Raw genomic sequence first — 54,707 nt, 5'->3', positions numbered from 1 at the left:
GGTCGATTGCAGGATGAAGACATCCTCGCCGCGCACGTTTTCCTGGATTTCGACGAAGATTTCCTGGTCGGCGAAGCGCCTGACCGTGGCTTTGCCCAGCGGGACGTTGAGGTACCGGGCGACCGCTTCGGCCAGCACCCTGTTGGAATTGCCCGCGAAGAGTTTCATGCACGGTTCCTGGTGGAGGATGATGAGACCTGACGGACTCGCTTGCGCCCTTTAACCGGGCTTTTAGCGGCCCGCGCCGGTATTGCAAGCGCCGAGATCGGGAATCCGCCGGCTAAACTCAAGAAAGCTCCGCGCCATCGCCGGGCTGCCACAGGGAGCAGCGGACTTGCGCTGCTCCTTCTTCTCGTTGGGCATCGGATTTTCCCAAAACTGTCTCCACTTTTGGGTCCGATGCCTCTAGCCGGCCTTGCCGCCGAGCCAGGCCGCGAATTGGTCGATGGTCTGGTCGGCGATCGTCTGCATGGTGGCCGGCGAGACCCCCTTCCAGCTGTCGCCGCCCACGCTGGCGCCGGAATTGACCGACGGGGCCTTCTGCTGACCATTGATGCGGTGCAGCCGGTTGCCGGCGGGGTCATAGACATCCCAGACATAGATGACGGTGGTGTCGGCGCCTTCCGACATCGTCGAGAAATAGCCCTTCAGCACATGTGTCACGGTCTGGTCGGCGCTGCCGGCGAGCGTGATACCGCGCTGCCTGGCGCGGGTCTGCAACTCCGCCGTCAGAGGTGTCGCGGCTTCTACCGAAGCGCCGACGATCGGCGCGATCTGCAGGCGGGTCTTCGACAGGATGGCAGCGCTTTGGGCTGATGTGACCGGTGCGGCGGTGGTTGCGAAAGCGCCCGCCGTGCTGGTGGCGGGCCCGGCCGGAACCGTGCTGCCTGACGTTGCGGGCAGCGTCTGGGTCGACGTCGCCGGCGGCGTGATCGCCGACGGTTCGAGCACGTCCTTTGCGTTGGTGCAGGCGGCAAGAGCCAATGCCACAAGCAATGACACGGTCGTCACATGCGATCGTCTCATTTGCCTTCTAACTCCTTGGCGAAGAACGCCTCCCATTGTGGATTCACTGTACGATCAAGTCGAGATCATGGCGGGACAGCGGCTTGGGCTGGGATTCGGTGGTCAGGTAGGTGCGGCCAAGCGTCATCGCCGTCTCGGTATCGGAGTCCATGATGATCATATGGGCGAACAGCGTCATGTTGGGCGCGATCGGTTCGGGATTGCCCTGGTAGAACATCGGCATGTCCATCCAGGACGGGGTGAAGCGGGCGCCGACTGAATAGCCGCAGGCGTTCAGCCGGTGCTTGGTCAGGCCGTGCGCCTCCATGGTGCGGGCATGAGCATCGAAGACGTCGCCGAAGCTGTTGCCCGGCATCATCGCCTTCTCGACAGCCAGGAGTGCTGCGCGGGCGGCGTCGAACAGTTCCTGATGGCGCTTCGACACCTTGCCGGTCAGCACCGTGCGCATCATCGGCGCATGGTAGTGGTTGAAGACGCCGGCCCATTCGAGCGTCAGCTGGTCATTTTTGGTGAGCTTGCGGCGGCCGGCCTTGTAGCGGCACAGCAGCGCATCGACGCCGGAGCCGATGATGAATTCGTTGGCCGGATAGTCGCCGCCGCCGGCAAAGATCGCACCCTGCATGGCGGCCAGGATCAGGGCTTCGTCGCCGCCCTGCTTGATCAGCGGCAGCGCCGCGTCGAGCGCATCATCGGAAAGATTGGCGGCCTTCTCGGCCTTGGCGACCTCGGCCGGGCTCTTGAACAGGCGCAGACGGCCGACAATGCCGGACGCATCGGCGATCTGGCCGAAGGTCTGCAACTGTTCGTCGAGCCGTCGGCCATTGAACGCGGTCAGGCCATGGGTGTCGTATTCGACACCGATGCGGGCGCCGAGCAGGTCGAGTTCGTTGAGCAGATTGCGCAGGTCGACCGCCGGATTGGCGCCGTTGCGGTCCGTCCACAAGACGATATTGTCGATAATCGAGGTCTGACGCGCCTGGCGCAGGTCGGCCGAGCGGGTCAGAAGCACCATCGAACCGTCGGCCTTCACTACCAGGCACTGGAAGAAGCAGAAGCCGAACGTGTCGTAGCCGGTCAGCCAGTACATGCTTTCCTGCGCGAACAGCAGGATGGCGTCGAGCTTCTTTTCGGCCATCTCGATGATCAGCCGGTCGCGCCGCGCGTCAAATTCAGATCGTTCAAAATGCAGCGCCATTATTCCCTCTCCAAGACAATTGCCGAAACCTGCCGGCCGTAATCGGGCTCCTTGCGATGCGTGGTGCGCCGGTAGGAGTAGAACAGGCCTTCCTCGGCGTAAGTGCAGCGGTCAAGGCCCTCAGCCGTCACGCCGGCCTTGGCCAACCGGTCAACCGTGTAGCGGTTGAGATCGAACATCGCATGGCCGGCATTGGCGGACGGCGCGAAATAGAGGATGTTTTCGGCGGCGACTTCGACAAAGCGGGCGACGAATTCCGGGCCGACCTCGTAGTTTTTCGGGCCGATGGAGGGGCCTAGCACGGCGACGATGTTTTGGCGCCGGGCGCCGAGGCTTTCCATCGCCAGGATGGTGTTTTCGAGCACGCCGGTGAACGCGCCTTTCCAGCCGGCGTGCGCGGCGCCGATGATGCGCGCCTGCGCATCGGCGAACAGCACGGGACCGCAATCGGCGGTAGAAGCGCCGATGGCGATGCCCGGCCGGTCGGTGACGATGGCGTCTGCCTTGGGCCGCTCGCCGGCAAAGGGCTCCCTGGCGATGATGACGTCGGGCGAATGGACCTGCCAGGCGGTCAACAGATGGCTCGCCGGCACGCCCATCCATGCCGCGACGCGGCCGCGGTTCTGCGCCACAAGCATCGGGTCGTCATTCGATCCGGTGCCGATGTTGAGGCCCTGGTAGATGCCGCCGGAGACACCGCCGACGCGGGTGAAATAGCCGTGGCGGATGCCTTGTGCCCGCGCCTTGTCCAGCAGCGGCGACCGAACGGGATCCGGTTTGGTCTGATTCAGCATGCGGGCGTTGTTGTCCGTGTGGGCGGTTTCGTCAAGAAGAAGGTGCTTGGTCGAGAACAGGCGCTGCAAAGCGCGGACGGGAGATTGGGAGGGGTGGCGGTAAAAAGTCAATCCGCCCCGGCGAAAGGCCGAACCTCCACGCCGCGGGGTAGCACCGCAAGCACCTTGAACAGCTCGCCCATGGCTTGCGGCCCTGCGAGGCGCTCGACGTCCCCGGCGATCCTTTCGCGCGCCGCCTGGCCGGCATCGGCGCCAAGCCGGCCGGCGCGCTCGAGGATACCCATGCCGAGGAGGAAGTCGCCCTGTGTCGTCAGATGGGCTTCGAGGCCATGTGCACGCACGATCGCGGCAAGGGCGGCGAAATCGACATGGGAGGTGAGGTCGGCCTCACCGGGATTGGCCAGCACATCTTCGTGATCGTGGCTGCGCAAGGCCTGAAGCGTGTCCCCGACACCCGGCTGGAAATGGCCGTAGTCGAGAAACAGGCCAACGCCGCCATGCCTGGATATGCGCTCGGCGATCGTTGCCATGAGCGCGGTGCGGGCAGGCGCCACTTCGGCAATCGCACCTTGCGGCGCTTGAGTGGCATCGGCGGGCAGCAGCGTCGGGTCGACCGAACCGGCGCCGGCGAAGAAGCAAAGGTCGTTGGTCTCGTCGAGGCCGACCATGCGCTCGCGCCAGCCGGTGCCGGCTCGGACGAACTGGCGGATGGGCACGGCGTCGAACAGTTCGTTGCCGACGATGAACAGCGGTTGCTGCGGCAAGGTCTCGATGGTTTCATGCCAGCCAACCGCGAAGGGTGTGGCGCCAAGCGTCTGCTTCTGCACCTCGGTCAGGCGCGGGCTGGTCTCGATCATGGCGAAGGTGGCGCCGCTGGCCAGATCAGGATCGAGCCGCGACAGCGTACGCAACATGTCCTTCATCAGCGTGCCGCGGCCGGGGCCGATCTCGGCGATGGTGGCCGGCAGCGGCCGGCCGCTCGCCTGCCACGCCTGGTACATCCACACGGCGACCAGTTCGCCGAACATCTGGCTGATTTCCGGCGCGGTGATGAAGTCGCCGCCCGCACCAAAAGGCTCGCGCGTCGTGTAGTAGCCGTCCGCCGGGTCGAACAGGCACAGCGCCATGTATTCGTTGATCGGAAGTGGCCCCAATGCCTCGATCAGGTCGACGATGCGGGTTTTCAGCCGTGTCATGCCGGCTGCGGCTGCGCCACCGGCCTGGCGGTCAGCATCGCCCAGATACCGGCCAGCACCATCGGCGTCGACAGGATCATGCCCATGGTCAGCCAGTTGGTGCCGAGGAGGTAGCCGAGCTGCTGGTCGGGCTCGCGGAAGAACTCGACGAAAATGCGCGACAGGCCGTAGCCGCAGATGAAGGCGCCGCCGACGAAGCGCGGCGTCTTCAGCTTGAGGCGCGAATGGGTGAGGATGCGCAGCACGAGGAACAGCACCACGCCTTCGAGAAGCGCCTCGTAGAGCTGGCTCGGGTGACGGGCAAACGGCCCGCCATTGGGGAATTCGAAAGCCCAGGGCACGTCGGTCGGGCGCCCCCATAGCTCGGAGTTGATGAAGTTGGCGACGCGCACCAGGCCAAGGCCGACCGGCACGCCGGCCGCCACGACGTCAAACAGCGACCAGATGCGGATGCCGCGCTTGATGGAAAACAGCGTCATGGCGAGGATGACGCCAAGCAGGCCGCCATGGAACGACATACCGCCTTGCCAGACCGCCAAGATGTCGAGCGGGTGGGCGATGTAGCGTGGCAGATCATAGAACAGCACATAGCCGGTGCGGCCGCCCAGCACGACGCCGATGGCCGCCCAGACGATGAAGTCGTCGAGATCCTCCGGCTTCATCGGCAGGACGCCGTTCGGCCATAGCTTGGCATTAGAGGCGAGCCGCTTGGCATACCACCAGGCGAACAGGATGCCGACGATATAGCCGACGCCATACCAATGCACCGCCAGCGGCCCGATCTGGATGAGGATCGGGTTGATGTTGGGGAAGGGTAGGGAGGCCAGCGGCAGCAGGAAATATTCGTTCAACGGGGAACTCTCATTGCGAAACGCGTTTGCGCGCGGACCATGCGGCAGGGTTTTGGCAGGGTCAAGGCAAGGTGGGCGCCCTCGACTTGATGCCGCAGCGCGGCGCAACATGCTTGCATTCGACGCGCGGCGCCATTACCTCATTTCGAGCAAGCGAGGATTTGCCATGTCGACCGGACCGAACCGCATTCTCGATGAATTCGCCAAGCTGATGACCGATGCCGCCGGCGCTGCCCAGGGCGTGCGCCGGGAGGTGGAGACCGCCTTCAAAGGCCAGGCCGAACGCATCCTCAACACCATGGACGTGGTGCAGCGCGAAGAGTTCGAGGCCGCGCGCGAGATGGCCGCCAAGGCCCGAGAAGAAAACACCCGCCTTGCCGCCCGTATCGAGGTGCTCGAGGCGAAGCTTGCGGAACTGGCCGGTGACGCCGCACCGGCGGCGGCGGCCAAGCCCCGCGCAAAAAAAAATAATCGTTAAACTTTTCCACATAGCCCGATCCTGAAAAGCGCTTTGCCGTGAATCGCTTAACGGCATTGCATGAATCTTTGTGACAGCGGCTTTCCACATGCGAATGACGCAGTGCGAAAAATTGGGCTGTTCACGCGACTCCCGATCAATAGACTGAATTTGTTGCATGATTCGGAGCAGGGTCATGCGACCGGGCGGTGGGGTCCGGTCTGGGGTCTTTGCGTCGAGAAGTAGTCTTTTGCGCAGGAAAGTCCTGGCCGTCCGAGTTCTAGACAAGATTGTTCGTTGTGTGTGCCCTCCCGCGGAGCGTGTGGCGGCGCTCGTACAGAACGACAGGAAGCATTCCATGGAACTTCTCGAACTCGAATTCTCCCGCGAAATCCATCCGGTGGATGTTATCGAGCAGGTGGCCCACAACAACGACTGGTCCTTTGAGCGGGCAGGCGACGACGAGATTTCGATCTCGGTTGCCGGAAGCTGGACCGACTATCACGTCTCCTTTTCGTGGATGGAGGATTTCGAAGCGCTGCACCTGGCCTGTGCCTTCGACATCAAGGTGCCGGAGACCCGCGCGCTGGAAGTGATGCGGCTCTTGTCGTTGATCAATGAGCAGATGCTGTTTGGCCATTTCGACCTTTGGGAGCAGGAGGGCGCGATTATGTTCCGCCAGTCGCTGCTGCTGGCCGGCGGGGTCGAGCCGTCGAGCCAGCAGGTCGAAGTGCTGCTGTCGTCGGCGCTGGAAGCCTGCGAATGCTATTTCCAGGCGTTCCAGTTCGTCGTCTGGTCGGGAACCTCGGCCAAGGACGCCCTGGCCGGCGTGCTGTTCGAGACCTACGGCAACGCCTGAGTCCCCGTAAGGCAGACAAGACCAAGATGAGTTCGAACAGCGAGCGCAAGCCCGAGATCAGTTTTGCCGATTTCGATCGTGTCGACATCCGCGCCGGCACGATCGTCGAGGCCGAACCGTTTCCCGAGGCGCGCAAGCCCGCATTCAAGCTGAAGATCGATTTCGGCCCCGGCATCGGCATCAAGAAATCGTCGGCGCAGATCACCAAATATTATACACCGGAGACGCTGATCGGCCGGCAGGTGTTCGCGGTGGTCAATTTCCCGCCGCGCCAGATCGGTCCATTCATGTCGGAAGTGCTGACGCTCGGCTTTCCCGACGAAGAGGGCGCTGTGGTGCTCGGCGCGATTGAGCGCAAGGTGCAGGATGGCGGGCGGTTGTTTTAGGCTAGAGGAACGACCGTCGCGTTCCTTCGCGCTTCCTCCGTGTTGCTGATGTCGAACAGTACGGTGCCGCCAGCCTTTGGTCAGGCCGCCAGCTTGCGCGTTGTGCCCAGTGCTTCCTCGACCGTATCGAGAAACATCTCCGCACAGGCTTTCCAGCTATAGCGCATGGCACGTTCGCGGGCTTCGGCACGGTCTACATTGAGCGCCGCAAGCGAGGCCTCGCGCAGATCGTTGGAGACCGCGCCGCCAAAGCCGTCGCCGACGATGTCGATCGGCCCTGTCACCGGATAGGCGGCAACCGGCGTGCCGCTGGCCAATGCCTCGATGATGACGTTGCCGAACGTGTCGGTGCGGCTCGGGAAGACGAAGACATCGGCCGAGGCATAGATCTCGGCCAGTTCGTCGTTGGGGCGATGGCCGAGGAAATGCGCTTGCGGATATTTTGCCTTGAGCCTGGCAAGCTCGGGGCCTTCACCGACGATCACCTTGCTGCCCGGCAGGTCGAGGTCGAGAAAGGCGGAGAGGTTCTTTTCGATGGCGACGCGGCCGACGCAGAGGAAGACAGGGCCGGGGAAGCCGAGATCCTTCTTCTTGTCGGGCCGGAAATGGTCGGTGTCGACGCCGCGCGTCCACGGCCGCAGCTTGGTGAAGCCGCGCGCTGAGAGGTCGTCTGCGAGCGACTGGGTGGCGACCAGCGTGCCTTGGCCGGAATTGTGGAAATCGCGCAGCCAGCGATAGGCCCAGCTCTCCGGCACCGGCAGCCGTGCGCTGAGATATTCGGGGAAGCGCGTGTGATAGCTGGTGGTGAACGGCCGGCCGGCATTGCGGCAATAGCGCCGCGCCATGATGCCGAGCGGTCCTTCGGTGACGATGTGGATGTGGTCGGCTCTGCCGGCGTCAATCAGCCGCGCGACATGGCCGGGCGTGGTCAGCGCCAGCCTGATGTCGGGATAGGTCGGCAAGGGCAGGGTGCGAAAGATGTTCGGCGTCAGGAAATCCACGGCGACATCGAAGGATTTCAGCGTCTCGGTGAGCCGCTCCAGCGTGTGGACAACGCCGTTAACCTGCGGCCGCCAGGCATCGGTGACCATCAATATGCGCATGGCGGCCCTTTGCAGGAAAGGTCGACGGTTGCCTTGAGACGATGCCGGAACGGCGACCAGCCCGCTGCTCTCGCTTCGCTCCAGCGCACCCGGACGGGCACGGGGTCGAAGATAGACGGTAGGCCCGAATCAATTGAGGTCGCGCGCTTCATGCACGCTCTTGATCATGGTTTCATGACGGGCCGATGAAGCCGGTTTCCACTTTTCGGAATCGTGCCCGGTTATGCGGGAACCTTGATGACAGCGCGCAGTCCGCCGAGCGGGCTGTCTTCAAGAGTGATGTCGCCGCCATGAGAGCGGGCGATGTCGCGGGCGATCGACAGGCCGAGCCCGGTGCCGCTGGCATCGAGGTTGCGGGCCTCGTCGAGCCGCACGAAGGGTTTGAACACGTCCTCGCGCCGGTCAGCGGGGATGCCCGGACCATCGTCGTCGATGGTGACCAGCAGCGAGCCGCGGCCATGGGTGGCGTTGACTTCCACCGTCTTGGCATAGCGGAAGGCGTTGCCGATCACGTTGGACATCAGCCGGGCAAAGGCGTTCGGCCGCACATGCACATCGGGGTCTCCGGCAAGCGTCGTCGACAGCTTGCGCTTGCGCAGCCTGGCCTCCTCGTCGAGCTTCTCGAAATAGGCCTCGAGATCGAACCGTCCGGCGTCTTCCGAAGCCTCGCCACGGGCAAAGGCGAGATAGCCTTCGAGCATCGACTGCATGTCGTCGATGTCCTGGTCGAGCGCGGCCTTGGTCTCGGCCTTGCCGCCGGAAAGCGCCAACTGCAGCTTGAAGCGGGTGAGGATGGTTCGCAGGTCATGGCTGACGCCGGTCAGCATGGCGGTGCGCTGCTCGATCTGGCGCTCGATGCGCTCGCGCATCTGCATGAAGGCAAAGCCGGCGCGGCGAACCTCCTCGGCGCCGCGCGGCCGGAAGTCGCGCGGCATCGGCCGGCCCTTGCCGAAACTTTCGGCGGCTTCGGCGAGCATCAGGATCGGCCGGATCTGGTTGCGCAGGAAGGGAATGGCGATCATCAGGAGCACCAGCGAGGTGCCGACCATCCAGATCAGGAAGATGTGGGTGTTGGAGGCATAGGCCTGGCTGCGGCGCACGAAGACGCGCAGCACCTTGCCCTCGAGCTGCACGCGCACCTCGACGATGTTGGAGTTGCCGACCGTGTCGATCCAGAACGGGCGGTTGATCTGGCGGGTGATCTCGGACGAGAGAACATCATCCAAAATCGAGAAAAACGGTTTTGGGCCGGGCGCGGGCAGCGGGTCGGGCGGCAAGAGGTCGACCTTCAGCTGCATGCGGTCCTGGGCGATGCGGATGATGTTGGTGTAGTCGGCATCGCGCGGATAGGTCTCGATCAGGTCGATGATGGCGGCAATGTCGCGCACGGTGGCCTGCGACAGGCGCTGCGTCACGGTTGCCCAATGACGTTCCATGAAGACGAAGGCGACGACCGATTGCAGCAGGATCATCGGCGCGATGACGATGATCAGCGAGCGGGCATAGAGCCGCTTGGGCATATAGAGCGAGACGAGGCGCCAGAAGCGGTTCCAGGCGCGCGGCACCGCCTTCAGCGTCCGCGCGGCGCGTGCGCTCAAGCCGCCATTGCCCGGCTGTTCCAGTTCCGTGGTTGCCATTCGCTCATTTCGCTTGCCCGCAGCCGCTCAGCAGGCCGCAGGCGGCATTCTATTCCACGCTGAGCCGATACCCAATACCGCGCACGGTCTGCAGCCAGACCGGGTTGGACGGATCGCGCTCGATCTTGCGGCGCAGCCGGTTGATCTGGACGTCGATGGTGCGCTCGCCGACCTCCGAATCGTCACCGACAAGCTCGTGGCGGGGTATCGTCTCGCCGGCCCTTGCCGCGAAGATCGCCAGGATCTCCTGTTCGCGGTCGGTCAGCTTCAGCGCCTCGCCGCCACGCTTCAATTCGCGCCGGGCGATCTGGAAGGTGTAGGGGCCGAAGACCAACTGCTCGACCTTGGGCGTGGTCGCCGGGCCACCACGGCGAAGGATGTTGTTGATGCGCAGGATCAGCTCGCGCGGATCGAACGGCTTCGGCAGGTAGTCGTCGGCGCCGGCCTCAAGCCCTGAGATGCGGCTGTCGGTCTCCGACAGGGCCGTCAGCATCAGGATCGGTACGTTCTTTTCGGCCCGCAGCGACTTGGTCAGGTCGACGCCCGTCTCACCCGGCATCATGACGTCCAGCACCAGAAGGTCGAAGTCGAGGCCGGCAAGCTTGCGCCTGGCTTCGCCGGCATTGCCGGCGACGGTGACGCGAAAGCCGTTTTCGGTCAGATACTGCTTGAGAAGATTGCGGATTCGGGTGTCGTCGTCGACCACAAGCAGGTGTGGCGCGTCGTCGTCCGGTGCGGCCGCGTGATCGACCCGTTCAGTGCTCTCCATGGCTTTTCCCTGACATTTTTGCGGACCCAACGTCGATCTGCGCCCTCAGTTCCGGATTGACCATCGCTTCGAGGAACCGTTCCACCAAGGTCCGTTCGGTTACTCCGGAATCCCCCAATGCAGCATGGATGCGGCGCGACTGTGGCCGCGCCAGCGCCAGCGCCAGCGCACGGCCCTTGGCCGTCGGATAAAGTTCGCGCTGGCGGCGGTCGCGCGGACCTTGCAACTGCACGACATGGTCGGTGTCAATCAACTGCTTGAGCACACGGGCCAGGCTCTGTTTGGTGATCTTCAGCACGTCGAGCAGTTCGGCGACCGTCAGGCCCGGCCTGCGGTTGACGAAATGCAGCACCCGGTGGTGGGCCCGGCCGAAGCCGTAGTCGGCCAGGATCTGGTCCGGATCGGAGGTGAAGTCACGATAGGCGAAGAAGAGCAGCTCGATGATGGCGAAGTCGATGCCGTCCTCGACCGACATCGCGGTCCTGATCGGTTTTCCGGCGGCTGGGCTTCGATCCGTCATTATTTCTCCGTGGGAAAGAGAGATTATGTCAGTACTATTGACGTAATTTCCCTGCAATGGTAATTTTTGACAAGCTTTTGGGCGGATTGCGAACGAAAAGGCAAGGGAAGCCGGTTTTTCCGGAATTTCCTAAGTTTGCCAGAGCGCAATTATCCGCCTACGCTCCACCATAAAAGCCGCTTTGGGCGGCCGACACGAAACACACAACGATACAACTATCCGGGCTGCCGCCCGTGGGAGGTTACCATGGCATCCGTTCCCTTCGATCAACTCGATGGCTTCATCTGGATGAACGGCGAATTCGTCCAATGGGGTGACGCCAAGATCCATGTGCTGACGCACGGGCTGCATTACGCCAGCGCCGTTTTCGAGGGAGAGCGTGCCTATGGCGGCGAGATCTTCAAGCTCAACGAACACACCGAGCGCCTGCATGAATCGGCACGCCTGCTCGGTTTCAATATCCCCTATTCGGTGGCCGAGCTCAACGACGCCTCTTCCACGCTTCTCAAGAAGCAGGGTTTCCAGGACGCCTATGTCCGGCCGATTGCCTGGCGCGGCAGTGAGCAGATGGGCGTCTCGGCGCAGAACAACCGCATCAACTGCGCCATCGCCATCTGGCAATGGCCGAGCTATTTCGATCCTGCGCAGAAGCTGAAAGGCATCCGTCTCGATGTGGCGGAATGGCGCCGGCCCGACCCGCGCACCGCGCCTTCCAAGTCGAAGGCCGCCGGCCTCTACATGATCTGCACCATGTCCAAGCACGCCGCCGAGGCCAAGGGCTATGCCGACGCCATGATGCTCGACTGGCGTGGCCAGGTCGCCGAAGCGACCGGAGCCAACATCTTCTTCGTCAAGGAGGGCAAGATTCACACACCCAAGCCCGACTGCTTCCTCGACGGCATCACCCGCCGCACGGTCATTGGGCTGGCCAAGGATCGCGGCCTGGAGGTGATTGAACGCGCCATCTTGCCGGAAGAGCTGGAAAGCTTCGAGCAGTGCTTCCTGACCGGGACGGCAGCGGAAGTGACGCCGGTTTCCGAGATCGGGCCTTACCGATTCGAGGTCGGCGAAATAGCCAAGAATCTTATGAATGACTATTCTGCGGCCGTTCAGCCCAAGCACGCGATCGCCGCAGAATAACGAAAGTCACAGCTTTTTTAGGAAGTAGGGGCGGTTTTCGGGCCGCCCCTTTTATTTCAGCGTTTCTGCATTTGACTTTCGTCCAATTCGGCGTCTCATGATGGTGTCGGCCCGGGAGGCTGACAGCTATGGAGGGACTAATCATATGGACATGAACACGCTTCTTCCGATCATCATACAGGTGATTACTGGCGTCATCGGTGGTCAGGCGGTCGGTGCGGCGCTCAAGACGGCGGCGATGGGTCAGCTTCCCAAAATCCTGGGCGGAGCCATTGGCGGCGTCGGCGGTGCGGCGATCCTCGGCAGCCTGCTGGGTGGCGGTGCGGTCGATCCGGCGGCTGCGGCAGCAGCAACGAGCGGTCTCGGCAGCGCGCTGAACCTGCAGAACATCGTCGGCGGCGCCGGCGGCGGCGCGATCTTGACCGCCATTCTCGGCGCGGTCATGGGCGCCATGAAGAAGTAGGCAGGCCGTTTCGGTCTTTTCAAATGGGCGGCTTCGGCCGCCCATTTCCGTTTTCGGAGCTACCGATGTTCGTCTTTCGAGGGTGGACGCCCTTTGTCCGCGCCTCTACATCACCCGTGAACATCGAAAGGACGATCATGGGTCAGCTCAATGCCGGCATCGTGCCGGTCACACCGTTCCAGCAGAATTGCACCATCCTGTTCGACATGGATGACAAGCATGGCGTCGTCGTCGATCCTGGCGGCGATATCGACAAGGTGCTGGCGGTGCTGAAGGACAATGCGATCTCAGCCGGGGCTATCTGGATAACGCATGGCCACATCGACCATGCCGGCGGCGCAATGGAGTTGAAGGAGGCGCTCGGCGTCGAGATCATCGGTCCGCATGAGGCCGACAAGTCGCTGCTCGACAATCTGGAAAACCAGGGCAAGCGCTACGGCATCGCCGGAGCGCGTAACTGCGTGCCCGACCGGTTCCTGGCCGAAGGCGAGACCGTGTCGTTCGGCGGCCATGTGTTCGAGGTGCTGCACTGCCCCGGCCATGCACCAGGTCACGTTGTTTATTACAACCGCGCGGCCAAGTTCGCCCATGTCGGCGACGTGCTGTTCCGCGGCTCGGTCGGCCGCACCGACCTGCCGGGCGGCGACCACGCGGCGCTGATCGCTTCGATCAAGGACAAGCTCCTGCCGCTCGGCGACGACATCGGCTTCATCTGTGGCCACGGTCCCGGCGGACGTTTTGGCGAGGAGAGGCGGATCAACCCTTTTTTGACTTGAACCAGGCTCGGAACCGTAGCTGTTTTCATCAGCCTCAAGCGACCGTTGACATTGTAGGGACCACAACAAAAAAGCGCTGGCCTTGCGGTCAGCGCTTTTCTGTTTTGGGGGCAGGGAAGCCCTTGGTTTAATTGGCAGTGCAGAAATGCTGTTCGCCGTCATTGCCGGTGAACGTCCCGGTACGGGAATTGAAGCTGCGGTAGCGGTCCGAGCAGTATTCGTACCAGTCACGCGTCCATGGCTCGGCATAACGATCGGCGTAGACCACCCGCGGCTCCGCATAGTAGCGGCGCACCGGGGCCGGGCGTATCACCACGTCACGATCGTAACCGTCATCGTAGTAGCGGTCAGCGCCGGGCGGCGGCCGGTCATTGGCCAATGCACCACCGATCAGCGCGCCGGCCGCGAGGCCGAGCACGCCGGCGGCAATGGCATCGCCGTTGCCATGATGGCCATGATGACGGCGCCAGTCGCGCGCATTGGCGGCGGGCAAGGCCGTGAGCGTGGTAGCGACCACGGCAGCGGCCAGGACGGCGGTTTTGAAAATTCGGTTCATGTCGATCTCCTTCGTGCCGGCCCGTGTAGTTTCGGGGATGCGGTCCGGCTTTACCGAAGACTAATATGCGACCGTGGCTGAACGGGGGCTGAACGGATTTTTACGTGTCTATTCAAAACAGACGTCAAAAATCATAGGCTCTCAAGGGAGCGATCTGCCTGGGATCGCCGGTTTGAAGCCGGCTCAGCCGACCGACAGGTTGACGGCCTTGGGACCCTTGCCGCGCTTGTCCGGCTCGGTGTCGAACGACACTTTCTGGCCATCCTCGAGACCGGGAAGACCGGACGCCTGCACGGCTGAAATATGGACGAAAACATCCTTCGCTCCATCATCGGGCGTGATGAAGCCGAAGCCCTTGGCATGGTTGAAGAATTTGACGGTGCCGGTCTGCGGCATGGGAAGCTCCTTTGTCCCATAAACTCCAGTCTCGGGCCGGCAAATGCCCGAGTGGAAATTTGTCCTTTATTTTAGCGTCATCGGCAAGGGAAAGTTTTGCGGGCGTCTAAAGCACGTTGCGGCGCGCTTTGGGTCTTTGTTTTTATGCAAGTCGTTGCCCAGAACCTGGCGGCTTGGGCGACATCACCGGCCCGCGCCTTCGATAAGGAAAAGGCGCGACGAAGATCGCCGCGCCTTTCAAAATTCAGATCCCTCTCCAGGCCAGGTGCAGGCATGGAGCCTCCGTCGCACGTCCGAGTGACATGCGGCGCGCCGATGGCTCAGGCTGCGCGGAGGTTGACGGCCTTGGGGCCCTTGCCCATGCGGTCCGGCTCGACGTCGAAGGTGACCTTCTGGCCGTCGACGAGCGTGCGCAAGCCGGAGGCTTCGATCGCGGAGATATGGACGAACACATCCTTGGCGCCACCATCGGGCGTGATGAAACCGAAGCCTTTGGTCGCGTTGAAGAATTTAACGGTGCCGGTCTGGGCCATTGGGGAAACTCCTTCACCCGTTCAGTCTTTGGTGGTCCCGCCCGCCGCCTGGCGCAAAGGGCAGTTCCCGGTGGTTGCTTCGGCAGTCATGCATTGGCGCATGGTCAAACCCCCCGCCGAAAACGGGGCCGTCAGAGATTCACAGTATCGGGGAAAGGTCGTCCAAAACGTTCCGCTCTCCGGGTCGCAAATGCCCGAACACGGAATTTATCGCACGGAAACGTGATGGTTGCAAGATACCGCCGCGGGCCGCCACACTGGGCGCATCCCGACGCAAGGATCGACTGACTTGGGCATCGATGGGCTCGGCATAGGCTTGCTTGCCGGTCGGGTCTTCGGCCAAAGCCAGCCCACGAATGGGCCAGACATCGGCGGCGCGCTACCCCCCCTTGCGGGCCAGGCGCCGTCGTCGTTGCGGGGCCCAAACGGGGGGTTGCATTTGGCAAGGGAATGGCGAGGATCGATAACCGGGGACGCGATCGTGGGAGATCATCATGAAATTTCTGGCGGCAATCTTTTCGCGGCAGGGTTTTGCCATCCTGTTGCTGTCGGCAATTCTTGCCGCCTGCACCGTCGTCGTCGATGAGGGACCAGGGCCGCGCCCGCGTCCGCCACGGCCCGAACCGCAATATTGCAGCAAGCAGTACGAGCCGGTCTGTGCCCGCCGCGGCGGCGACCGCCAGACCTTCGCCAATGCCTGTCTTGCCGACCGGGCCGGCTACCGCATCGTGCGCGACGGCCCGTGCCGCGACGGCGGCGGTGGCGGTGGCGGTGGCGGTGAAGAGCAGACGTTCTGCACCCGCGAATATGCTCCGGTCTGCGGCCGCCGTCATGGCGAGATGCGCACCTTCCCCAATTCCTGCGAAGCCCGCGCCGCGGACTATCGCGTCGTTGGCGACGGGCCGTGCTGAGAACGATGCGCCTTGTTGAGGACGACAGGCGTCAAGCCGTCGGCTTCACCTGGCGACAGTAGGCGATGAACTCGGACGCGGGCATGGGTCTGGCGAAAAGCCAGCCCTGGGCGTAGTCGACGTCGCGCGCCGCGAGGTAGTCGGCTTGCGCCTGCGTTTCCACGCCCTCGGCAACGATCTTCAGCTTTAGTGTCTTGGCCATGTCGATGATATGCGGGGTGACGGAACTGGTGGCGGAATTCGTGCTGATCGTATCGATGAACGATTTGTCGATCTTGAGCGCATCGAGCGGCAGCCCCTCGAGATAGGACAGGCTGGAATAGCCGGTGCCGAAGTCGTCGATTGCCACTGCGTGGCCAAGTTCGCGGGCACGAACGAGCGTCGAGCGGGCCGAGTTGATATCGACGAAACCTCGCTCCGTCGCCTCGAGCCAGATTTGCTGGGGCCGGATCCCGGTGTGCTGCAACGCCTTTTCGATGATAGGCAGGACCCGCGCGGTGCCGACATCGGTTGCGCTGAGATTGATGGCGATGTGAAGCGAGCGGTCGGCGACCAGAAGCCTGTTCAGGTCGAACACAACCATCGCAATGACCTGATCGGTGATCGCCGTGATCAGGCCGCTCTCTTCCGCCAGCGGAATGAAGAGATCGGGCCGGACGAGGGAACCGTTCGGCCGCTTCCAGCGCACCAGCGCTTCCGCCCCGATGCAATTGCCGGTCCTGAGTTCGACGATCGGCTGATAGTGGACGATGAATTCGCGCTTGCGCATGGCGATCTGCAATTCTCCCAAGGGCGAAAGCCGCCTTCGCGACAGCCACACAACCATGCCGATGATGAAGGCGGCCATGAAGGCGCCGAGCGGGAGCAGCAGGAATTGCTGCTGGCGAACGCTGCCCAGGATCTGGCTTGTCGGTTCGGTGGCGACAGCGATCCAGCCCGTCTCGCGCGCCGTGGCAAACAGGAGATCGTCATCGATGCCTTCGCCGGGGCCGGCGACGATCTTCTCGATGCGGGCGGGATCCGGTCCGTTCAGCGCGCCAAGCAGGATGCCCGTTTGCGTCGTCAAAGCGAGCTGGACACCGGGATCGACGATGACGTCGACAAAGCGTACCGGATCGACAAGGACATTGTGGTCCCTGTATTGCAGCGCCATCAGAAAATGGTCCTCGCTCATCACCGGCTGCATGCGGGCGGTGACGGCAATGCCGTCCCTGGTGGTGAAGTCCGGGATGGATTGCGCAACGCGCCCTTCAGTCAGTCCCCAGGAAGAGCATTTGAGCAGGCCATTTTCGAAATAGCCCATCTCTTCGATCGGGCGCGTGTTGATGGTGAGTTGCCGCATGCGGGCTATATGGTCCGCCGAACAGCGGACGCCGGTGAACTGGTCGATCTGCCGCAAGGCGACGGTCGCATCCTTGAGCGAGATGTCGGCCCTGGCGATGGCGCGGCTGGCGAACAACTGCAGCCGCTCATGTTCCTTTTGGACGGCCTGAAGCCAAGCGAGATGAAACATAGCCGCTATCGGTACGATGGCGCCCAGCATGGCCAACACCACCGCCGTCACGATGATGCGCGACCTGTCCATGCGCCTCCTGCCTTCGGGTATGAGCGGCGATCGTGGGTGGTCGCCCGCAAACGTCTCGGCCACCAATCGTGGCAGCGGCCCGGTTCAGGCGGATCTTAGGGCCTCGATCTTACGTGAACTTTAATGGAGTCGTGGGGCAGCACCGCCGCTCTAAACCGGATAGGCGCCGTCGGCCGGGCCGGCGTAAAGCTCGCAGCCATTGTCGTCGCAGATGCGCAGGCGATCGGGGATTTGCGGCATGGCCAGCGTGTGGAACAGCGCGGTGGCGCCCTGCAGCGCGGCGCGCAGGTTCGGCGCCTCCAGTGATACCTTGTCGAGAGTGGCTTCGTCGGCGTCGCGCGACCGGTAGAACTCGATGACGAAATTCAAGCGCGCCTCCGTGGCAGAGCATTGCGCAGGCCTGTCCAGTCAATTCGTCCCCTCACAGAGGGACGACGGAAAGGGCGCACGAGGCGCGCCCTCCAGTTTGTCAGCCCTTCGACTTCGGCTTCAGGCTGCTCTCCGCCTGCTTGACCGAGGAGCCGAACGGGGAGGCGGGCTTGGCCACGACCTTGTCCTTCTTCGGCTTGCGCGTTTCGCGGTTGCTTCGCTGTTGACCTTTGGACATGTCGTGCTCCTGCTTCAGTGTTGGCGGTGGGGTCTCAGATGAGCGGGTTGCTGGCAACAACCGGGTTGCCGGCAACAACCGGATCTGCCGGTTCGAGATTGTCTTCGGTGGTGACCCGTTCATAGGTCTCCTGCTCGCTGCGGATGCGGTATTGCGGCGAACCATCCTTGACCGGCAGCCTGCTCTTGATCTGGAACAGTTCGGCGGTCTTCTGGACGAGGCCGGTGCGGCTCTTCATGCGCACGGTCTGACCGATCGAAAACTGGTGCGCGGGCGTGTCGGTGCGCGGGCGCGCATTCTGCTGGAAACGGATCATGCTGCATTCTCCCTGTCGCGCTTCAGCGCTGTTTCGAGTTCGAGGTAATCGATGGCGACAAGCTGGCTGGTGGGCGGGTTTTTCGCTGCCCTTGCCGGCAGATGGATGAAAGTGGCGACGCGGCGCCAGGCAAGCCGCGACATGCCCTCGATCAGCTCTTCGTCGTGGTCGATGTCGTAGTCGCCGGCCGGCAGCTGCCCTTCCAGTCCGCCGAGCACGAAAGGTGCGGTGAAGTGCGCGATGGAGTGGGTGGTGCGGTCCGGCATTGTCTACCTATGCAAAGCAGCGGTCCTGAAAACAAAAAAGCGGGGACGAGCCCCGCTTTCCTATTTCCGGCTGTCGCTGGAAATAAGCCGCTTTCGAGAGCTGCCAGTACATCCGTGGTCAGCGTTCATCGAATTCGGCCGGATCAGATCAATTGCAAATTGGCGGCCGACTCGCGGCCCTTGGTGTCACGCTCCAACTCGAACTGCAGCTTCTGGCCTTCGGCGAGGCCGGGGAAGCCGGCGCGCTCCAGTGCGCTGACATGGACAAAGACGTCCTTGCCGCCATCGGTCGGCTGAATGAAGCCGAAGCCCTTCTGGCCATTGTAGAACTTCACGGTTCCGGTGTTCATGTCGGTCTTTCGAAGAATGAGAATGGTCGCGCGGAGCGAATATGCCGCGCGCCCGGTATCGATGATTTGGAATGAGATTGGCGGGTCGAAAACCTCTGACGCCGCGAGATGCCAATTCTGGCCCAAAGCGATCCTGTACAGATAGGCCTTTGTTGTAATTTAATCAAGGCGTTTTAAAATAAAATTGGGCTTCATTCAAAAAATTGCGCGCTGTAACTATCAGAAAAATGATGATACAAATTCATACAATTCAAAAACTGTTTGAAGATTAGCGGGAATAATTCTCCCGGTATTTTCATTTTTCTTGTGAGTTGAAGAAGGAGACCTCGAGATGTCCGTAAAGACGCCAACAGGCACCCCCGTAACGATCACGCCGGTCGCAAAGCCGGTAATGGCAAAGCCGATGGTTGTCCTGTCGCCGCGGCTGACTGTCAGAAGTGACGAGGCGGCAAAGCGAAGGATCGCCGACACCGATGGAACGGTTCGGCGTGCCAGGCAGGTTGCCGAGACCAATCGCCTGATTTGATCTTTCCGCGCCGACGAAAGGGCGAGACAGCAAGCGAAGCCTTGAACCTGGCGCGCCAATGGCCTAGATCGCCACAGGCGGATAAAACACGGCAGGTTTCCCATCAACAGAGATCAAAGACGAGCGGCGGGTGCGGGAGCCAGGTCTGGCGCAGGCGGACAGCCGCCGCTGGGCCTCGACCAGTATGTGCAGCAGGCGTTACAACTGCATCAGGCGGGGCGCCGGCAAGAGGCTGAGACGATCTACCGGCAGGTGCTGGCGCGTCAGCCCAAGCATGCGGCCGCGGCGCATTTCCTGGGACTGCTGCTGCACCAGACCGGGCGCAGCGAAGAAGGGCTGGATCTCATCGAACGGTCGGTGAGCCTGCAGCCGACGAATCCCGATTTTCTCAACAATTTCGGTACGGTGATGCGCGACCTCGGCCGCCCTGCTGCGGCCATCGATTTCTTCCGCGGTGCGGTGGATCTGCGGCCGGACCAGCTCGCGGCGCGCGACAATCTCGGCTCATCGCTGAAGCAGGTCGGCCAGTTCGAAGAGGCCGAAGAGATTTATCGCGGCACGGTTGCACGCAACCCATTTCATGTGCGCGCCCGCATCGGGCTTGCCGAAACCCTGCAGGAAGCCGGGCGGCTGGATGAGGCGCTCGCCATCTTCCGCGAAGCGCTGACGATCCGGCCCAAGGATGCCGACCTGCTGCACGGGCTCGGCGTCGGGCTGATGGAAAAGGGCAAGCTCGACGAGGCGGCCGACCTGTTCCGGCAGGCGTTGGCGATCAATCCCGCCATGGCCACAGCCTGGCTGATGCTGACGCAGGTCAAGCGCCAGAAGGAGCGCGACAGCGAGCTTGGGGGCATGGAGGCCCAGCATGCCAAGGCGCCGCAGGACAGCCTGGCACGCATGCAGCTGTCTTTCGGACTCGGCAAGGCGAATGACGATCTCAGGGATTATGGCCGGGCCTTCGACTATTTCGCCGAAGGCAATGCGATCCGCCGCAAAGGCATCGACTACGATCAGGCCAGGACGCGGGCCGAGTTCGAAGCGATGAAGGCCACCTTCGATGCCGGCTTCTTCGAGAAGCACAGGCCCAGCTCAATCAGCGACGACACGCCGATCTTCATCGTCGGCATGCCGCGTTCGGGCACGACGCTGGTCGAACAGATCATTGCCAGCCATCCGCAGGTCTACGGCGCAGGCGAGCTCAGCATCTTGAAGAAGGCGGTCGGCAGGCAGTTCCCGGCGACCATGCCGGGTGGCTTCCCCTGGGGCGTATCGGATATGGGCGATGCGGATTTTGCCGAGGCCGGCCAAGCCTATCTCGACATGCTGCATGCCCGCTATCCGAACATGCGCCACGTCACCGACAAAATGCCGGGCAACTTCCTGCTTGTCGGCTTCATCCACATGATGATGCCGAAGGCCAGGATCATCCACTGCGCGCGCGATGCGGCGGCCACCTGCCTGTCGATCTACAAGGTGCATTTCCGCGGCGACAGCCATCGCTATGGCTACGATCTCGGCGAGCTCGCCGACTTCCACAATCTCTACACCGACATCATGAAGCATTGGCACACGGTGCTGCCGGGCGTCGTGCATGATGTACGCTACGAGGATTTTGTCGCCGACCAGGACGGACAGACGCGGGCATTGATCGCTCATCTCGGCCTGCCTTGGGACGATGCGGCACTATCGTTCCACGAAACCGACCGACCGGTTCGCACGGCTTCAGCCGCACAGGTGCGCCAGCCGATGTATCAGGGGTCGGTCGATCTGTGGAAGCGCTATGGAGACCGGCTCAAGCCGTTGCTGGACAAGCTGGATTAGTGCAACGCTATCTAGCTGATCGCGTGGCCTTAGAGATTGGCCTAAGCACTCGCGTCGTCATCCTAGGGGCTTCGCGACGGAGCTTCGCTCCTGCTTCGCCCTAGGATGACGAAGCTGAGGCTTCTTCTAATCGCTACCGGCTGCTCAAAGCTCAATGAATGGCTTGAAGCCACCGAAGATCATGCGCTTGCCGTCGAACGGCATGTCCGCCCAATCGGCCTTCAAGCGCGGGTCGGCCATCACCTTGGCCATGACGGCATCGCGGCTCTCCCGCGACTCATAGACGGCCCAGGCGAAGACGACGATCTCGTCGTCCTTGGCCTGCACGGCACGCGGGAAGGACGTGACCTCGCCATAGGGCACGTCGTCGCCGATGCATTCGACATAGGCGAGCGCGCCATGTTCCCTCCAGATAGGCCCTGCGAGGTTGGCCAGCTTCTTGTAGTCATCGAGTTTTGCCTTGGATACGGCAAGTACGAAACTATCGACATAGGACATTTTGGATCTCCTCCTGGAAGTTCACGGGGCCTCACCGGCGCTGGCCGGTGAGGGGCTCGGGCCATCGGCGGCAGATCAGGCTTTCTTCACCGGCGCGTTCATCGCCCATTCGACGCCGAACGGGTCGCGCATATTGCCCCATTGATCACCCCAGAACATGACCTGGAGCGGCACGGCGACTTCGCAGCCGGCATCGACGGCGCGCTTCCACCAGGCTTCGATATCGTCGCTGCCGAGGTGAAGCTGCATTGTGTAACCCTGCGGCTTGACGGCGGGCATTCCGTTTTCCGGATAGAAATCGGAGAGCATGAGCGTCGAGCCGTTGATGTAGAGGTGAATGTGCATGGTGCGGCCTTTTTCGTCCGCCGGATAGGCAAAGACCTGCTCCGCGCCGAAGGCCTTCTTGTAGAATTCGGCAGCCTTGAAGGCGCCATCCAACTGCAGATAGGGGGTCAATCCGCCGAGCACTTTGGCCGCGGGCTGAACGGGGGTCTGGTCAGTCATTTGTTGTTCCTCTTTGCGTTTGGCCTTGCGAGCCAAAGGACGGATGAGGCGGCGGCGATCCTACATGGCGGCGAATTTTTTTTGGCGGTCGGCCCTTGATAATCCCGGACAGCCCGCGGGCTCGAGCGAGAGGCCTGAAACGAACTTGCGTCGGCGGCCCCCAATCAGAGCGCAATTCTCGCTGCTCGCGGGCTAGAACAGTTGGACGCGAACGCCGCTTCAACCCCGGGATGGCAATGATCCTCTACTATCAGACCCACTCACCCTTCGCGCGTAAGGCGCTCGTCTTCGCTCATGAGGTCGGCATTGCCGATCGGCTCGAGGTCATTCATCACGAGACCAGTCCGACCTTGCGCAATGCTCGCGTCTACGCCGAAAATCCGCTCGGCAAAGTGCCGGTGCTGTTGCGGCCCGACGCGTCGCCGATGTTCGATTCCGATGTCATCTGCGCCTATCTCGACACACTGCATGACGGCCGCAAGCTGCTGCCGCAGGGCGGCGAGGCGCGCTGGCAGGCGTTGCGGCTGCAGTCGGTTGCCCAAGGCCTGGCTCAGACGGGTATAGCCTTGCGCTGGGAGACGGAAAGAAGACCCGAACAGCTGCGTTATAGCGCTCTCGCCGACGGACACCGGGAAAAGATCGAGGCGAGCTACGATTGGATCGAAAGCACGCTGGACGACGAGGCACCGCTCCATGTCGGCCATATAGCCTTGGCCACGACGCTGTCCTGGATGGCGTTCCGCCACCTTCCGCCTTTTCGCTCACGGGCGCGGCTGACGCGCTGGTTCGACGCTTTCGAGAAGCGCGTATCGATGCAGGCGACGCCGCTTTCAGGCGATACGCATGACTGACCAGCACCTCGTGACATTCGGCGTCAATAGCGACGGTTGTTTTGCGCGTCGAAGACGTCCGGAAAGCCGATATCCTTGCGCAGCGAGGCTGGCAGTGAAAGCAGGATGCGCTCGCTGCGGTGACGAGCGCGCGCTGCCGCATATCGGGTTGCGACGCGACCGATGGATGAAAGAACCGACATGATAATTCTCCCTGGGTTGGCGCCGGCATCATCGTGTCGGCATCCCAAGGACGCGACGGGCTGAGGCTATCCGACAGACCGTCGAGATTTTTTATCGCGGCGTCTGATGGTCTGTCCGAATGCTGCCGTGCGGACCTACGCAACCCTGAGCGTAGGGATCGCTGAAACATCAACTTCACGCTCTGCGTGCCAAGCATCGAAAGCCGCTTGCATTCGAAGCCAAATCGCGGCGCCGTCGCCGAACAGCTTCCCGAGGCGAGCGGCCACAGCCGGCGAAACCGGCTTCTTTTCGCGGATGATGTCATAGAGCTGCTGCCGGGAGATCCCGAGCAGATTTGCAATTTCCACCTTGGTCTTTCCAGTTGCCGGGATAATGTCCTCAAGCAGCGCTCCCGGGTGGGAGGGACAACGCTCAATAGGACGCGTCGGCTCGTGCACGGTCATAAGTCGAACTTCTCCAGTCTGGCCGCCTCAGTGATATTGCTCGAAATCGACGCGGGCGGCGTCCTTGCCGTCGAACTCGAATGTGATGCACCACGGACCGTTGACGTGGACCGTGTAGCGGATTGGATCGAAGCCTTTCAGCGGGTGGAAATCGAAGCCGGGAAGGTTCATTTCCTCCGGCTTCTCCGAAGCTTCCAGGCGGTCAAGCCGGACAAGAATGCGCTTGTGCATCTTGGCGTCGATCTTGCCGGTCTTTCCAGTTTGAAAGAGGTCCGACAGCGCCTTGTTCTTGAAGGACTTGATCATCGGTATATGTAAACAGATTGCTTACAAAAAACAAGGTCTGTAAGCAAATAATTTACATGCCAGTCGACTCCGTTGGCCTCATCCTGCCGTTTCAACCACCGAGCGGAAGAAATCCTCCGGGTCTTCGACTTCGGTGAGCTTCCGCTTCTCGATCAGCCAGAATCGGTTGCCGATGGCGCGGATGAAGGAGCGGTCGTGCGAGGCGAGCACGCAGCTTGCCTGATGTGCCAGCAGTTCCGCTTCCAGCGCTTCCTGGCCGTCGATGTCGAGATGGTTGGTCGGCTCGTCGAGCAGATAGAAGTTGGGATCGGCGAGCCTGAGCGCCAGCATCATCAGCCGCGCCTTCTGGCCGCCGGACAGCACGCCGATCTTTTTCTCCTGCATCTCGATGACCACGCCGGCGCCGGCCAGCAACGACCGTGCGCGCTGCTCGCCGATATCGTAGCGCCGCGAGACCAGCGCCAGCGGCGTGTCGTCGCCGCTGATGCCGGACAGCGCCTGGTCGCTGTAGCCGAGCACGGTCGACGGCGTCACCTTCACATTCCGCAACGTGTCCGGTTCGATGATGGCGTTGCGGATCAAGGTGACGAAGCGCGACTTGCCGACGCCGTTGCGTCCGAGCAGCACGATGCGGTCGCCTTGGCAGATGTGGCGCTTGCCGGTCCTGAACAGCAGCGTGCCGTCGGGCGTTTCCACCGCCGCGTCGTCGAGCGTGATCAGCACTTTGGCGTGAGTGCCGCGATTGGCCAGTTTTATGGCACCCGCCGACTTCTCGCGATGCGCCGGGTTCGCCGCTTCCTCTAGTTTTTCGGCCCGCTGGTTGAGTTGCTTGGTCTTGACCGTCAGCAGATCGCTGCCCGAATTGATGCCGATGTTGTTGAGCTTGGCCGCCTGTCGGCGCAATTGCTGCGCCACCTTCATGTCGCGCTGGAACTTGCGCTCCGTCGAAGCATCGACGTCGTCGAGCGCCTGTCTGGCGCGGGAGTAGGGCAGAGCAAACACCGGCGACTGTTCAGGGCGCAGGAACAGCGTCCGGTTGGTGGTGGCGTCGAGGAAGGCCCGGTCGTGGCTGGCGATGACGACCGGCACTTCGCGCGGCAGCGTGTTCAGCCAAGTTTCGAGCTGGCTGATGCGGGCCAGATCGAGATGGTTGGTCGGTTCGTCGAGCAGCAGCACGTCCGGATCTGTCACCCAGACGCGGGCGATCAGCGCCAGCCTCTGCCAGCCGCCGCTCAGCGCCTGCATTGGCCGCTCGCGCATGGGCTCCGGCACATCGAGTGAATCGAGAACCACGTCGACGCGCCACAGCTCGCTTTCAGCCTGCTCGGGCGGCAAGACGTCGGCCACTACCTGATGGAAGCTGCGGGTGAGAAGGGCCGGGGCAACGGATTGCTCGACATGACCGACGCGCAGGCCGCGCGTGCGGGTGATGTCACCGGAGGTCGGCTCCATCTCGCCGGTCAGGCATTTCAGCAAGGTCGACTTGCCGCGGCCATTGGCGGCGACAATGCCGAGCCGGTCGCCGGAGCCGATGGTGAGGTCGAGATTGGCAAACAGCGGCGCACTCATGGTGACGCCGAGGGATTTGAGGCTGATCAGGGCCATTTTGATTTCTCTGGTCTTGCCGGAGGAAAAGTCCGGTTCAATGCACTTTGACGGTGCGCAGGCTGGCCATCAGGCTCGGCGTTGCAACACCACGAAGGGCAGACCAAAAAATCGAAGCGGGAAAACCCGGACCGTCCCTGGTCAGCCCTGCAAGCAAGCTCGCAGGGCAGAAATCGGGCCACGCTGACGATGGTGACGATGAAACGTAAACACGTGAGCCCTCCTTTCAAGACGTTCGAGTGTGCGGAGCGATTACACCAAAGGCGAGGCTGGTGGCAAGTGGGCGGTCCAGGAGGGAGCGATGCGGTGAAGCTGCCAATCTCCCCCCTCGTGGGGGAGATGTCCGGCAGGACAGAGGGGGGCGCTGTCCTGCCGGCGTTTGAATGAACTACTTCCCCGGCCGTCCGGTCTTGCCGGGCCTGCGCTTTTCGCGGCGAGCGTCGCTTGGATCCTCGTAGGAGCCGATGCCGGCGCGTTGGCGGACGATTGGTTTGCCGTCGTGTTCCTTCGCGCCCCCCTCTGTCCTGCCGGACATCTCCCCCACTTGGGGGGAGATCGGCTGTGGCTTGGCCGGCACTTTTCCTTCGACCGGCTTTTCCGTGCGCCTGACCGTCATCTCATCCAGCGAGTTCTTCTTGAACAGCGGCTTGGTGGCGTCGCCCGGAATGCCGAAGTCGGAGCCGTGCGCTTCCTGCGCCGACTGTTTCTTGAACAGCGAGCGCGATACGGCGCCTGACGGTGTCGTCATGTCGGTGCCAGGGCCCATATCGTCGATCGAAGGCTTGGCAAACAGCGGCTTCTTTACCGGTACGGCGCCATCGGCGCCCATTTCGTCGAGCGCTGGTTTGCGGAAGAGGTTGGGCCGGGCGGCCCTGGCGGCTTCCTCTGCGGCCTGTGCCGCGTCGAGCTTGCGGAAACGCTCCTGTTCCTCAGCTGTACGGTGTTTGGCCACACCCTTGTTGTGCTTGCCTTTTTCGCGACCCGAGGCCGGGCTTTCCATATCGGCGTATTTGGCCAGTGGGTCTTCGGAGATGGACAGTTCCATCTCTCGCAGACGCTTGATCTCGTCGCGGATACGAGCCGCCTTCTCGAAGTCGAGATTGGCCGCGGCATCGCGCATCTGCTTTTCCATCGCGTCGAGATGGGCCTTGAGGTTGTTGCCCATCATGGCGCCGGCATTGTCGGTGAACTGCGAAATGTCGGCGCGGACGTGGTCCTTCTCGTAGACCGAATCCAGAATGTCGGAGATGCGCGACTTGACCGATTCCGGCGTGATGCCGTTGGCCTCGTTCCATTCCACCTGCTTTTCGCGGCGGCGGTTGGTTTCGGCCATCGCCCGTTCCATCGAGCCGGTCACCTGGTCGGCATAGAGGATGACCTTGCCGTCGACGTTTCTGGCGGCGCGGCCGATGGTCTGGATCAGCGAGGTTTCCGAGCGCAGAAACCCTTCCTTGTCGGCGTCGAGAATGGCGACGAAGCCGCATTCAGGAATGTCGAGGCCTTCGCGCAGCAGGTTGATGCCGACCAGCACGTCGAAGGCGCCGAGGCGCAGATCGCGCAGGATCTCGATGCGCTCCAGCGTGTCGATGTCGGAGTGCATGTAGCGGACGCGGATGCCTTGCTCATGTAGATATTCGGTCAAATCCTCGGCCATGCGCTTGGTCAGCACCGTGACCAGCGTGCGATAGCCGGCCTTGGTGGTGTCGCGGATTTCGCCGACGACATCGTCGACCTGGGTCTTGGCCGGGCGAACCTCGACCGGCGGATCGATCAGGCCGGTCGGGCGGATGACCTGTTCGGCGAAGACGCCGCCGGCCTGCTCCATTTCCCAGCCGCCAGGGGTCGCCGAGACGGCGACCGAAAGCGGACGCATGGCATCCCATTCCTCGAAGCGCAGCGGCCGGTTGTCCATGCAGGACGGCAGACGGAAGCCGTATTCGGCCAGTGTCGCCTTGCGGCGAAAGTCGCCGCGATACATGCCGCCGATCTGCGGCACGGTGACATGGCTTTCATCGATGAAGACCAGCGCGTTGTCGGGAATGTACTCGAACAGCGTCGGCGGCGGATCACCCGGCTGGCGGCCGGTGAGATAGCGCGAATAGTTCTCGATGCCGGCGCAGGAACCGGTGGCTTCCAGCATCTCGAGGTCGAAGCGGCAGCGCTGTTCCAGCCGCTGCGCCTCGAGCAGGCGGCCTGCGCGCTCGAGTTCGACCAGCCGGTGCTTGAGCTCTTCCTTGATCGACTTGATCGCCTGGTTCAGCGTCGGGCGCGGCGTCACATAGTGCGAATTGGCGTAGATCTTGACGCTTTTCAGCTCGCCGGTCTTCTGGCCGGTCAGCGGATCGAACTCGGTGATCTGCTCGATCTCGTCGCCGAACATCGAGATGCGCCAGGCGCGGTCTTCCAGGTGGGCGGGGAAGATCTCGATCGTGTCGCCGCGCACGCGGAACGAGCCGCGGACGAAGTTGATGTCCTGCCGCTTGTACTGCTGGGCGACGAGATCGGCGAGCAGCGCGCGCTGGTCGAGCCGGTCGCCGATCTGCATCTGGAAGGTCATCGCCGTATAGGTTTCGACCGAGCCGATACCGTAGATGCAGGACACAGAGGCGACGATGATGACGTCGTCGCGCTCGAGCAGCGAACGCGTCGCCGAGTGGCGCATGCGGTCGATCTGTTCGTTGATCGAGGATTCCTTCTCGATGAAAGTGTCGGTGCGCGGGACGTAGGCTTCCGGCTGGTAATAGTCGTAGTAGGAGACGAAATACTCGACGGCGTTTTCCGGGAAGAATTTCTTGAACTCGGAATAGAGCTGCGCCGCCAGCGTCTTGTTCGGCGCCAGGATCAAGGCAGGGCGCTGCGTCTCCTCGATCACCTTGGCCATGGTGAAGGTTTTTCCGGAGCCGGTGACGCCGAGCAGCACTTGGGTCCGGTCGTTGTTGTCGACGCCTTCGACCAGATCCTTGATCGCGGTCGGCTGATCGCCGGCCGGCTCGAAATCCGAAACCATCTTGATGGCAATGCCGCCTTCGGATTTTTCGGGGCGGGCAGGGCGATGCGGCGTCCACAGCACGCCGTCCTTGTGCAGCGGATTGCCGGATTCGATCAACGCCGACAGTGCCGCCACCGTCGCGGTGACGCTGCCCGAGGCCATGGTCTCGGCGTCCTCCAGCGAGATGTCGAGGCCAGCGACCGGATTCAGGCCGGCTGCCGTGCGCTCCCTGGCTGACGCCGCGCCACCCATCGAGGTGCCGCGCGAACTGCGTCCCGGCGAGCTTGAGCGCTCGGGTATCTTCTTCGACGGCTTCGGCGATTTGCCGCCGTCGCCCTTGCCGACAAGACGTCCTTCGTTTTCGGCTTCCTGCTCGATCTGCTCGGCCCAATCCGCGATCGAACCGGTCAGCGGCGTGCCAGAGAGCTCCGGCTGCGGCATCTCGGCGAAACCGCCTTTGTGCAGCGGCTCGGAGGCGTCGAGGAAATCGGTCAGCGGGCTGCGCCGCTTCGGCGCGGCGCGGTCGTCGTTCGCCGTCGGCGGCGTTTTCTTATCGGGGGATTTGGCCATGTCCCGAATATGGGATTTCCTGGCCAAAATGGAAAGAGCGCGGTGGGGAGAGGCGTGCCGAACAGCGCTGCTCCTGACAGCAGGCTGTCAGGAGCAGGCGGGAAGGTGCGGCCGAAAGCCTCTTGTCGCTACACGCCCCTGGCGGCTGATGCGACCTGCGTCGCCGACCCGTTCAGGCGCGGCACCACGACAAGGCGTTTGATCTTGCCCTTCTTGTAGGCGGCGAGGAAGCGCGCATAGTCCTTGAAGGCGACGCAACCGCTCGACTGGCCGTAGCGGCCTCGAAGCAGGTAGGTATGGGCCAGAAAGCCGTCGCGATTGTATTTGTTGCGGCCATCGGCCGGTGTCAGGCGTAAGGCCTCCACTCCGTGGAAGCGCGTCTCGCGCAGCGACAGATTGTAGGTGTTGGGCGGTGTCGGTCCGCGGTTCTTCTGGTCGGCATAACGCGGCTGGTCCGTCATGGCGCCGATGCCAGAATGAGCCTCGAGCCTTGAGCCGTCAGGCATGTAGACGGTGCCGGCGCTGATATCGTAGACGGCGACGCCATTTCCGGCTCCGCTTCTGGATCCCGGCGAGTTGAACAGATTTCTGAACGCCTTGCCAAGGCCGCCCGAAGGCGTGTCGGGCTTAGCATAGGCCAGCACATCGCCGCCATCGGCCGGCCGTCCTTGCCGCGTCGGTTTTGCCGGCTGGGCCTGCTGGACCGTCTCGCGTGCCGGCTTCGATTGCTGGGCGGGCTTGGGCTGCTGAACAGTTTTGGGCTGCTGAACGGGCTTAGGCTGCTGCTGGACGATTTTGGGCTGCGGCGGGTCGAATTGCGGGCGGCGGGTCGGCAACGGCACGTCGTCGGTCAGCGCGTCCGGCAGCGAGGCGGCATCGCCGGGTTGATCCTGCTGGGTTTCGACGGGTGAAACCGCGACATCGGCTGACGATTCCTCGATCGGCAGCGGTGAGGCGAACGCCTCGTCGTCGGCCGGCAGCGACTGCACGAGGGCAAGCGCCAACTGCGAATTGTCCGGCGTATCGGATTGGGCAAAGCCCATCGGCTGCGGTGCGGTCTGCACGACCACCGAGCCGGTATCCAGCCGGGCGAAACGTTCGGCCGCCGGAACTGGCATGTTATCGGACAGGCTGGCCGTGACCTGGACGGACGGCACCAGCGACGCCTCGGCAATTCGCGGTGCGACGGTGGAGATCACCGGGCGCGTGTTGGCAGTGGCGGCAGGCTTTCCGGCGTCGGCAAAGGCAGCGGCCAGCTTCATCGGCGAAAGCGGCGCTTCCATGCGTTCGAAGCGCTCCTGCGCCTTCGACTTCACGGCGGCTGGCATCGGCTTTGCCTGCGCTACAAGGCGTTCGGACTTTTCCGCCCGTGAGCTTACCCTGGCCAGCTTGAAACAGCTGGCACCGCACTGCACCGAATGATCATGCAGGGCCTGAGTGCCGCCATTGGCATTGGCCAGCACGAAGGGTGCTTTCAAGAAGTGCTGTTTCAGCGGATCGGTAAATGCGAGCGATCCCGGCATGGACAGCGTCTGGGGCAGGCCAACCGAAGTCGCCGACAGCGAGGCGCCGACGGAACTGAGGCCGGCCATGGTGCCGATCAGCCAAAGGCCGATGGCAGTGCTGACGCAGGGCAGTGCGACCCAGCGGGCCACCCGGCCAGCGTTGAAGGAAGAGGAACGCGGAGCATCGACGAACTCGCCGCCCTCACGCTGTCCCCGGTTTTTTTTATGTGTACTCAACAACGCCATGCAACCAATCTCGCTTCAATCGGTTTCCCCGTACGTGGCCTTGAGAGCCGCGACGACCATTCTGTGAGTGATCCCAGGTGGTCCCCGACGCGTTTGCCGCGTCTGTAGTTGGTTGCCAATTGCTTCAAAATATGGACAAAGTTGGTTAATCAATTCCTCTCAAAACCAACGACGAGATGTGGATTTTGGCCAAATCAGCCTTCGTCCACGGCCAGGAAAGTGGTGTTGTCGCCCTTCCGACCTGGTTTTGCTGCCTGTTTTTGGCGGCCGAGTCAAGCAAAACAGCCGCTGCTAATTTTTGCGAAGCGCCTTCGCGCGGCATCTGCAGTGAGGTGACTGCCAGCAGACATCGCTTGGGAAAGGCGCCTGTTTCCAGTAAAAATGTTGCCGGTCTTGCCAAGATTTCCCCTGCGGAAGAGCCTCAACATCCCGCCCTCAGTTGAACCAGAGCGCAAAGGTCAGAAACCCGCCGCCGCCGAACTGGCGCTGGATCTGGTCGAAATCGCTGCTGGTGACGAGCTCGCCGCTTTCGAGGTAGGGCGCGATGGCCGGGCCGGTGATCGACAGCACCAGATCGAAGTTTTTCGGGTCATCGAAGAAGCGCTTCATGTTGATGCCAAGGCCCGTGCCGGCGGTGACGCGGAAATGCGGCAGCAACTTGCGGCCCTCCAGGAGATCTTCGGCCATGGTCAGGGCGGCGAGCCAGGCCTGAACCTGCTCCTCGCCGACTTCGAGGCCGGTGAGCGGGTTCTCGCCCTTCTGCTGCGGTCCAGGCAGCCATTCGCGGTCATTGTCGGTCTCGGCGCGGATCGCCTTCCAGTCCTCGCGCGACAGCCGGATCATTTCCAGCAGGTGGCGGCGCGCCGCTTGCCGGCGCTCCGGTTCGACCACCGGCCAGTTGATGAGATGCACCATCGAGATGAAATCGGCGATGCGCCATTCCGACGAGAAGATGCTCGAGCCCATGTCGCCGGCCGGCGGCACCAGAATATCCTGCAACGGCAGCTTGGCGCGCGGGAACAGCATGTGGAACGAGCCGTCGAAGGTGCTCCTGAAATCATGCGCCAGCCAGAAATCGGCCTGGGCCATCAGGAACTCGGCATAGCCCTGCAGCCAGTACCCGTCGGCGCGGTCGAAACGGAAGGTGAGCGTGGGGACGGCGTCGTCCGATGTAATGCCGCCACGGGACAACGCGGCGATGATCGCCGCCATGCTCTCGTCCGGAGCGATGGTGCCGTCCTCGTTGAGGTCTATGCCCGCACGGGTGAGATCGATCGCCATGCCGATATCGGCGTTCGCCGGCACCGACGCAAACGTCGCCGCGGATTTTTCCAGCCGGTCGCGGAAGCCGACCAGGATGGCGCGGAACTGCTCGTAAGTCAGCGGCTCGGGATTGGGATTGTCGGGCACCGGCAACCGCATCAGTGGCAGCATGAAGGACTGCGGGCTTTCGAAACCATGGCGGTGCAGGCCGGTGGCCAGGATCTCCAATGCGGTGAAGAACTCGCCCGCCCCGGCCGCATAGGCGGATGCCGGGTCGTTTGGCGCGGCGGCCTCCAGCATCGACAGGGCAGCGTCGCGCGCGGCCACGCTCTTCGCCTCGAACAGTCGGGTAGCCGCTTCGGGCATTGCCGCCGACGCGGAAGACAGCGGCAGGAGCAAAATGAAAGCGGTCAGCAGGCCTGCCAGTCGTGTCATCTTTTCCCCCAATATTTGTCGCGCAGCGCAGATATACACCATTTGCAGCGCTGCGCTTCAACCCGCCCGCCGGACGGTCTACACAGGGCAAACAATTGGGCATCGCGTGTCGAATTATCCGTTTTCCTACAAACTGTCCTGGCTGCCGCGTTTCCTGAAGCCGTCTCTGGCCGGCGACGTGCAAGACTTTGCGCTGATGGCTGGGACGCTTATGGATCCGCCGCCGAGGCAGACAATGCGGCTTGCCTTTGTCGGGGACATCTCGGCGGTGGCCAACCGCAGCGCGCCGGATTGCGATCCGGCGATCAAGGCGCTGCTCGGCGCTGCCGATCTGGTGATCGGCAATTGCGAAAGCCCCGTGGTGGACAGACCAAGCGCGGCGCTGGGCACAAGGCTCGGCACGCATCATGCGATGAGCGAGTTGTTTCTGGCCGAGGCGCTGGCGGCGGTTGGTATTGCGCGAGAAAGGCTCGTGCTGTCGCTGGCCAACAACCATGTGCTGGATCAGGGCGTCGCCGGTTTCGACGAGACGGTGGCGGCGTTGCAGCGGCTCGGCATCCGCACGGTCGGCCTGGCCGCCAATGGCCCGGTGGTGCCTGTCCAGGTCGGACCGCTTGATATCGGCTTCGCCGCATTCACGCTGTGGCGCAACGCCGATGAAAAACTGTTTGCGGGGCGCGTTTCGATGGACAGCGATCCGACGGGCTGGCCGCGCGCTGGCTTGGATCTTCTCTGCGCCGTGCCGCATTGGGACTGGGAGTTCCGGCATTTTCCGCGTGCCGAGACGCGGGCGCTGGCCAGGCGGCTGGCCGGGCAGGGCGTCGGACTGATCGCCGGCCATCACGCCCATGTCGTGCAGCCGGTGGAAAGGATCGACAAGACGGTGGTCGCTTATGGACTTGGCGATTTCCTCGGCACCGCCTTCGCCCGCCAGCCATGGCCGGGTCGCATCGGTTCTATCCTCACTGTCGATGTCAGTGCCGATGCCGGTACGCGCGGGACGATCGCGTCTTACCGGCTGCATCCCTTCATGCGCCTGCGCGCCGGCGACCATGAGCGGCTGGTGTTGGTGGAGGCTTTGGAGGGCCGAGTGCGTGACAAGGTCGAGGGGCGACTGAAAGCGATCTTCCCTTCTCCACCAACCGATCAAGGCGTACCCGCTTAAACGTCTGGCGGCCCCTGCAAAACCGACTATCATGCTCCCGCAGAGGCAGGATTGCGGGGGATAGCGGTGGAAACAGCGGATTTCATGCCGAGCGAAACGGTCATCGCCGGCATCCGGAAAGACATCGCGGCCTATGAAGCGGCGAGGGCGTCGGCGGTCAGGCAGGTGCGCTGGCGGGTGCCGGTGTTCGTCGGCCTGGTGCTGGTGGCCGTGGTGCTGGTCGCCTGGCTGTTCAACAAGGTCGCCGACCCCAACGAGCAATGGGTCTCGACGCCGCATGTGTTCCTGTATGTCATCGGCTTCGCGGCTTCGATCCTGCTCTATTTCCAGGCCAGGAAACCGGCGACGCGGCTGCAGCAATCGTTCCGCGAGACGCTGTTGCCGATCATCTTCGGCTTCATCGCCGACATGCGCTACCAGCATGGCGTGACGCCGAATTCATTCGACCGGTTGCCGCGCACGGCGGTTGGTCCGTTCAACCGGCAGGCGTTCGACGACATCGTCGCGGGCCGCTACGAAGGGTTTCCGTTCGAGCTCTACGAGGCGCATCTGCGGGAAGGGTCGGGCAAGGGCTCGTCGACGGCCTTTCAGGGCGTCATCGTCGCCTTCGAGACCATCGCGCCGTTCCCCGGCATATTGGTGGCGACGCGCCGGACCAACGCGGTCATCAGTTTCTTTCGCGGCATATTCGCCAGCAAGCTGCAGGAGCTGTCCAGTGGCGACGTGGCGCTCGACGCCGCGTACGAGTTCCGCACCGACAATCTCGGGGCGGCACAGCCACTGGTGAGCGGCCGGCTGGCGCAGGCGCTGAAATGGCTTGGCGAAACCTGGCCGGACGATCCGGCCCGTGTCGCGCTCAATGGCAGCGATGGGTTCCTGCTGCTGCCGCAGACGAAGAACTTCTTCGAGCTGCCGGATATTTCGGTGCCGCTCGATTACACCACGCATGTCGCGCCGATGATATCGGACATGGGCGCGATGCTGGCGACGGCGGCACTTGTGCGCAAGATCGGCGCGAAGGACGAGATCGATTAGTTGGGCCTCGCTGTCAGCAGTCAAAGCCGTATTGGTCGCGCATGGTGTCCGCCTCCTCTTTCGACATTTTGTTGAACATAACGCAGACGGTGAAGCTGCCGACCTGATGGCCGGCGCGCATATAGCCCCAGTCGGAAATATCGTTTCGGGTGAATTCTATATTCTGCCCGAGGACCACATTACGCACTTGCTCCGGCTGGTTCGCCAATATGCCGACAAAGCCTGTTTCAGTGCGGCGGAACGGGATGACCCAGAAGTGCTCGCTGACGTTGCCGTCGCGCACCTTGACCTTCAATTTGAACCTGTCGGTGTCGGAGGAAGGAGCCTCGGACAGTGCCAGGAATTCATCCAGGCTGGCGAGCGCCTGCGCTGTCGCTGCCGCCATCTCGGGATCGTCCTCGGTAAACATAATCGTCTTGTCATCGCCCGGATCCGCGCCTTGCGCACAGGCGGACCCCGGCGCAAGCGCCAGCATCAGGGACATCGCGGTCCGGACTGCAAGTTTCATGGAAGGCCCCCTTTCATCGTAACGGCGCACCATCCTGCATCCGTTCCCGATTTGCAACCGGAGCGCGAGTTTCATCCACTTCGGAGCGGCGAGTTGAGCTGATCCATGAAACAAAATGTGTATCGATGACCGGTCGGCAGTCTGTTTCGTGATGCCGCTTGAGACGGATTGCGGCGGCCGCGCCGTGATCGAAACCGCCCGCCACAATCCGGCTAAACGACTCTTTTCGCGGACAGAAGTCCGCTCATTGGGGGAGCCGAAGCGGCCTGAAATGATCTCGGTCGCAGACAATGTGTCGGAATTAAGCCTATGATATTGTTTGAAAAATTCACCCAACGTGATTTGCGGAGCGAGCGCTTCCGTTCCAGTTTAAGGCCGTCCGGTGCTGTCGTTTCCCAAGGCGGCCCGGAAAAGTGAAACAGCACGGAGTGCACCCCATGAAGAAGACCCTCGCAACCACCGCCGCTCTGCTCGCCTTCCTCGGCACGGCCTATGCCGCGACCGTTCAGGGCACGATCCAGGCCGTCGACCCGACGACCAAGTCGATCACCCTCGACGACGGCAAGATCTACCAGCTGTCACCGGAAGCGACGATCGGGAAATTGAAGGTTGGCGCCAAGGTGGCGGTGACTGTCGATGACAAGACCGGCATCGTGACGTCGATCAAGAAGGCCTCGTAACGCGAGAGCATCGTGCGTCGGCAGACCTGCTGACCGGATTTTTCAAACCCTGTTCCACTCATGGCCGGTCCCTCCGGGGATCGGCCATTTTCATGCCTCGCCCCTCGATGCCGGGCGACCTGGATGAGGTCTTCCGGCTGGACCCCAGGGCCGGCCGGCGGAACGCTGTCCGGCGGCATCGCTATGGTTTTTGCCAAAAAGCCGCGCTATCCCTTGGCCAACGGGGGATATTCATGGCCGACGAACAAAAAGGGTTTCGCCTGTCGCGGCGATTGCTGCTGGGTGCGGCTGTCCTAGGTGGCGCGGTGCTGTGGGGCGGCAACACCGTGGCGCGGCTGGCGCGCGCGCCTTCGGGGCCGAAGAACGCCGGACGGATAGCCGATATCGACGGCTTCGCGTTGCCTTTGAAGCCGCTGGACAATGCGCCGGCCTTCGATGCGTCGCTGCCCTGGTCGGCAAAAGGCGGCGACATCAACGATGCCAGCGGCCTGTCGATGACGCCGGTCTACGGCGTCGTCGAGGTCAGCGAGGACGAGCACATCGCCAATGCGCTGGCCTTCGCGCGTGCCAATGGCCTGAAAGTCTCACTGGCCGCCATCCGCCATTCGATGGGCGGGCATGCCTTCGACGACAACGCGCTGGTACTCGACCTCAGAAAGTTCAACAAGGTGACCGTGGATGCGGCGGCGAAGACCATGACCTTGCAGCCGGGCGCGCGCTGGCACGACATCCAGAACCTTCTGCATCCGCGCTTTGCGGTGAAGGCGATGCAGTCGACCGACATCTTCTCGGTCGGCGGCTCGCTGTCGGTCAATGCGCACGGTATGGACCACCAGGCAGGGTCGGTGGCGGGCTCGATCCGCTCGATGCGAGTGATGCTGGCCGACGGCTCGGTGACGACCTGCTCGCCCACCGAGAACACCGATCTGTTCCGCCACGTCGTCGGCGGCTATGGCCTGTTCGGCGTGGTGCTGGAGGCGACGCTCGATATCGTCGAAAACGCCGTCTACCGGACCTCGCGCGAAATCATCAGATCGGACGATTTTCCGAAATTCTTCGCCGAGGTGCTGGAGCCGAACAAGAATATCGGCCTGTTCTACGGCCATCTGTCGACGGCGCCCGGCAATTTCCTCGAGGATATGATCGTCTACCGTTACGACAAGGTGGCGGAGCAGCCGCCGGCGGATCAGCCTGAGATCGGCGAGCCGGGTTCAGTCGGGCTGAAACGGGTGATCATCAACCTGGCGAAATGGGGCAGCCTGTTCCAGGAGTTGAAGTGGTTCACCGAAAAGACGCTGGAGCCGAAATTCGAAAGCTGCACGGTGGCGCGTACTTCGGCCATGGCCGAGGGCGAGGCCTGTCTCGTCACCCGCAACAACCCGATGCACGATTCGGTGCCCTATCTCTTCAACGATCAAATAGAAGAGACCGACATCCTGCACGAATATTTTATTCCACGTGCCGCCTATGTCGAATTCATCGCGGAAACGCGCGAGATCCTGCGCAACCAGACGCTGCCGGTGCTCAATGCTTCGGTGCGCATCGTCCACAAGGAGGATGTGGCGCTGACCTACGCGCCGGAGCCAGCCTATTCGCTGGTGCTCTACATCAACCAGCCGACCGATGCCGACGGCAATGCCAGGATGCGCGCGCTGACGCGGGCGCTGATCGACGTGACGATCAAGCATGGCGGGCGCTTCTTCCTGCCTTACCAGCTGCATTATACGGCCAGGGAATTGCTCGCCTCCTATCCCGAACTGCCGGCCTTCCTGGCGGCGAAGCGGCAGTATGACCCGACGGAACTGTTTTCCTCGACCTTCTACCGTGCCATCAAGGCGCTGAGTGGGGTGGCGTAGACGTTAGGAGACTTCATGCGCAAGGTATCAGCCGCGGCACTCATCCTCATCGCACTGTGCGCTGGCCCTGCCGGAGCCGAGCATCTCAAGGCCTTCAAGCTGACCATCGACGGTGTGACGGTCGATATCGATCCCGGCGAGAGCGCAGACGTGACCCTGCCTGGCGGCAAGCGGAGCAAGGTGACGCTCGAGCGCAACGACTTCGCCACCTTTTCCGGCAGCGTTTTCTCCTTCGTTCACCCCAGCAGCATTTCGGTGACCAAGACCGATCTCGGCGATGATATCACGCAGTATCTGATGGCGTCGGCTCTCGGCACGATCGTCGTCGTGCAGGAATATGGCACGATGAACCCGGTGTCGCTCAACCAGCTGATGCTGCAGGAGATGACCAAGGAATCGGTGCAGGCCGGCGCCACGCTGACGCAGGAGCCGACGACGCGCAAGCTCGCCGACGGCAAGGAATTGACCGGTATCCGCGCCGAGGTGAAGACACGCACCGACACCGCCGATTTCGAGATCGTCGGCTTCGGCCTTGCCGATCGGGGGCTGCTGTTCATCACCCGCGTTGCCGGCGAGGATGCGGCGACCGAAAAGCCGCTGATCGACAAGTTCTGGCAGAGCCTGAAGGTCAAGCTGCAGCGGGACTAGGGTCGTGTCTCAGTTTGGGTTTCGGCGGGGAATCCACACTTTTGCATAACGGCGGCTCAAGTTATTCTGACGATCCGGATGTTGGAGATCCTGCAGCATGGCGAAGCTCATTTTCAGAATGAACCAGTCCCTCGACGGTTACGTCGACCACCAGAAAATGCCGTCAGGCCCGACAATCTTTCGTCACTGGATAGAGCAAGTGCGCAATTTGAGCGGCAGTGTTTACGGTCGCGGCATGTACGAGGTCATGCGTTATTGGGACGAAGACAGTCCTGAATGGAGCGCGGAGGCGCACGAATTCGCGGCGGCGTGGCGGAGCCAACCGAAGTGGGTTGTGTCGCGCTCGCTGAAGTCGGTCGGCCCCAACGCCACACTTGTCGGGGACAACGTCGAGGCGGTGATAGGTGGGCTTAAGGCTGAGCTCGTCGGGGAGATTTCAGTTTCCGGACCAAACCTGGCACGAAGCCTGACCGATCTTGGTCTTATCGATGAATATCAACTTTACCTCCATCCGTTCGTGCTCGGTCAGGGCAAGCCATTTTTCGCCGGCCCCCGGCCGCCGCTTCGCTTTGTGGCCAGCGATTTGATCGGTGATGACGTAATCAGGTTGACCTATGTTCCTGCCTGATTAAGCGGTCGTCAAACCGAGACGCCAGCAGGACTACAGCCCCTTCGGCACCAAGCCGGCCAGCCAGTTCACGGAGCGTTTCGCGGCATCGGCGGTCGCCGAGGCGGCGCGGCCGAGATCGGTCTTGACCACTGCGTAGCCGTTTTTGGTGCGATAGAGCACGCCGGTTCCGCCATCGACCACCTGTTCATAGGCGACCGGCCGGGCGGCGTCGGCTTCCATGGCCGTCGTCGGCGAACCGACCGAGACGCTCGGCCGGTGGCTCAATTCAGGCGGTAGCGGGCTTTCGGTTCTGACAACGCGGCTGGCCGGCTTCAGCTCCGGGCGCGACGCGGTCGCGGCCAGTTGCGAGGAGGACGACGAACCCTTCGTGCGGCAAATGCCGGAGACGAGCGGATAGTTGAAATTGCGCTCGTGCAGCATCTGGCTCTTCATCGCCGCTTCGCACTCGGCGACGGTCGACCACTTGGCCGGCGTCTCGCCGATATATTCGCAAAGCTTGGCGTCGCAGTCGCAGCCGACAATGGTCATAGCGACAAGGGCGGTCTTGATCACGGTCTTGTCCCTTCGAGATGCCCCCGGCAACCCATCCATTTCTTCCCATTCCTTCGCGCGCGAACAAGGCGGGATTTGGCCGCGATTGTGGAATGGGCGTGGCGGAGCCCAGGAAATGCATAATCCTGGCCGGGCGTGGCCGAAAGGCCTCAGTAGTCGTAGACGTGTTCAAGCCTGGCGCCAGCCTTGATCAGCGCCGGCAGCACGAGATGCAGCTTGCGCACGGCGACGGTCAGCCCGGTGCGGCGCGTGGATTGATCGGCCGGGAGCGGATAGCTGAACAGGATGCGCATGCCTTCAGGGATGGCGATCGTATCGGTGGAGAGCACCGTGACCATGATCTCGTCATTGCCGCCGATCTCGACGAAGGAGACGCCCTTGTCGATCAGGCGCGGGATCATTTCGGTGAAGACCTGATAGCGCCTGGTGACGAAGATGGTGCCGTCAGCGCCCATGTCGCGTTCGAGCAAGGTGTCGGGCTCGTTGCGGGTGGCTTCGCCGACGGGTCCCTTGGCCCAGACATGGACGTCGAGCAAGGCAGGGTCCATCGTCGCGGCGAGCGCCTTGGTGATCAGGTCGGCATAGCCCTGCTTGATGGTGTCGGCGAGGCCGAACGCCAGCTTGCGTTCGCTGGTCCGGATCGAGCTGTCTCCCGGCGCCGGCTGCACGGCAAACAGGCCGGCGCGCTTCTCGGCATAGGGGAACTGATACCAGGGCACCTGGTCGAGAAACCCTGCATAGTCCGCCGCCAGCTTGGCCTGATAGATGTCGGCGGCGGTGCGCTTGGCCGTCGTCGCCTCGGTGATGCGGCCGACCGTGTTCTCATAGGCCCACTGCAATATATGCTCGATCGAGTGGCTGGTGCCGATGATGACCAGCATCTGGTGGTTGGCGTAGTTGAACTTGTAGGCAGAACTGGCGCGGATGACCATGGCGTAGTCCTGCCAGAAGCGGCCGACATAGGACCAGTAGGGAAAGCCGCTCGGCTGGTCCTTGTCGACGAAGCCGGCATATTCGCGCGCGGCGTAGACGATCGCCCATTCCGGATAGGTGAGGAAGGTCGATTCCTCCGGCCGCTGGTAGAAGGGGATCTCGGCGCGGACCTTGTCGGCCAGCGCCTTGGGCGGCGCGCCATCGGCAATTCCGGGCAGCGGCGTCTTGTCGAGCGACGACGTCGTCAGAAAGCCGTAGCTCAGCCCGGCGATCGGGACGAGGATGACGAGGACGATCACCCACAGGATCGTCTTGATGATGCGCTTCAGCCAGCGGAACAGGAACATGCCAGATCAGGCCGTGGCGAAGTGTTCGTGTATGCGCCTGGCCAGCCGGAAACCGACATAGACGGCGAAGCCACCGATGACCAGGTGCGGCAGGTTGGCGAAGAAGCGGGCCGGGAATTCGATATCGTTGAGGGAGCGGAAGCCGTTGATGAAGATGCCGGCATCGAGGCAGCCGGAACCGGTGACCAGACCGAGCACGCCGTCGAACAGGTAGACCGAACCGAACAACTTGAAATAGAACACCGCCTGGCGGTGCGAGATGAAGGCGGCGGCCAGCGCCCAGACGCCGGAGAAGGCGTGCAGCAGGTCGTCATACCATTGCAGCGAAAACAGACCGAACAGATTGCCGCCAGCGTCATTGAACGCGGGTATGTAGCCAATGGCGACGACGCCGAAAAACAGGAAAGCATAGGCGACGGCAAGCTTCTGGATCAGCGTCATGAAGTATCCCCCCTCTACGAGTCCGCTTTGCAAACAGACTCTGACGACGCAGCGATACTAACCGATTTTAGCGCGCGGTGAAGCGGCGCCCGCGAGATCGCCGGCGAAGGATATCGAGGGGCAAAAAGACAGTCGGCGCCGGGATTTCTCCCAGCGCCTCCCTGTCAGATCAGGACACGGTCGCGGCAGCAACTTCCGTAAAGTCGTCGCGCCTTGCCGGCCTTGATTTTGACGGTCCTGCCAGTCCGCCGCCCGAGAGCAGCGTCCGTTCGGGACCACGCTGGTTTCCACCCTTGCGGGCTTTGCCCTGCGCACCATCGAAGGTTTTTGCCGTCCTTCATGGCAGCATCGGTCCGCCGTCGGCGTTGGCACGCTTTCCGCGGCCCCGTAGGTCTCGGCTCCGTCCCTCGAAACAGGCAAGCCTGCTCTCGCTTCGGGCCGTCCGGGCCTCAGGAAATCCGCCTTTCACTTCGCCTTTCGGCTGGATGATCGGTAGCCGCCTGAGATGGGTTTAACCTACGCCGGGTAAGGGGCCTGGGGAATGGCCTGAGGCCTGTGGATAGCGGGATTATCGGGGATCAACCAGGGAATGCGATTTTCCGATCCGCCATGATGGGCGGCAGCGGTGGACATTCGGCCCTTGCCCTGCCGGCCGGTGCGGGCTTCAATGCCGGCAAAGGATTCGAGGTGCCGAGCGGCTCGATGTCCTTGCGGGAGGGTTGCTTGAAAGTCGGAGTGGTTCTCAACCCGATTGCCGGTGGGGGCCGGCTGAAACGGCACTGGCCTGAGGTCGCCGCGTCGCTGAAAAAGCACTTCGGCGAATTCGAGCTGCGCGAAACGCAGGCGGAAGGTGACGCCGAAAGGCTGGCAATCGATCTCGCGATGATTGGCTTCGACCTGGTGATCGCGGCCGGTGGCGACGGCACCGCCAGCGAAGTGGCCGATGGACTGCTGCAGGCGTTCCAGGAAAGCGGCCGGACCACCGAGCTCGGCCTCTTGCCGTGCGGCACCGGCATTGACTTCGCGCGCGGGCTCGGCCTGCCGAAAGAGGTGGATGCCGTGCTGAAGCGGTTGGCCGAAGCCAAGGGTCGCAAGGTCGATGCCGGGCGCATCTGCTACATCGATGATCATGGCGCGCTGGCCAGCCGGCATTTCATCAACATCGCCAGCCTGGGGCTTTCCGGCGCCACTGACCGCGCCGTCAATGCCGACAAGCGCAAGGGCAGGATGTCGGCCAAGGCGCTTTTCCTGTGGCGCACCGTGGTCGAGTTCATCCGCTACCGCTTCCAGGACGTCAGGATCACGGTCGACGACGGCGCGCCCGTCGAAGCGCGCATGGCGCTGGTGGCGGTCGCCAACGGAAAATTCTTCGGCGGCGGCATGATGATCGCGCCGGATGCGGAACTGACCGACGGGCAGTTCGACATCGTCATCCTGCGCGCCGCCGGCAAGCTGAAGCTGATCTGGGACATCCGGCTGCTCTATGGCGGCCGGCACCGCAACCATCCAGCGATCACCATCTTGCGCGGCAGGAAAGTGGTGGTCGAACCGCTCGGCGATGTCGAGAAGAACGGCGCGCTGGTCGACATAGACGGCGAGTCGCCGGGACGCATACCCGCGACCTTCGAGATCCTGCCGGGTGCGTTGACGCTCAGATACTGAATCAAGCCGTTGACGGATTGATTCAGATGAATCCGCCGATCCAGCCAACTCGCTGAAATCGCTTAATATCCAGCCGGCGTTAGAGTTCGAGCTTGGCCGGGAAACCAGGTGCGCGCAGGTCGGTGCCGACGGCATCTTCCAACAGTTTGACGATCTGGGTCGACCAGGCGCCGCCGCCATAGGCGGCCTTGCCTTGCTGAAAAATCGCGTTGACGCGCGACGCCAGCTCAAGCGGCACGCCTGACTGTTCGCCCATGGCGAGCGCGAAGCTGAGGTCCTTCAGCGCCAGATCCATGGTGAAGCCGATATCGTAGGAGCCGTTGAGAATGAGCTGGCTTTCGGTATCGTGGACGAAGCTGTTGCCGGAGGAGGCGACGATGGCGTGATAAGCTTGGGCGAGGTCGAGCCCGCCTCGCTTGGCCAGCATCAGCGCCTCGCCGGCGGCGACGAGGTGAACGAAGGCGAGCATGTTGGTGATCACCTTGATCACCGCCGCCGAGCCGACCGGCCCCATCAAGAACGATTTCGCGCACATCGCTTCGATTGCCGGGCGATGGCGCGCATAGAGCGCTGGATCGCCGCCGACCAGCGCGGTGATCTTTCCGGCCGCCGCCAGATGCACGCCGCCGGTGACCGGGCATTCCAGCGTCTCGATGCCTTTGGCCGAGGCGAGGGCCGCGAGGCGGAGAATCTCGTCGCGGCCGTTGGTCGACATCTCGATCCAGGTGCCGCCTGTGGGCAGGCCCTCCAGCAGACCATCGGCGCCCGCCAGCACGGCTTCGCTGACCTTCGGAGAGGGCAGGCAGGAGATGGCGTTGCCGGCCCGTGCGGCGGCCTCGGCGGGGCTGCTTGCCGCTGTGGCCCCGGGCGCCCCCCGGCGCGCGACGGCGGGGGGGTGCCGGTCGAAGACGGTGACGGCAAAGCCGTTGCGGATCAGGCTGGCGGCAAGGTTGCCGCCGAGATGGCCAAGACCGATGAAGGCGTAGCTTTCGCTCACGGCATCAACGGCGTCTGCATCATCTGCAGATGCAATTCCTTGCCCGTATAGGGATGTGCGTCGCAGACCGCTTCGTTGAGCTCGACGCCGAGGCCGGGCTCCTTCGACGGGATGATTTTGCCGTCCTGCCACTCGATCTTCTTCTTCAGCAGCGTGGCGTGGAAACCGTCCCACTGCTTCAGCGATTCGAGGATGAGGAAGTTGGGCAGCGTTACCGCCAGCTGGATGTTGGCGGCACCGACGATCGGTCCGCAATAGCAATGCGGCGCGATCTGGATGTGGTAGGCCTCGGCCATGGCGGCGATCTTCTTGGTTTCGAGAATGCCGCCGGAGCGGCCGAGGTCCGGCTGAAGGATGGTCGCGGCGCGGTTATCGATGACGCGGGCGAACTCGAATTTGGTCGTCAGCCGCTCGCCGGTGGCGATCGGGATCGAGGTCGCGCGGGCCACTTGGGCCATGACCTCAGGCATATCAGGCGGCACCGGCTCCTCGAACCACAAGGGATCGTAGGGCTCGATGGCGCGCGCCATGCGCAGCGCGCCGGACGCCGTGAACTGGCCGTGCGTGCCGAACAGGATGTCGGCGCGGGTGCCTACCGCCTCGCGGATCGCCTTGATCATGCGGGTGGACAGGTCGATATCGACGAGGCGCGGCTGGTGGCCGTCGAAGGCGGTGTAGGGGCCGGCCGGGTCGAGCTTGACGGCATTGAAACCCTGCTCGACATATTCGAGCGCACAGGCAGCGGCGAGATCTGGATCGTTGTAGACGTTCTTGCCGTGCGCGTCCTCGGAGTGGACGCTGCCGCTGTGCGGATAGAGATAGGTGTAGGAGCGCAGCGTCTCGTGCACCTGTCCGCCGAGCAGTTTGTAGACCGGCTTGTCGGCTTCCTTGCCGATAATGTCCCAGCAGGCCATTTCCAGCGCCGAGAAGCAGCCCATGCCGGACACATCGGGGCGCTGGGTGAAGCCGGAGGAATAGGCGCGGCGGAAGAAGTTCTCGATGTCGTGCGGATCGCGGCCGACGAGATAGCGCTCGGCCATGTCCTCGACCATCCGGGCGGTAACATGGGCCGAGAAGGTGGCGTTGTAGGCCTCGCCATAGCCGACCACGCCACCATCGGTGGTCAGCTTGACGAAGATGAAATACTTGCCGCCGATGCCGGGCGGCGGATTGCCGACAACCCAGGTCTTGACGTCGGTGATCTTCATTCTTGGTCCTCCAGAACCAATTCGGCGCCTTTCCAACCGGTCATGATCGAGGCGGCGTTGGTGTTGCCAGTGATGTTGTCGGGAAAGATCGAGGCATCGATGACGCGCAAACCTTCCAGACCATGCACCTTGAGGCGGGGGTCGACGACGGCGCGCGCGGGATCCGGCCCCATGCGGCAGGTCGAGACCGGGTGATAGACGGTGCCCGAGCGCTTCCTGAAATCCTGGACCAGATCGGCGTCCGAGGTGATCGACGGGCCGGGCAACACCTCTTCCTCGATGATCTCGGCCATGGCGGGCATCGAGGCGATCTTGCGCACGAATTTCACCGCCGCCAGCATCTCCTCGACATCGGCATTGGTGGAGTAGGCATTGGCCGTTATCTTGGGGTAGTCGCGTGGGTTGGCCGAGCCGATCATGATCTCTCCACGGCTCGACGGGCGGCAGTTGGATAGGCCGATGGAAAAGCCCGGCCATGGGTCGGGCGTCAGGATGGGGCGCTCGCCGCTCTTGGGAATGACGGTCGAGAAGGCCTGGAAATAGAGCTGCATGTTTGGCCGCGTCGCCGCCGGGTCGGTGCGGAAGAAGCCACCGGCATTGTTCATCGACAGCGACAGTGGGCCGGAGCGGGTCAGGATGTATTGCATACCGACCAGCAGCTTGCCCCACCAGGGACGCAGCGTCTGGTTGAGCGTCGGCAGCCGGCCCTTGAAGGTGTAGTTGATGCCGACATGGTCCTGCAGATGCGCACCGACATTTTCGTTGGCATGGACGACGGGAATGCCCAGGCTCCCAAGCAGGGCGGAAGGGCCGACGCCGGACAGTTGCAGCAATTGCGGCGAGTTGATCGAACCGCCCGACAGGATGATTTCGCGGCCGGCACGCGCCGTCTTCATCCCGCCGTTCTGCTGGTATTCGACGCCGACGGCACGCTTGCCCTCGAACAGGATTTTTGTCGCCAGCGCCTTCATCTCGACGCGGACATTCCCGCGCTTCATCGCCGGGCGCAGGAAAGCGCGCGCCGCCGACATGCGGCGGCCGTTGCGGGTCGAGATCTGGTAGATGCCGACGCCTTCCTGGGCGGCGCCGTTGAAATCCGGGTTGAGCGGCAGGCCGGCCTGCTGGCCGGCGGCGAGATAGCGTTTGGTCAGCGGATGGACTGCGTCCGAACAGTCGGTGACATGCAGCGGGCCGCCCGTGCCGCGCCATCGGTCGGCACCGGCCTGGTTGTCCTCGAGCGCCTTGAAGGCGGGAAGCAGATCGTCATAGCCCCAGCCGGGATTGCCGGCGGCGGCCCAGGCATCGAAATCCTCGCGGGCGCCCCTGATCCAGACCATGGCGTTGATCGAGCTTGAACCGCCGAGCAGCATGCCGCGCGGCCAGTGGTCGGTATTGCCGGCGAGGCCCGGATCCGGCTCGGCCTTGTAGTTCCAGTTGACGGCAGGATCGAAGAAGGTCTTGCCGTAGCCGAGCGGCATCTGCACGTAGAAGCGGCGGTCGCTGCCGCCGGCTTCCAGCATTAACACCGAGAAGCGCCCCGAGGCCGAGAGTTTTTCGGCCAGGACCGAGCCGGCCGAGCCGGAGCCGACGATGATGAAATCATAGGTCTGCATGATGGAAATGGGAGGCTCCGAAAGATTGGCTGCAGCCTAGACGCGACGGCATTCCGAAGTCGCCGCGCCATCCGGCATCAGTTGTGAAAAAAGCGACCGTCGAACTGGCCGGGTTTGCGGGGATGCCCGACAATCGCGCTTGATATCTACCTTCTCGACAGCCTATGCGATGGCATTATTTTGGCGCATGATTTTCTCCGAAAGTCTGCAACTTTTCGGAATCATGCTCTGGCCACTCTGCGGAAGGCAGGAAATCATATGCGAACCCTCCCTGACGCGTTCATCCCCGAACTGCCGGGCCACTACAGCGGCAAGGTCCGCGAGAACTACGACCTTGCGGATGGCCGGCGCATCATCATCGCCACCGACCGCCTCAGTGCCTTCGACACCATCCTGACTTCGATCCCGTACAAAGGAGAGATCCTGACGCAGACGGCGCGCTACTGGTTCGAGGAAACCGCCGACATCTGCCCGAACCATCTTCTCGAATACCCCGACCCGAACGTCGTCGTCGGCACGAGGCTCGACATCCTGCCGGTCGAGATCGTCGTGCGCGGCTATCTGGCGGGCACCACCAGCACCTCGATCCTGACGCGCTACAAGCGCGGTGACCGCGACATGTATGGCATCCACCTGCCGGACGGCCTGCGCGACAATGAAAAGCTGGCGGAGCCGATCATCACGCCGACCAGCAAGGCCGCGCATGGCGGCCATGACGAACCGCTGTCCAAAGCGGAGATCCTCGAGCAGGGTCTTCTCACGCAGGCGCAGTGGGATACCGTATCGGACTACGCCTTGCGGCTGTCCGCCCGCGGCCAGCAGCGCGCCGCCGAGCGCGGCCTCATCCTCGCCGATACCAAATACGAATTCGGCACCGACAAGAACGGGACCATCATTCTCGCCGACGAAATCCACACGCCGGACAGCAGCCGGTACTGGATTGCGGCGAGCTACGAACAGGCGCTCGCCAGCGGCAGCCGGCCGGAGAGCTTCGACAAGGATTTCATCCGCTCGTGGGTCTCGGCGCGGTGCGATCCTTACAGCGACCCTATCCCTGAGATACCCGACGAGATCGTCGAACAGGCTTCGCGGGTCTATGCGCAGGCCTATGAGGCGATCACCGGCAAGGAATTTTCTCCAGACCTTTCCGGGGACAGCGTGCTCGATCGTATTCGCACGAACCTCAGGCGCTATTTCTGATCGACCTTCGCCGGGTGATGCGAACTGCCGTCTTCCACTCATCGCCATGCCAGAGCCCACCAACTCGGGTTAACGGAGCCTTACCGGGTGTTGGCTGACGGTGCATCAAACGAAAAACCCGCCTGTACGGCGGGTCACTGGCGCAAATCAGCACCATAGGCAAAAATGTACCATAGCTGCGGTCACTGAGTCAAGAAAAAATTCCTATCGTGAAAAGCTGCCGGCAAAAAAGCTGCCGACACCGCGACCCGGCAGTCGCAGGTCTTTTGTCAGTTCGGAGCCTGTGGCCATGTCGTGGCGCGTTGACCTTCGGGCGCCGTGACGATACGGGATCGAGGGCGGCCGGTCTCGAAGGAATTCTCCCATGGTGCACTACGCTGAAGGACGGCCGCTTGGCGATCTGACGCTGCGCACCCTGGCCATGCCTTCGGATGCCAATGCGGCCGGCGACATTTTCGGCGGCTGGGTGATGGCGCAGATGGACCTCGCCTGCGGCATCCGTGCCGCCGAGCGCGCCAAGGGCCGCGTGGTGACGGCTGCGGTGAAAGAGATGTCCTTCGCCAAGCCGATGAAGATCGGCGACACGCTGTGCATCTACACCCATGTCGAGCGCGTCGGCCGCACCTCGATGACGCTCAAGGTCGAAGCCTGGGCGCAGCGCTACCTCTCCGACCTGATGGAAAAGGTCACCCATGCCGATTTCGTCATGGTGGCGCTGGATGGCGAGGGCAAGCCGAAAGCAGTTCCTGCCGAAAGCTGACGCGCAAGCCGTAAAATCAGAACCGCACTTCCATCGTGGCGCGAACGCCCTGATCGGCCGCTTTCGTCCCGAACTGGCCGGAGTAGCTGATCCCCAGCGTGGTTCTGTCGGCGATCCGGAAATCGAGCCCGGCCCCGACAATGGCTGTATCCTTGGCGATCGGCACGCATGAACCTCGCCCGACGCGGCATCGAGCGCCAGGCGCGCGGCATCCTCGTCGGTCATGAGCAGCATGGCCCATGCAAGCGCATTGCCTTCGCCCAGCCGGTCGAGGGCTCCGGCGGTCGCGATTTGGTTGCCGGTGGTGGCGACGTTGGCGACCGCAACGTCGTTGCGCGCCAAGGTAAGGGTGATGTCGTTGCCGTCGCCGCCCTTGTAGTTGATGAGATGGTCGAGGAAGAGAAGGTCGTTGAGGTTGCCGACGGAGGCGAAGGTGCCGGCGACATCGGCCGCGCCATTGTTCTGGATGATCGTGTACGGCCCGTTGCGCAGGTTCCAGCTCTCGGCTGTCGCCGGCGTCAGGACCAGGTTGAGCGTCGCGCCTGATATGTCGACCGTGCCGCCGACGATCAGCTTGTCGGCGCCGGATGGGGTCGTCTCGACTTCGAATATGCCGTGATTGACATAGTTGCCGCCGACCGTCTGGACGCCGATGGAATTGCCGACGCCATGCGTGCCGAGGATGGTGACATTGCCGCCTATGGAGCCGATGCCGCCAAGGCGCGCGCCGGAATCCACCGTGACATCGCCGGCGAGGCTCGCGTCGCCATGGCTGGCGTCGCCCACCACCAGCGTTCCCGTGCCGACGGTGGTCGGGCCCGCATAGCTGTTCTGTCCGTTGAGCGTCAGCTTGCCCGTGCCGGTCTTGGTCAGGGAGCCGTTTCCGGAAATAGTGCCGCCGATGATGTCGTCATGGCCGAGCGAGCCGAGCGAAAGCTGTGGCGCCAGCTCTGAATCGTCGATCTGTATGGCTCCGTCGCCCGACAGCGAGCCGACATCGAGCACGGAGTCCTGGTTCCGGAAGCGCACCAGCACGCTGCCGCCGGCGCCGTTGACGACGGTAGCGTCCTGCGCCTGCGACGATCCCTGGAAATCGAGCGTGCCGCCGGCTTCGTTGACCAGGGTCGCGGTTCCGCCGTCCGAATGTCCGTAAAAAACAGTCGAGCCGCCATTCCTGTTGCTTATCGTGGCCTCTCCGGCGGAGGAAGACACATTGCTCGAATAATCGTCGTCGAAGGTTGTCCGGCTGAAATAATACGGTATGCCCAGGCCGTCATTGACGATCGTCGCCTTGTCCGCGCTTGCCCCCGTGAAGGCGACCGAGCCGCCGCCCTGATTGGTGATGCTGGCCGTGCCGGCATCGGTTCCGGTGCTGAAATTGAGCCCGCCATTGCCGTCCTTCGCCAGGACGATGGTGGCCGCGCCGGCGGTCGCATTGCGCAGGAAGTTGAGGTCGCCCAACCCGACGGTGATCGAGAGATCCTGGGCGCTGACGGGATTGGCGGCGTCGTTGCCCGAGAATAGAGCTTGGCCCATCCCCCGCTTCCGTTCGAGCTTATCGTGACCGGTCCGTCGCCGAGCGCACCTGTCGCCGCCACGACAAGGCCGCCGCCGCGCACCGCCGTGCCGCCCGAATAGCTGTTGGCGCTGTTCAGCGTCAGCGTGCCGGAACTGGTCTTGGCGAGTTGCCCGTCACCCGAAACCACGCCGTCGAGGATCAGGTTCTTGCCGGCGCCGACATCGAAGGTACCGCCATTGGCGCCGAGGATTACCTGGCGCTCCAGCGTGAAGTTGAGGGGACTGCCCGTCACCTGCAGCGCGCCGCCGTTCAAGGTCAGGGCGCCCGAGACATCGCCCAGCGCCCAGTCGCCGCCGATCCTCAACGTGCCGCCGTTGACGACGGTGCCGCCGGAATAGATGTTGATGCCGGTCAGCGTCAGGGTTCCGGCGCCGAGCTTGGTGAGCCCCCCTTGGCCCGTCAGTGCCTGGCTCACGGTGAAGTTGTTGGCGCTGTCGGCGATGTCGAAGCCGCCGCCCCCGGGGCCCCAGTTGATCGTGCGGCTGGTGGCGGTGAACATAGTGCTCATGACCCGCAGCACGCCGCCGTCGAATGTCAGGGCGCCCGAGGCGGCTCCGAGATGGGCGTCCAACCACACCGACAACGTGCCCTGGCCGATGGTCCACGACGTCACCTCACTGGTGCTGCCGTTCAAGGTCCATGTGCCGGTGCCGGTCTTTTCGTAGATGCCGAAATCCCGGTATTGCCGCCCGATCGTGGAGACGTCGAAGCTGCTGTCGACGTTTCCGCCGAGCCTCAACCTGTCGGCCGCGCTGAACGCCCACACAGCGCCGGTAATCACCGAGCCTGCCCGCAGTTCCAGCGCGTTGACGCCGCCGGTGAACTGGATGCTAGGGAGGCGCCCAGGACCTGCGGCGATGGTGCCGCTGTTGGTCACGGTCAGGCCGGCTCCGATAATGGCATATCCTCCAATTGTGCGATTCGCGGATCCGTTGTTGCTGCCGGAAAAGCCCCCGGCACCGCCTTGGATAGTGCCGCGGTTTTCGATCGTGCCGCCACCCGACATGACGATACCATTACCGCCGAAGCCGCCTACGGCCGTGCTTCCAACCCCACTGCCGCCCCCACCGCCGCCATTGCCACCTTGAATCACGCCGTTGTTGATCAAGGTGGCGCCGCCGCCGGCAAAGATCACGCCAACGCCGCCATTGCCTCCATTGCCTCCGGGCCCGGCGGTTAGAATATCGTCGCTGAAGCTGAAGCTGGCGCCGCCGCCACCGCCGCCGCCGCCGCCGCTGATCGTCCCGCTGTTGGTGTTTTGCAAGCCGCCGCCCGTCACGATAGCCCCATAGCCACCGGCCCCGCCGCCGCCGCCAAACGTCAGCGCGCCGTTGTTGCTTGTAGTATAGCCGAGAGCGCCACCGCCGCCGCCGCCACCCAGGAGCAGGTCGGTTGAACCGATCGAGATCGCTGAAGTGCCAGCCCCATTGCCGTTGCCTCCGCCACCCCCGCCACCTCCCGCCGCCCCCCCCGAGCCACCCGGGTTCCCGCCTGCAACACCTTGTCCATCGTAGCCGCTCAATGTCTGGAAAGCGCCGCTGGCAACGCCGCTTGCACCACCTCCTCCACCATTGGCACCGGCGGCTCCGCCCCCCCCTCCACTGCCAAAGACGCCGCTGCCGGCGCCACCATCGCCGGTGGTCGTGCCGCTGCCGAGGTCACCGGCGCCTCCGGCTCCGCCTTGGGCACCGTCCCCACCTTTTCCGCCGTCACCCCCGCCGGCGGCGCCGCCGCCACCGCCGCCCGTACCTGTACTGTCGCTTCCATTGGCGCCGGTGTATCCTTGCCCTCCGGCCGCGCCACTAGCACCCGCGCCGCCATCCGCCCGTGCCACAGATGGCGAGAACGTCAGCAGGACCGGTGCAGCCATGGCGGCCCCCAGCGCGCTCGCGCATAGAAGACGGGTCAGAAGGGCCACTAGTGGACCATTAGCTTGCCGAGGACGGGCGAGATTGCGTGGCGGCATCCGATGTATCGGTTGCGAGACGGCAAGCGGGGCGCCCAGGCGCAGGATCTTTTCCTTACCCTTCTTGATGAGTTCAGTGGTTTCTTTCCGGCCCATGTCAATCCCATCGTGTCCGGCACAACCCGATTGCGCTGGAATCTCTCCAGCCTGCAGCATCCCGCGAAAGCCCGGCTCGCGATATCGTTGAAACTAGCTATGCCGGGCTCAAGGCGGTTCGTCGCCTGCGGCAATGTCGAACCGCCTATCTCCTCGTTTTCACGTGAGTGCGAGCGGAAAACCGTTCATGCCATTCCTGGAATTGCGTCGGCGGGCACATGCAGGGCCAGCACGGTTTCGCCGCGTCGCGACCGCGTTTCGAGCGTGCCGCCCAGCCGTCCGGCCCGCGCCCGCATCGAGCGCAGGCCGGTGCCCGGGACGGGCGCTTCCGAGGCGGCATCGAAGCCGACGCCGTCGTCGTGGATCATCAGGCTCAGCGTCTCGCCGCGCCGGTGCAGGTCGATGACGACGCAGCTTGCCTGGCTGTGCTTGAGCACGTTGGTCAGGCCCTCCTGCAGGATGCGGACGAGATCGAGGCTTCGCGCGAGCGACAGGTGGCAGTCCTCCAGCCCGGTCAGGTTCCACACGCAATCGATGTCGCGGCTTTCACATGCCAGCGTGTGGCGGCGGCGCAGCGGTGCGATCCACCCGGCCAGAGACTGGCCGCCCGTCTGGTCGTCGGCGGCGGTATCGATGATCACCCGCAACTCGTCGCGCAGTTCCTTGAGGACGGACAGGAAGCGATCGGCCGGCAGGCTCTGCGGCGCGTGCTCCAGCATGGCGATCGAATTGACCAGGGTACCGCCCATGCCGTCGTGCAGATTGTGGGAAAGGGACACGCGCTCGGCCAGCCTGGTGTTGGCCAAAATGACCTCATGCTGCTGATGCAGCGTGAGGGCGAGTTCTTTCCTGGCGGTTTCGATCTTGGCCGTGAGCTCATCGTTGAACCCCTCGATGCGGCGCATGTTGGCGACGAAGTTCCAGGCCAGCACCAGCGCCATGCCGACCATCTGGAACTGGGATGTCAGCGTGACGTAGTAGACATTGCCAAGAAGTATGCCGAGATATGTCATCAGGTCATGCAGGATGGCCACGATGGTGAACGCGTTGACGATATGGAGGACGATGTGGTCCAGGCGAGCGCTGCGCCAGGTCAGGCCGATCGACAGCAAACAGGCGCCGATATAAAGCAGCGACCAGGACAAGGCCAGCAGGTTGAGCATCGGGCCGAGCTGGGAATGCGGCGTGGCAAACAGGGCTGCGGCACCGATCGCCAGCGCGGTCCATAGCACGGCTTCCCCTTGGGGAAAGCGGCGCTCGGCAAAGCGGATGACAAACAGCACGAAGGCGGCGGCCATGACCATGAAGGAGAGCATGATGAAACGCTGCCATGTGTCGGTCGCCCCGAACGGCCAAGGGCTCGTCACCACGAAATTGAGCGAATAGCAAAACCACGCAATCGTCATCAGGGCGAACCAGCCATAGGCCTTCAGGCTTCGGCGCAGCAGCCAGACGACGAAAAAGAAGGTGCCAAGCGCCGCGGTGACGCCGAGATAGAAGACCGGCAGCTCGCGGCGAATCCAGAATTGCTGGACAAAATGAGCACGCGTCGCCGAAGGCGGGCCGATCAGGACCGGACCAAGGCCTGGCTGGTATGGCGCCAGGCCCGAGACCCTGATCAGCAGCGTGTTGGTGCCGGCATGCAGAACCGGGGCCGCGAGCTGCCAGTAGCGGGGCACGTTCCATGAGCGCGTCAACGGCTCGACGAGGAATTCGTCGCGGCCGAGTTCCGCGCCGTTGACCGAGATCGATCCGGCCAGTGTCCAGTAGTTCAGCGCGAGGCCCAGCGGTTCGGCCGCGTCGGGCCTGTCGAAGGTGAGGCGATACCAGACCACGCCGTCGAAACCGGGCCAGCGCGTCGTCCAGTCGTCGGGCAAGGTCACGCTGGTCCAGCCGGTGGCCGGCGGCGCGGCGGCGTCCCAGCCGGATCTCACGGCCTCGATCGTCTTGAACGGCACGGCCCCGCCGGCGGCAAAGGCGATGCCGCCCGGCACGAGGAGCAGGAATATCAGGGCAAGAAGCCTTGCGACCGCGCCTCGAAGATCGCTTCCGTCCGGGATTTGACCGACAGCTTCTTGTAGATGTTGCGAATGTGGCATTCGACCGTGAACCTGGAGAGGGAAAGGACTCCCGAAATCTCTGATTGGTAAGCCCCTTGGCAACGAGGTTGAGGATCTCGATCTCGCGCGGCGTCAAGGGAGGCGGCGGCGCAAGCGCGGGCTTGCCGCGCCCCGGCCTGTCGGTGGAAGGACGGGCACGCCCGGTCGGCGCCGGCGCCGACACCAGTTCCAGGATGCGCCGGGCGATGAAGGGATCGATCGGCGCGCCGCCGCGGATGGTGCTGCGGATCGAAAGCGAAAGCTCGATGTCGTCGCGCTCCTTCAGGAGGTAGC

The 54,707-nt window shown here is 63.1% G+C and carries 60 protein-coding genes and 1 pseudogene (1 of these 61 running past the window's edge); 19 read left to right on the top strand and 42 right to left on the bottom strand.

Annotated elements, in window-relative coordinates; all coding sequences use genetic code 11:
• The 7 genes from NKJ00_RS13540 to lgt all read right to left on the bottom strand — a co-directional run.
• Window positions 1–168 carry the 5' portion of a ribose-phosphate pyrophosphokinase gene (locus NKJ00_RS13540; protein WP_013530002.1) on the bottom strand. It extends 768 nt beyond the left edge of the window, so only the first 168 of its 936 coding nucleotides appear in the window; its start codon is at window positions 166–168; the stop codon falls past the left edge of the window.
• 63 nt (window positions 169–231) lie between these two features.
• On the bottom strand, window positions 232–363 hold the full coding sequence (locus NKJ00_RS13535; RefSeq protein WP_281040476.1) for a hypothetical protein: 132 nt from the start codon (window positions 361–363) through the stop codon (window positions 232–234).
• 42 nt (window positions 364–405) lie between these two features.
• Window positions 406–1,026: a hypothetical protein gene (locus NKJ00_RS13530; protein WP_352610477.1), complete on the bottom strand. Its 621-nt coding sequence runs from the start codon at window positions 1,024–1,026 to the stop codon at window positions 406–408.
• A gap of 43 nt (window positions 1,027–1,069) precedes the next feature.
• Window positions 1,070–2,221: a M24 family metallopeptidase gene (locus NKJ00_RS13525; protein WP_128303766.1), complete on the bottom strand. Its 1,152-nt coding sequence runs from the start codon at window positions 2,219–2,221 to the stop codon at window positions 1,070–1,072.
• Complete coding sequence (gene pgeF, locus NKJ00_RS13520; protein ID WP_128303767.1) at window positions 2,221–3,015, bottom strand: peptidoglycan editing factor PgeF; 795 nt, start codon at window positions 3,013–3,015, stop codon at window positions 2,221–2,223. The genes NKJ00_RS13525 and pgeF overlap by 1 nt, the downstream gene beginning before the upstream one ends.
• Before the next feature lie 107 nt (window positions 3,016–3,122).
• Window positions 3,123–4,211 carry a class I SAM-dependent methyltransferase gene (locus tag NKJ00_RS13515; protein WP_128303768.1) on the bottom strand — a complete coding sequence of 363 codons (1,089 nt, stop codon included), beginning with the start codon at window positions 4,209–4,211 and terminating at the stop codon, window positions 3,123–3,125.
• Entirely contained in the window at window positions 4,208–5,062 is an 855-nt protein-coding gene (lgt, locus tag NKJ00_RS13510; RefSeq protein WP_128303769.1) for a prolipoprotein diacylglyceryl transferase, read from the bottom strand. The genes NKJ00_RS13515 and lgt overlap by 4 nt, the downstream gene beginning before the upstream one ends.
• Before the next feature lie 166 nt (window positions 5,063–5,228).
• Here lgt and NKJ00_RS13505 point away from each other — a divergent pair, with 166 nt between their 5' ends.
• The 3 genes from NKJ00_RS13505 (at window position 5,229) to NKJ00_RS13495 (ending at window position 6,764) form a co-directional block, all read left to right on the top strand.
• Window positions 5,229–5,540: an accessory factor UbiK family protein gene (locus NKJ00_RS13505; protein ID WP_128303770.1), complete on the top strand. Its 312-nt coding sequence runs from the start codon at window positions 5,229–5,231 to the stop codon at window positions 5,538–5,540.
• A gap of 337 nt (window positions 5,541–5,877) precedes the next feature.
• The gene (locus tag NKJ00_RS13500) at window positions 5,878–6,378 is read left to right on the top strand and encodes a type III secretion system chaperone family protein (protein ID WP_013893499.1); all 501 of its coding nucleotides are present in this window, start codon (window positions 5,878–5,880) and stop codon (window positions 6,376–6,378) included.
• A gap of 26 nt (window positions 6,379–6,404) precedes the next feature.
• Window positions 6,405–6,764, top strand: a complete 360-nt coding sequence (locus tag NKJ00_RS13495; RefSeq protein WP_128303771.1) for a tRNA-binding protein — start codon at window positions 6,405–6,407, stop codon at window positions 6,762–6,764.
• An 80-nt stretch (window positions 6,765–6,844) separates the two neighbouring features.
• On the opposite strand, the gene NKJ00_RS13490 is transcribed toward NKJ00_RS13495, so the two are convergent.
• From NKJ00_RS13490 to NKJ00_RS13475, 4 genes are all read right to left on the bottom strand, one after another.
• Window positions 6,845–7,867, bottom strand: a complete 1,023-nt coding sequence (locus NKJ00_RS13490; protein ID WP_128303772.1) for a glycosyltransferase family 4 protein — start codon at window positions 7,865–7,867, stop codon at window positions 6,845–6,847.
• 221 nt (window positions 7,868–8,088) lie between these two features.
• Complete coding sequence (locus tag NKJ00_RS13485; protein WP_023809807.1) at window positions 8,089–9,504, bottom strand: ATP-binding protein; 1,416 nt, start codon at window positions 9,502–9,504, stop codon at window positions 8,089–8,091.
• Between the two features lie 49 nt (window positions 9,505–9,553).
• Entirely contained in the window at window positions 9,554–10,273 is a 720-nt protein-coding gene (locus tag NKJ00_RS13480) for a response regulator (RefSeq protein ID WP_013530014.1), read from the bottom strand.
• Window positions 10,260–10,793: a MarR family winged helix-turn-helix transcriptional regulator gene (locus NKJ00_RS13475; protein WP_027039379.1), complete on the bottom strand. Its 534-nt coding sequence runs from the start codon at window positions 10,791–10,793 to the stop codon at window positions 10,260–10,262. Before NKJ00_RS13475 ends, NKJ00_RS13480 begins: the two co-directional genes overlap by 14 nt.
• Before the next feature lie 246 nt (window positions 10,794–11,039).
• Between NKJ00_RS13475 and NKJ00_RS13470 the strand changes: the two genes are divergently transcribed.
• From NKJ00_RS13470 to NKJ00_RS13460, 3 genes are all read left to right on the top strand, one after another.
• Complete coding sequence (locus NKJ00_RS13470; protein ID WP_127297709.1) at window positions 11,040–11,933, top strand: branched-chain amino acid aminotransferase; 894 nt, start codon at window positions 11,040–11,042, stop codon at window positions 11,931–11,933.
• A 145-nt stretch (window positions 11,934–12,078) separates the two neighbouring features.
• Entirely contained in the window at window positions 12,079–12,396 is a 318-nt protein-coding gene (locus NKJ00_RS13465; protein ID WP_023809804.1) for a hypothetical protein, read from the top strand.
• Between the two features lie 137 nt (window positions 12,397–12,533).
• Window positions 12,534–13,172, top strand: a complete 639-nt coding sequence (locus NKJ00_RS13460; RefSeq protein ID WP_352440472.1) for an MBL fold metallo-hydrolase — start codon at window positions 12,534–12,536, stop codon at window positions 13,170–13,172.
• A 127-nt stretch (window positions 13,173–13,299) separates the two neighbouring features.
• Here the strand turns inward: NKJ00_RS13460 and NKJ00_RS13455 are convergent, their stop codons facing one another.
• The 3 genes from NKJ00_RS13455 to NKJ00_RS13445 all read right to left on the bottom strand — a co-directional run bounded on the left by NKJ00_RS13455 (window position 13,300) and on the right by NKJ00_RS13445 (window position 14,657).
• Window positions 13,300–13,728, bottom strand: a complete 429-nt coding sequence (locus NKJ00_RS13455) for a BA14K family protein (protein WP_023809802.1) — start codon at window positions 13,726–13,728, stop codon at window positions 13,300–13,302.
• 183 nt (window positions 13,729–13,911) lie between these two features.
• Window positions 13,912–14,124: a cold-shock protein gene (locus NKJ00_RS13450; protein ID WP_013530020.1), complete on the bottom strand. Its 213-nt coding sequence runs from the start codon at window positions 14,122–14,124 to the stop codon at window positions 13,912–13,914.
• Between the two features lie 320 nt (window positions 14,125–14,444).
• Entirely contained in the window at window positions 14,445–14,657 is a 213-nt protein-coding gene (locus NKJ00_RS13445) for a cold-shock protein (RefSeq protein ID WP_006202520.1), read from the bottom strand.
• Between the two features lie 494 nt (window positions 14,658–15,151).
• Between NKJ00_RS13445 and NKJ00_RS13440 the strand changes: the two genes are divergently transcribed.
• A complete protein-coding gene (locus tag NKJ00_RS13440) occupies window positions 15,152–15,568 on the top strand; it encodes a Kazal-type serine protease inhibitor domain-containing protein (RefSeq protein WP_031212712.1) in 417 nt (138 codons plus the stop codon).
• Between the two features lie 31 nt (window positions 15,569–15,599).
• Here NKJ00_RS13440 and NKJ00_RS13435 read toward each other — a convergent pair whose 3' ends face one another.
• The 7 genes from NKJ00_RS13435 to NKJ00_RS13405 all read right to left on the bottom strand — a co-directional run bounded on the left by NKJ00_RS13435 (window position 15,600) and on the right by NKJ00_RS13405 (window position 19,277).
• On the bottom strand, window positions 15,600–17,153 hold the full coding sequence (locus tag NKJ00_RS13435; protein WP_352630033.1) for an EAL domain-containing protein: 1,554 nt from the start codon (window positions 17,151–17,153) through the stop codon (window positions 15,600–15,602).
• A gap of 150 nt (window positions 17,154–17,303) precedes the next feature.
• Window positions 17,304–17,522: a hypothetical protein gene (locus NKJ00_RS13430; RefSeq protein WP_127294949.1), complete on the bottom strand. Its 219-nt coding sequence runs from the start codon at window positions 17,520–17,522 to the stop codon at window positions 17,304–17,306.
• A 100-nt stretch (window positions 17,523–17,622) separates the two neighbouring features.
• Entirely contained in the window at window positions 17,623–17,760 is a 138-nt protein-coding gene (locus NKJ00_RS13425; protein WP_164482279.1) for a hypothetical protein, read from the bottom strand.
• A 34-nt stretch (window positions 17,761–17,794) separates the two neighbouring features.
• Complete coding sequence (locus tag NKJ00_RS13420; protein ID WP_023809799.1) at window positions 17,795–18,076, bottom strand: hypothetical protein; 282 nt, start codon at window positions 18,074–18,076, stop codon at window positions 17,795–17,797.
• Window positions 18,073–18,342 (bottom strand): hypothetical protein, encoded by a 270-nt coding sequence (locus NKJ00_RS13415; RefSeq protein WP_023809798.1) that lies wholly within the window; start codon window positions 18,340–18,342, stop codon window positions 18,073–18,075. The genes NKJ00_RS13420 and NKJ00_RS13415 overlap by 4 nt, the downstream gene beginning before the upstream one ends.
• Window positions 18,343–18,485: 143 nt before the next feature.
• Complete coding sequence (locus NKJ00_RS13410; protein WP_023809797.1) at window positions 18,486–18,692, bottom strand: cold-shock protein; 207 nt, start codon at window positions 18,690–18,692, stop codon at window positions 18,486–18,488.
• 219 nt (window positions 18,693–18,911) lie between these two features.
• Window positions 18,912–19,277, bottom strand: coding sequence for a hypothetical protein (locus tag NKJ00_RS13405; RefSeq protein WP_352630030.1), 366 nt, complete (start codon window positions 19,275–19,277; stop codon window positions 18,912–18,914).
• Window positions 19,278–19,404: 127 nt separating this feature from the next.
• On the opposite strand from NKJ00_RS13405, the gene NKJ00_RS13400 reads away from it, so the two are divergent.
• Window positions 19,405–21,039 (top strand): tetratricopeptide repeat-containing sulfotransferase family protein, encoded by a 1,635-nt coding sequence (locus NKJ00_RS13400; RefSeq protein ID WP_352630028.1) that lies wholly within the window; start codon window positions 19,405–19,407, stop codon window positions 21,037–21,039.
• Window positions 21,040–21,183: 144 nt separating this feature from the next.
• Here NKJ00_RS13400 and NKJ00_RS13395 read toward each other — a convergent pair whose 3' ends face one another.
• Both NKJ00_RS13395 and NKJ00_RS13390 read right to left on the bottom strand, forming a co-directional pair.
• Window positions 21,184–21,537 (bottom strand): DUF1428 domain-containing protein, encoded by a 354-nt coding sequence (locus NKJ00_RS13395; protein ID WP_352630026.1) that lies wholly within the window; start codon window positions 21,535–21,537, stop codon window positions 21,184–21,186.
• Window positions 21,538–21,612: 75 nt separating this feature from the next.
• Window positions 21,613–22,041, bottom strand: a complete 429-nt coding sequence (locus NKJ00_RS13390) for a VOC family protein (protein ID WP_023809793.1) — start codon at window positions 22,039–22,041, stop codon at window positions 21,613–21,615.
• Window positions 22,042–22,277: 236 nt separating this feature from the next.
• Between NKJ00_RS13390 and NKJ00_RS13385 the strand changes: the two genes are divergently transcribed.
• Window positions 22,278–22,892: a glutathione S-transferase family protein gene (locus tag NKJ00_RS13385; RefSeq protein ID WP_352610467.1), complete on the top strand. Its 615-nt coding sequence runs from the start codon at window positions 22,278–22,280 to the stop codon at window positions 22,890–22,892.
• Between the two features lie 23 nt (window positions 22,893–22,915).
• On the opposite strand, the gene NKJ00_RS13380 is transcribed toward NKJ00_RS13385, so the two are convergent.
• The 8 genes from NKJ00_RS13380 to NKJ00_RS13345 all read right to left on the bottom strand — a co-directional run bounded on the left by NKJ00_RS13380 (window position 22,916) and on the right by NKJ00_RS13345 (window position 32,437).
• Window positions 22,916–23,074: a hypothetical protein gene (locus NKJ00_RS13380; protein ID WP_352553483.1), complete on the bottom strand. Its 159-nt coding sequence runs from the start codon at window positions 23,072–23,074 to the stop codon at window positions 22,916–22,918.
• Between the two features lie 135 nt (window positions 23,075–23,209).
• Complete coding sequence (locus tag NKJ00_RS13375) at window positions 23,210–23,518, bottom strand: HigA family addiction module antitoxin (protein ID WP_127268663.1); 309 nt, start codon at window positions 23,516–23,518, stop codon at window positions 23,210–23,212.
• 27 nt (window positions 23,519–23,545) lie between these two features.
• Window positions 23,546–23,824, bottom strand: a complete 279-nt coding sequence (locus tag NKJ00_RS13370) for a type II toxin-antitoxin system RelE/ParE family toxin (RefSeq protein ID WP_023809788.1) — start codon at window positions 23,822–23,824, stop codon at window positions 23,546–23,548.
• A gap of 78 nt (window positions 23,825–23,902) precedes the next feature.
• A complete protein-coding gene (locus tag NKJ00_RS13365) occupies window positions 23,903–25,429 on the bottom strand; it encodes an ABC-F family ATP-binding cassette domain-containing protein (RefSeq protein WP_352630023.1) in 1,527 nt (508 codons plus the stop codon).
• Window positions 25,430–25,817: 388 nt separating this feature from the next.
• On the bottom strand, window positions 25,818–28,988 hold the full coding sequence (gene uvrB, locus NKJ00_RS13360; RefSeq protein WP_352440381.1) for an excinuclease ABC subunit UvrB: 3,171 nt from the start codon (window positions 28,986–28,988) through the stop codon (window positions 25,818–25,820).
• Between the two features lie 128 nt (window positions 28,989–29,116).
• Complete coding sequence (locus NKJ00_RS13355; protein ID WP_352630020.1) at window positions 29,117–30,739, bottom strand: DUF2778 domain-containing protein; 1,623 nt, start codon at window positions 30,737–30,739, stop codon at window positions 29,117–29,119.
• Window positions 30,740–30,884: 145 nt separating this feature from the next.
• Window positions 30,885–31,139 (bottom strand): hypothetical protein, encoded by a 255-nt coding sequence (locus tag NKJ00_RS13350; RefSeq protein WP_155930561.1) that lies wholly within the window; start codon window positions 31,137–31,139, stop codon window positions 30,885–30,887.
• 35 nt (window positions 31,140–31,174) lie between these two features.
• A complete protein-coding gene (locus NKJ00_RS13345; RefSeq protein WP_023809781.1) occupies window positions 31,175–32,437 on the bottom strand; it encodes a hypothetical protein in 1,263 nt (420 codons plus the stop codon).
• Window positions 32,438–32,543: 106 nt separating this feature from the next.
• Here NKJ00_RS13345 and NKJ00_RS13340 point away from each other — a divergent pair, with 106 nt between their 5' ends.
• A complete protein-coding gene (locus tag NKJ00_RS13340; RefSeq protein WP_023809780.1) occupies window positions 32,544–33,602 on the top strand; it encodes a CapA family protein in 1,059 nt (352 codons plus the stop codon).
• An 84-nt stretch (window positions 33,603–33,686) separates the two neighbouring features.
• The gene (locus tag NKJ00_RS13335; protein WP_352630018.1) at window positions 33,687–34,637 is read left to right on the top strand and encodes a hypothetical protein; all 951 of its coding nucleotides are present in this window, start codon (window positions 33,687–33,689) and stop codon (window positions 34,635–34,637) included.
• 13 nt (window positions 34,638–34,650) lie between these two features.
• Here the strand turns inward: NKJ00_RS13335 and NKJ00_RS13330 are convergent, their stop codons facing one another.
• Window positions 34,651–35,481, bottom strand: a complete 831-nt coding sequence (locus NKJ00_RS13330) for a YegJ family protein (protein ID WP_352630016.1) — start codon at window positions 35,479–35,481, stop codon at window positions 34,651–34,653.
• A 101-nt stretch (window positions 35,482–35,582) separates the two neighbouring features.
• On the opposite strand from NKJ00_RS13330, the gene NKJ00_RS13325 reads away from it, so the two are divergent.
• The 4 genes from NKJ00_RS13325 (at window position 35,583) to NKJ00_RS13310 (ending at window position 38,957) form a co-directional block, all read left to right on the top strand.
• The gene (locus NKJ00_RS13325) at window positions 35,583–35,825 is read left to right on the top strand and encodes a DUF1344 domain-containing protein (RefSeq protein ID WP_013530037.1); all 243 of its coding nucleotides are present in this window, start codon (window positions 35,583–35,585) and stop codon (window positions 35,823–35,825) included.
• 233 nt (window positions 35,826–36,058) lie between these two features.
• Window positions 36,059–37,681 (top strand): FAD-binding oxidoreductase, encoded by a 1,623-nt coding sequence (locus tag NKJ00_RS13320; RefSeq protein WP_023809777.1) that lies wholly within the window; start codon window positions 36,059–36,061, stop codon window positions 37,679–37,681.
• A 15-nt stretch (window positions 37,682–37,696) separates the two neighbouring features.
• Window positions 37,697–38,329, top strand: coding sequence for a hypothetical protein (locus tag NKJ00_RS13315; protein WP_352440387.1), 633 nt, complete (start codon window positions 37,697–37,699; stop codon window positions 38,327–38,329).
• 97 nt (window positions 38,330–38,426) lie between these two features.
• Entirely contained in the window at window positions 38,427–38,957 is a 531-nt protein-coding gene (locus NKJ00_RS13310) for a dihydrofolate reductase family protein (RefSeq protein ID WP_352440388.1), read from the top strand.
• A gap of 33 nt (window positions 38,958–38,990) precedes the next feature.
• Here the strand turns inward: NKJ00_RS13310 and NKJ00_RS13305 are convergent, their stop codons facing one another.
• The 3 genes from NKJ00_RS13305 to NKJ00_RS13295 all read right to left on the bottom strand — a co-directional run bounded on the left by NKJ00_RS13305 (window position 38,991) and on the right by NKJ00_RS13295 (window position 41,233).
• Window positions 38,991–39,512, bottom strand: coding sequence for a hypothetical protein (locus NKJ00_RS13305; RefSeq protein ID WP_023809774.1), 522 nt, complete (start codon window positions 39,510–39,512; stop codon window positions 38,991–38,993).
• 149 nt (window positions 39,513–39,661) lie between these two features.
• Window positions 39,662–40,792 carry a hypothetical protein gene (locus NKJ00_RS13300; RefSeq protein ID WP_352630012.1) on the bottom strand — a complete coding sequence of 377 codons (1,131 nt, stop codon included), beginning with the start codon at window positions 40,790–40,792 and terminating at the stop codon, window positions 39,662–39,664.
• Window positions 40,793–40,798: 6 nt separating this feature from the next.
• Window positions 40,799–41,233: a hypothetical protein gene (locus tag NKJ00_RS13295; protein WP_127294990.1), complete on the bottom strand. Its 435-nt coding sequence runs from the start codon at window positions 41,231–41,233 to the stop codon at window positions 40,799–40,801.
• 723 nt (window positions 41,234–41,956) lie between these two features.
• Between NKJ00_RS13295 and NKJ00_RS13290 the strand changes: the two genes are divergently transcribed.
• Window positions 41,957–42,895, top strand: coding sequence for a diacylglycerol/lipid kinase family protein (locus tag NKJ00_RS13290; protein WP_352630010.1), 939 nt, complete (start codon window positions 41,957–41,959; stop codon window positions 42,893–42,895).
• A 79-nt stretch (window positions 42,896–42,974) separates the two neighbouring features.
• Here NKJ00_RS13290 and NKJ00_RS13285 read toward each other — a convergent pair whose 3' ends face one another.
• From NKJ00_RS13285 to NKJ00_RS13275, 3 genes are read right to left on the bottom strand one after another with little or no spacing between them, the layout of a single operon-like run.
• Entirely contained in the window at window positions 42,975–43,892 is a 918-nt protein-coding gene (locus tag NKJ00_RS13285; protein ID WP_352630008.1) for an NAD(P)-dependent oxidoreductase, read from the bottom strand.
• Window positions 43,889–45,100 carry a mandelate racemase/muconate lactonizing enzyme family protein gene (locus tag NKJ00_RS13280; RefSeq protein ID WP_352630006.1) on the bottom strand — a complete coding sequence of 404 codons (1,212 nt, stop codon included), beginning with the start codon at window positions 45,098–45,100 and terminating at the stop codon, window positions 43,889–43,891. Before NKJ00_RS13280 ends, NKJ00_RS13285 begins: the two co-directional genes overlap by 4 nt.
• A complete protein-coding gene (locus tag NKJ00_RS13275; RefSeq protein WP_352630004.1) occupies window positions 45,097–46,713 on the bottom strand; it encodes a GMC family oxidoreductase in 1,617 nt (538 codons plus the stop codon). Before NKJ00_RS13275 ends, NKJ00_RS13280 begins: the two co-directional genes overlap by 4 nt.
• 258 nt (window positions 46,714–46,971) lie before the next feature.
• Here NKJ00_RS13275 and NKJ00_RS13270 point away from each other — a divergent pair, with 258 nt between their 5' ends.
• Complete coding sequence (locus NKJ00_RS13270) at window positions 46,972–47,913, top strand: phosphoribosylaminoimidazolesuccinocarboxamide synthase (protein ID WP_352630002.1); 942 nt, start codon at window positions 46,972–46,974, stop codon at window positions 47,911–47,913.
• 364 nt (window positions 47,914–48,277) lie between these two features.
• Window positions 48,278–48,673, top strand: coding sequence for an acyl-CoA thioesterase (locus NKJ00_RS13265; RefSeq protein WP_023809765.1), 396 nt, complete (start codon window positions 48,278–48,280; stop codon window positions 48,671–48,673).
• A gap of 792 nt (window positions 48,674–49,465) precedes the next feature.
• On the opposite strand, the pseudogene NKJ00_RS13260 reads toward NKJ00_RS13265, so the two are convergent.
• The 4 genes and pseudogenes from NKJ00_RS13260 to NKJ00_RS13245 all read right to left on the bottom strand — a co-directional run.
• Window positions 49,466–49,678 (bottom strand): annotated as a pseudogene (locus tag NKJ00_RS13260) (autotransporter-associated beta strand repeat-containing protein); the annotation flags it as partial.
• 176 nt (window positions 49,679–49,854) lie between these two features.
• Window positions 49,855–52,122: an autotransporter-associated beta strand repeat-containing protein gene (locus NKJ00_RS13255; RefSeq protein WP_352629999.1), complete on the bottom strand. Its 2,268-nt coding sequence runs from the start codon at window positions 52,120–52,122 to the stop codon at window positions 49,855–49,857.
• 377 nt (window positions 52,123–52,499) lie between these two features.
• On the bottom strand, window positions 52,500–53,993 hold the full coding sequence (locus NKJ00_RS13250) for a sensor histidine kinase (RefSeq protein WP_352630141.1): 1,494 nt from the start codon (window positions 53,991–53,993) through the stop codon (window positions 52,500–52,502).
• 329 nt (window positions 53,994–54,322) lie between these two features.
• Window positions 54,323–54,451, bottom strand: coding sequence for a helix-turn-helix transcriptional regulator (locus tag NKJ00_RS13245; protein WP_352630140.1), 129 nt, complete (start codon window positions 54,449–54,451; stop codon window positions 54,323–54,325).
• Window positions 54,452–54,469: 18 nt separating this feature from the next.
• Between NKJ00_RS13245 and NKJ00_RS13240 the strand changes: the two genes are divergently transcribed.
• Window positions 54,470–54,706 carry a hypothetical protein gene (locus NKJ00_RS13240; protein ID WP_352629997.1) on the top strand — a complete coding sequence of 79 codons (237 nt, stop codon included), beginning with the start codon at window positions 54,470–54,472 and terminating at the stop codon, window positions 54,704–54,706.
• Window position 54,707: the final 1 nt, after the last annotated feature.

Origin of the sequence: Mesorhizobium sp. M0227 (assembly GCF_040321855.1) — a bacterium.
Taxonomy (GTDB): domain Bacteria; phylum Pseudomonadota; class Alphaproteobacteria; order Rhizobiales; family Rhizobiaceae; genus Mesorhizobium.
Note: the sequence above shows the minus strand (reverse complement) of the source record. Positions and strands in the feature narration are given on the sequence as shown.

Excerpts from the sequence above, each read along its gene's own strand:
- NKJ00_RS13375 (WP_127268663.1), bottom strand. The coding sequence starts at position 23,518 with ATGACCGTGCACGAGCCGACGCGTCCTATTGAGCGTTGTCCCTCCCAC.
- NKJ00_RS13480 (WP_013530014.1), bottom strand. The coding sequence starts at position 10,273 with ATGGAGAGCACTGAACGGGTCGATCACGCGGCCGCACCGGACGACGAC.
- NKJ00_RS13300 (WP_352630012.1), bottom strand. The coding sequence starts at position 40,792 with ATGTTCCTGTTCCGCTGGCTGAAGCGCATCATCAAGACGATCCTGTGG.
- NKJ00_RS13535 (WP_281040476.1), bottom strand. The coding sequence starts at position 363 with ATGCCCAACGAGAAGAAGGAGCAGCGCAAGTCCGCTGCTCCCTGTGGC.
- NKJ00_RS13310 (WP_352440388.1), top strand. The coding sequence starts at position 38,427 with ATGGCGAAGCTCATTTTCAGAATGAACCAGTCCCTCGACGGTTACGTC.
- NKJ00_RS13255 (WP_352629999.1), bottom strand. The coding sequence starts at position 52,122 with ATGGCTGCACCGGTCCTGCTGACGTTCTCGCCATCTGTGGCACGGGCG.
- NKJ00_RS13335 (WP_352630018.1), top strand. The coding sequence starts at position 33,687 with ATGCCGAGCGAAACGGTCATCGCCGGCATCCGGAAAGACATCGCGGCC.
- pgeF (WP_128303767.1), bottom strand. The coding sequence starts at position 3,015 with ATGCTGAATCAGACCAAACCGGATCCCGTTCGGTCGCCGCTGCTGGAC.
- NKJ00_RS13280 (WP_352630006.1), bottom strand. The coding sequence starts at position 45,100 with ATGAAGATCACCGACGTCAAGACCTGGGTTGTCGGCAATCCGCCGCCC.
- NKJ00_RS13270 (WP_352630002.1), top strand. The coding sequence starts at position 46,972 with ATGCGAACCCTCCCTGACGCGTTCATCCCCGAACTGCCGGGCCACTAC.
- NKJ00_RS13395 (WP_352630026.1), bottom strand. The coding sequence starts at position 21,537 with ATGTCCTATGTCGATAGTTTCGTACTTGCCGTATCCAAGGCAAAACTC.
- NKJ00_RS13325 (WP_013530037.1), top strand. The coding sequence starts at position 35,583 with ATGAAGAAGACCCTCGCAACCACCGCCGCTCTGCTCGCCTTCCTCGGC.
- NKJ00_RS13365 (WP_352630023.1), bottom strand. The coding sequence starts at position 25,429 with ATGGCCCTGATCAGCCTCAAATCCCTCGGCGTCACCATGAGTGCGCCG.
- NKJ00_RS13295 (WP_127294990.1), bottom strand. The coding sequence starts at position 41,233 with ATGACGCTGATCCAGAAGCTTGCCGTCGCCTATGCTTTCCTGTTTTTC.
- NKJ00_RS13490 (WP_128303772.1), bottom strand. The coding sequence starts at position 7,867 with ATGCGCATATTGATGGTCACCGATGCCTGGCGGCCGCAGGTTAACGGC.
- NKJ00_RS13500 (WP_013893499.1), top strand. The coding sequence starts at position 5,878 with ATGGAACTTCTCGAACTCGAATTCTCCCGCGAAATCCATCCGGTGGAT.
- NKJ00_RS13420 (WP_023809799.1), bottom strand. The coding sequence starts at position 18,076 with ATGATCCGTTTCCAGCAGAATGCGCGCCCGCGCACCGACACGCCCGCG.
- NKJ00_RS13470 (WP_127297709.1), top strand. The coding sequence starts at position 11,040 with ATGGCATCCGTTCCCTTCGATCAACTCGATGGCTTCATCTGGATGAAC.
- NKJ00_RS13275 (WP_352630004.1), bottom strand. The coding sequence starts at position 46,713 with ATGCAGACCTATGATTTCATCATCGTCGGCTCCGGCTCGGCCGGCTCG.
- NKJ00_RS13320 (WP_023809777.1), top strand. The coding sequence starts at position 36,059 with ATGGCCGACGAACAAAAAGGGTTTCGCCTGTCGCGGCGATTGCTGCTG.
- NKJ00_RS13380 (WP_352553483.1), bottom strand. The coding sequence starts at position 23,074 with ATGTCGGTTCTTTCATCCATCGGTCGCGTCGCAACCCGATATGCGGCA.
- NKJ00_RS13495 (WP_128303771.1), top strand. The coding sequence starts at position 6,405 with ATGAGTTCGAACAGCGAGCGCAAGCCCGAGATCAGTTTTGCCGATTTC.
- NKJ00_RS13440 (WP_031212712.1), top strand. The coding sequence starts at position 15,152 with ATGAAATTTCTGGCGGCAATCTTTTCGCGGCAGGGTTTTGCCATCCTG.
- NKJ00_RS13370 (WP_023809788.1), bottom strand. The coding sequence starts at position 23,824 with ATGATCAAGTCCTTCAAGAACAAGGCGCTGTCGGACCTCTTTCAAACT.
- NKJ00_RS13525 (WP_128303766.1), bottom strand. The coding sequence starts at position 2,221 with ATGGCGCTGCATTTTGAACGATCTGAATTTGACGCGCGGCGCGACCGG.
- NKJ00_RS13455 (WP_023809802.1), bottom strand. The coding sequence starts at position 13,728 with ATGAACCGAATTTTCAAAACCGCCGTCCTGGCCGCTGCCGTGGTCGCT.
- NKJ00_RS13485 (WP_023809807.1), bottom strand. The coding sequence starts at position 9,504 with ATGGCAACCACGGAACTGGAACAGCCGGGCAATGGCGGCTTGAGCGCA.
- NKJ00_RS13385 (WP_352610467.1), top strand. The coding sequence starts at position 22,278 with ATGATCCTCTACTATCAGACCCACTCACCCTTCGCGCGTAAGGCGCTC.
- NKJ00_RS13390 (WP_023809793.1), bottom strand. The coding sequence starts at position 22,041 with ATGACTGACCAGACCCCCGTTCAGCCCGCGGCCAAAGTGCTCGGCGGA.
- NKJ00_RS13315 (WP_352440387.1), top strand. The coding sequence starts at position 37,697 with ATGCGCAAGGTATCAGCCGCGGCACTCATCCTCATCGCACTGTGCGCT.
- NKJ00_RS13450 (WP_013530020.1), bottom strand. The coding sequence starts at position 14,124 with ATGCCGCAGACCGGCACCGTCAAATTCTTCAACCATGCCAAGGGCTTC.
- NKJ00_RS13460 (WP_352440472.1), top strand. The coding sequence starts at position 12,534 with ATGGGTCAGCTCAATGCCGGCATCGTGCCGGTCACACCGTTCCAGCAG.
- NKJ00_RS13425 (WP_164482279.1), bottom strand. The coding sequence starts at position 17,760 with ATGTCCAAAGGTCAACAGCGAAGCAACCGCGAAACGCGCAAGCCGAAG.
- NKJ00_RS13445 (WP_006202520.1), bottom strand. The coding sequence starts at position 14,657 with ATGGCCCAGACCGGCACCGTTAAATTCTTCAACGCGACCAAAGGCTTC.
- NKJ00_RS13465 (WP_023809804.1), top strand. The coding sequence starts at position 12,079 with ATGGACATGAACACGCTTCTTCCGATCATCATACAGGTGATTACTGGC.
- NKJ00_RS13515 (WP_128303768.1), bottom strand. The coding sequence starts at position 4,211 with ATGACACGGCTGAAAACCCGCATCGTCGACCTGATCGAGGCATTGGGG.
- NKJ00_RS13265 (WP_023809765.1), top strand. The coding sequence starts at position 48,278 with ATGGTGCACTACGCTGAAGGACGGCCGCTTGGCGATCTGACGCTGCGC.
- NKJ00_RS13505 (WP_128303770.1), top strand. The coding sequence starts at position 5,229 with ATGTCGACCGGACCGAACCGCATTCTCGATGAATTCGCCAAGCTGATG.
- NKJ00_RS13415 (WP_023809798.1), bottom strand. The coding sequence starts at position 18,342 with ATGCCGGACCGCACCACCCACTCCATCGCGCACTTCACCGCACCTTTC.
- NKJ00_RS13410 (WP_023809797.1), bottom strand. The coding sequence starts at position 18,692 with ATGAACACCGGAACCGTGAAGTTCTACAATGGCCAGAAGGGCTTCGGC.
- uvrB (WP_352440381.1), bottom strand. The coding sequence starts at position 28,988 with ATGGCCAAATCCCCCGATAAGAAAACGCCGCCGACGGCGAACGACGAC.
- NKJ00_RS13345 (WP_023809781.1), bottom strand. The coding sequence starts at position 32,437 with ATGACACGACTGGCAGGCCTGCTGACCGCTTTCATTTTGCTCCTGCCG.
- NKJ00_RS13355 (WP_352630020.1), bottom strand. The coding sequence starts at position 30,739 with ATGGCGTTGTTGAGTACACATAAAAAAAACCGGGGACAGCGTGAGGGC.
- NKJ00_RS13530 (WP_352610477.1), bottom strand. The coding sequence starts at position 1,026 with ATGAGACGATCGCATGTGACGACCGTGTCATTGCTTGTGGCATTGGCT.
- NKJ00_RS13435 (WP_352630033.1), bottom strand. The coding sequence starts at position 17,153 with ATGGACAGGTCGCGCATCATCGTGACGGCGGTGGTGTTGGCCATGCTG.
- NKJ00_RS13475 (WP_027039379.1), bottom strand. The coding sequence starts at position 10,793 with ATGACGGATCGAAGCCCAGCCGCCGGAAAACCGATCAGGACCGCGATG.